Genomic DNA, 55696 nt, shown 5'->3' on the forward strand with positions numbered 1-55696 from the left:
CCGGGGGCGAGCTGTACGTGTGCGGCCCGATCGGGCTGCTGGAGGCGGCGCGGCGGGCCTGGCAGGACAGCGGGCGGCCGGTGGACGGGCTGCGCTTCGAGACCTTCGGGAGCAGCGGGCGCCACGCCGCGGAGGCGTTCCGGGTGTGCATTCCGCGCCTGGGCCGGGAGGTCGAGGTGCCGCGCAACCAGAGCATGCTGGAGGCGCTGGAGGCGGCCGGGGTCGAGATGATCTACGACTGCCGACGCGGCGAGTGCGGGCTGTGCGCGGTGCGCATCCTGGAGGTCGAGGGCGAGATCGACCACCGCGACGTCTTCTTCTCGGAGCGGCAGAAGGCCGCCAACCAGCACATGTGCACCTGCGTCTCCCGCGCCGTCCGCGGCGCCGTCACCATCGACACCGCAGACCGCATGGACTGACCCATGCGCCGGCTGGATCGAGGCGCACGACGCCTTCGATCCCTGGTGCGACTCGGCACTGGAACCTGCGAATCACGCAGCGCCATGGAGTGGAACGCCGCGCCGCGGCCTCCACTCCGCCGGCATGCCGAGGCCGCACGGGACCGGCGCGTCATGAGTCCGCGACGCGCACCACGAGCTTGCCGAAATTGCGCCCTTCGAGCAGGCCTGTGAAGGCGGCCGGCGCGTTCTCCAGCCCGTCGACTACGTCCTCGCGCTGCTTCACCCGGCCGGTGGAGACCCAATCGCCCATATCGCGGCTGAAGGCCTCGAAACGATCGGCATAGTGGTCGAGAATGATGAAGCCCTGCATGCGGATGCGCTTCTGCAGCACCGTGGACATCGTTTTCGGCAAACGGTCCGGACCCGGCGGCGGAGCGAGGTCGTTGTAATGCGCGATCACGCCGCACACGGGTACGCGCGCGCCGATGTTGAGCAGTGGAAGCACCGCATCGAACACCGCGCCCCCGACATTCTCGAAATAGACGTCGATGCCGTCCGGACAGGCGGCGGCGAGCCGCTGCGCCAGCTGCGGATCGCGCCGGTCGAGACAGACATCGAAACCGAGCTCTTCGACGACGTGGCGGCACTTCTCGGCGCCGCCGGCAATGCCGACCACCCGTGCACCCATGAGCTTGGCGATCTGACCGACCACGGCACCGACGGCGCCGGCCGCCGCAGCCACGACCACGGTCTCGCCAGGTGCGGGCCGGCCGATATCGACCAGGCCGACATAGGCGGTGAATGCGGGCATGCCGAGCACGCCCAGGGCCTGCGAAGGCTGCGCCATCTCGCCGAGCGGGACGAGGTCCGTGCCATTGGACACCGCATAATCCTGCCAGCCAGCGCTGCCGAGCACCAAAGTGCCGGCACGAAAGCGCGGGTGCTTGGAGGCGACGATACGGTTGACCGTGCCGCCGGCCATCGGCGCACCCAGCTGCACCGATGGTGCATAGGCGGGCCCGATCTCGTTCATCAGCTCGCGCATATAGGGGTCGAGCGAAAGGTACAGCGTGCGCAGCAGCACCTGCCCTTCGCCCAGGATGGGAAGGGCCGTTTCCTCGAGACGAAAGTCCGCCGCGGTCGGCAGGCCACGCGGCCGCGCGGCGAGGACAATGCGGCGGTTGAAGGAGTCGCTTTGCGGCATGGACCTGCTCCTGGGGATGAGAGAAGAGGGTCGGCTGGATCGGCTTCGCGCGCCGGCTGACGGGATCGGGCGACAGGACGGGAAGACCGAGACTCGGGAGTAGACCGGTCGTCTAGAGCTTGGGCACGGAAAGTGGCGGGACTGCATTGGCATCTCCCCGCCTCAGGCGTCCTTCGTCAGGCCCAGCACCTGCCGCGTTCCGGCCATTGCAGTGTCCAGAGGCGCGCGGTTGCGGGAGATCTTGGCCAGGAGGCTGGAACCGATCCAGGTCTGGTAGAGCAGGGTCGCGACGTCCTGCGCATCCTGCGCGTCCTGCATCTTCGGGAGAGAGCCTTCAGCCCTCCCGGCTTCGATGCAGCGCGCGAGGCGTTCGATCACGCCGCGCGTGCCGCGCTCCAGGACAGCGCGCATGCTGTCATGCAGATCGCAGACCTCCGCGCCAAGCTTGACCGCGAGGCAGCGGCTCTGCGCCGCGTCGGCTGTCTGAGAGTCGAGCCAGTCGGCGAAGTAGCGGACCAGCCGCTGCGCGGCCGTGCCCGGCTGCGCCAGCAGCGCGTCCATCCGCGCCAGATATTCGGTGAAGTAGGCCTCCAGCACAGCCTCGCCGAAGGCCTCCTTGGAACCGAAGTAGTGATAGAATGAGCCTTTGGGTACCCGCGCCGCCGCCAGGAGTTCCGTCAGCCCGACCGCGGTGAAGCCCTTCTGCAGCAGCAGCGGCCTTGCGACATCAAGGATGTGCTGGCGGACGTCGGTTGCGTGGATCGGGTTCATGGCAGTGGATCGTAGCCAGTATTAGACCGGTCGTCTAGCACTCCCTGGCGTGGATTGCCTGCCGAGATCCCGGGTATGGCGTTCGAGAGGACCGGCACCGATCTCCATGCTGACACAGTCCTGGCAGAATCTGGCATGCGGGAAGCTGGCTTCCCCGGGCTGGTCCATCTGGCCGGGGCCGGAGGATTCCGTGACGGAGCGAGGCAGCGGATGTTCCTGTCGACGACGCAAGGGCGCTACTGGGTCGAGCTGATCGACCAGGCCACCGCCGATTGGGAGGGCTACCGCATGGGCCATGCGGTGGCGAAGTACTTCCAGCAGGCCGCGATGGACCGCCGGCGTGCGCCGCCGGGCGAGTTGGGCGAGGCGCGGTTCTTCTCGCTCAGGGACCGGAACGCGGACCCCGTCTCCACGGCCATGACGGCGCGCGGCCGGATCCAGATCGGGGTCGGGGCCGCCAATGCCACCCCCTTCCCGCGCTACGAGCCCGACTACCGGATCCTGGCTGCCCATCTCGGGGTCAGCTTCCACACCTCGTGCTATCCCTACGGGCAGCGCCCTCCTTCGCGCTGAGTCGGAACCGCGAAAGCGCGACCTTGTTGCGGTGGGGAGCGTCGCCTGGACGCCCATCACCCCATGTACCATGGAGCGCCCCTTGGCCGCCGGACCCGTTTCCGCACCCTCTGTTCTGAGCCAGCCGCGCCTGACGGAGGGGCTTCCCTTCCCCTTCGGGGCCACCTGGGACGGGCTCGGGGTTAATTTCGCGCTCTTCTCCGCCTATGCGACGAAGGTGGAGCTGTGCCTCTTCAGTCCCGACGGGACGCGCGAGATCGAGCGCATCGAGCTGCCCGAGTACACGGACGAGGTCTGGCACGGGTACCTCCCGGACGCGCGGCCGGGAACCGTGTACGGCTACAGGGTCCACGGCCCCTACGAGCCCGAGGCGGGCCATCGCTTCAATCCCAACAAGCTGCTGCTCGACCCCTATGCCAAGGCGATCGTCGGCGGCCTGACCTGGAACGAGGCGCTGTTCGGATACACGATCGGCGATCCCGCCGAGGACCTGTCCTTCGACGAGCGCGACAGCGCGCCCTTCATGCCCAAGGGGCGCGTCATCGATCCCGCATTCACCTGGGGCCGCGGCGCCCGCAAGCCGGCGGTGCCCTGGGAGCGGACGATCTTCTACGAGACCCATGTGAAGGGCTTCACGCAGCGCCATCCCGGCGTTCCCGAGCGCATGCGCGGCTCCTACGCCGGCATGGCCCAGCCCGCGATCATCGAATACCTCAAGGCGCTCGGGGTCACCTCGGTCGAGTTGCTGCCGATCCACGCCTTCGTGGACGACAACTACCTGCTGGAGAAGGGGCTCCGGAACTACTGGGGATACAACACGCTCGGCTTCTTCGCTCCCGACCCGCGCTATTCCCACTCCGGCAAGATCAGCGAGTTCAAGGAGATGATCTCCCGGCTGCACGATGCCGGAATCGAGGTGATCCTGGACGTCGTCTACAACCACACGGCCGAGGGCAACGAGCGGGGGCCGACGCTCTCGTTCAAGGGCATCGACAATCTCACCTACTACAAGCTGCTGCCGGACAACCGACGCTACTACATCAACGACACCGGAACCGGGAACACGCTCGACGCGCGGCACGGGCGCGTCACGCAGCTGATCAACGACTCGCTGCGCTACTGGGCGACCGAGATGCAGGTCGACGGCTTCCGCTTCGACCTCGCGACGATCCTGGCGCGCGAGGCCTACGGCTTCGACGAGAGCGGCGGCTTCCTCGACAGCGTCCGCCAGGACCCGGTGCTCTCGCGCGTGAAGCTGATCGCCGAGCCCTGGGACATCGGGCCCGGCGGCTACCAGGTCGGCGGCTTCTCGCCGGGCTGGGCCGAATGGAACGACAGCTTCCGCGACACGGTGCGCTCCTACTGGAAGGGCGACGAGGGCCAGCTTCCGGGCCTCGCGGCGCGCGTGACGGCCTCGGCCGAGGCTTTCAACCGCCGGGGCCGCAAGCCTTGGGCCTCGGTGAACTTCATCACGGCCCATGACGGGTTCACGCTGCATGACCTGGTCTCGTACAACGACAAGCACAACGAGGCCAATGGCGAGGACAACCGCGACGGGCACAGCGACAACAAGTCCTGGAACCACGGCACCGAGGGGCCGACCGACGACCCCGAGATCAAGGCGCTGCGCGAGCGCCAGAAGCGGAACATGCTGGCGACGCTGCTGCTCTCCCAGGGCACGCCCATGCTGCTGGCCGGCGACGAGCTCGGCCGCACGCAGGGGGGCAACAACAACGCCTACTGCCAGGACAACGAGATCAACTGGCTCGACTGGGAGGGCATCGACGAGGACGGGCTCAGCCTCATCACCTTCGTCCGGCGGCTCATCGCCCTGCGGCAGAGCTTTCCCGTCCTGCACCGCAGCCGCTTCTTCACCGGTGCGCAGAGCGACGATCTCGGCGTCAAGGACGTGACCTGGCTCACCCCTGACGGCACGGAGATGGGCGAGGAGCACTGGCAGGACCCGAACGCCCGCTGCATGGGGGTGATGTTCGACGGGCGCGCCCAGGCCTCGGGCGTCAAGAAGCCGGCGGAGGACGCCACCCTGCTGATCGTCTTCAACAGCCACCACGACGTGGTGCGCTTCACGCTGCCCGAGGTCGTCGGCGGGGCACGCTGGGAGCTGCTGATCGACACCAACCAGCCCGATCTCGAGGAGCCGCAGCCCTTCGAATTCCAGCACGGCTACGAGGTCACCGGGCGCGCGCTGCTGCTCTTCGCCCTGAAGCCCGAGACCCCGAAGGGGATCATCCGGCGCGCCCGGTCCATCCTGCGCGGCATCGCCGAGACGCCTCTCTTCGTGCCGGGGACGAACAAGGAGGACGCCGCCGAGGATCCCGAGGCAAGCTGAGAGCCCCGCGGCGGCGGGGCCCCCGGATCGCGGGGGCTCCGCCGCGCGTCCTTCACGCCGCGCGCCCGATGGCCGCGTCGATCTGGGTCAGCAGCTTCGAGAAATCGATCGGCTTCGGGTGGTAGTCGTCGCAGCCGGCATCGATCGCCTTCTGCCGGTCCCCCGACATGGCATGGGCCGTCAGCGCGATGATGGGGACGGAGGCCGTGACCTCCTCGGCCTTCAGGGTGCGGGCCGCGGTCCAGCCGTCCATCACCGGAAGGTTCATGTCGAGAAGCACCACGTCGGGCCGCTCGCTACGCACCTTCTCGACCCCGTCCCTGCCGTCGAAGGCGAGCACGACGTCATGGCCCCGGCGCTTCAGCCGGCGGGACAGGAAGTCCCAGATCTCCTCGTGATCCTCGACCAGCAGGATCTTCGCCATCTCACGCGCCCTTTCCTTCCACGGAGACGGGCCAACAGCCGCAGGGAGGCAGGCTCCCGGACCGGGCCCTGTAATTCTCAGACCGGAGCGCTTTCCCCGGCGCCCGAGACGCTCCCGCGCCGCCCCGCCGCCCCTGCCTTTGCGCGCGCGATCCGGCGCAGCTCGGCAACCAGCTCGGCCTCGGCGGCGTCGCCGGTCCCGACGATCTGGCGCACCTGCCCGCGCAGGCGCCGCCGCTCTTCGGCCGTCACCTGGTGGCTGGCCAGGGCGATCACCGGGATCGCGCGCCATTCCTGCCGTTTCCTGATCTCCTGGATCAGAGCGAAGCCGTTGGCGCCCGGAATGTGCAGGTCCATCAGGATCAGGTCGGGCCGGGCGGCATCGAGCCTCTCGAGCGCCGACGGCCCGTCCGCGGCCTCCACCACCGACCAGCCCTCGCCTTCGAGCAGCGTGCGCAGCTCGGCACGCGTAGTCTCGGCGCCCTCCACCACCAGTGCCGAGCCGTGCGTGCTGCGGTAGCGCTCGATCAGGCGCTTCAGGCGCGGCCACTGGATCGGCTTCGTCAGGAAATCCGCCGCCCCCAGGGAACGGGCCAGTGCCCGGTCGTGGGTCATGGTCACCATGATCACCGGGATCTCGGCGAGGTCGGGATCGGCCTTCAGCTCCGACAGGACCGCCCAGCCGTCCACGCGCGGCATCATGACGTCCAGAAGGATCGCGCTCGGCGCCAGCTCGCGTGCGAGCCGCAGCCCCGTCGGGCCGTCCTGGGCCGTCCGCACGCCGAAGCCCTCGCGCCGCAGGAAGCGCGTCAGCAGCTCCCGCGTCGCCTCGTCGTCGTCGATGACAAGGACGAGATCCTCGGCCCCGCCCGTCTCCTGCTCACCCGCGCCGGTGCCGCTGGCCAGAGCCTCGGCATCCTCCCTCGCTCCAGCGCGCGCGGCATCGATGTCGGCGGGCAGCCGGAGCGTGAAGGTGGTTCCCCGGTCCTGGTGGCTCTCCACCGAGACGTCGCCCCCGAGCATGGTGCAGAAGGCCTTGGTGATCGACAGGCCGAGCCCCGTTCCGCCGAAGCGGCGCGTGGTCGAGCTGTCGGCCTGGGTGAAGCGCTGGAACAGCCGGGCCTGCTGCTCGGGCGTCATGCCGATGCCGGTGTCGGCGACGCTGAACTCCAGCCAGTCGCCCTCGGGCGCCGTGCTGCGCGAGGCGCTCAGGGTGATGGTCCCGCCCTCGGTGAACTTGGACGCGTTGCTCAGCAGGTTCAGCAGGCATTGCCGGACCTTGACCATGTCCGAATGCATGGTGCCCAGCCCTGCGGCGCATCGCAGCTCCAGCCGGTTGGCCTTCTTCTCGACCAGCGCCTGGACGGTCTGCGCCGCTTCCGAGACCAGCGAGCCGACATCGAACTCCTCGACGTGCACCTCCATCTTGCCGGCCTCGATCTTCGAGATGTCGAGGACGTCGTTGATCAGCGACAGCAGGTGCCGCGCGTTGCTGCCGATCTTGCGGAGGTCCTCGAGCATCGTCTCGGCGCCGAGATCCTCGGCCTCCTCCTCGAGCATCTCGCTGTAGCCGATCACTGCGCTGAGCGGCGTGCGGAGCTCGTGGCTCATATTCGCGATGAACTGGCTCTTCGCGTGGTTCGCCTCCTCGGCCGCCTCCTTGGCGGCTGCCAGCTCCTCCTCGAAGCGCTTGCGCTCGGTCACGTCCCAGGTGACGCCGATCATGCGCAGGCCCCGCCCCGCCCTTTGCCGTTCGACGGCGCCGCGTGCCACCGCCCACCGGATCTCGCCCGTCCGCGCGCGGATGCGGAACTCGATATCGTATTCGCCGAACTCCCTGCGCGCCTGCTCGACCACCCCCATGGCATGGGCCGTGTCGTCGGGATGGATGCGCGCGAAGAACTCCTGCACCGTGATGGGCACGTCGCTCGGCAGGTCGAAGATCTCCGACAATCTGTCATCGACCTGCACCTCGCCGCTGTCGAGATCCCAGGACCAGCTCCCGATGCGGCCGATCTGCAGGGCGATCTGCAGACGGCGCTCCGCCTCGGCGGCCCGGATCTCTATGTCGCGCTGCTCGGTGATGTCGGTGTTGGTCCCGAACCACCGGACGATCCGGCCGGATTGGTCGCGGATCGGCACCGCGCGAGAGAGGAACCAGCGGTAGCTGCCGTCGCGGCCGCGGAGCGGGAAGGTGTCCTCCCAGGGCTCGCCGGCCGCGAAGCACCGCTGGAGCCGCGCGACGACCCCGTCGACATGGTCGGGATGGTGGACCTGGCGCCATCCCCAGCCGCGCATCTCCTCGAACCGCGTCCCGGTATAGTCGAACCAGCGCTGGTTGTACCAGTTGATGGCGCCGCTGCGGTCGGCCATCCAGGCGAGCTGCGGGATGTTGTCCGCGAGCGCGCGGAACCGCTCCTCGCTGGCGCGCAGCGCCGCCTCCGCCTCGCGTCGCTCGGTGATGTCCTGCAGGTAGGCCGTGAAGTGCAGGCGTCCGCCGACATCGATCGGGCTGATGGCGAGCTCGACCGGGAAACGGCTGCCGTCGGCCCGAAGCGCCTCGACCTCGATGCGCGTCCCGAGGATCGCGCCCTCGCCCGTCGCGAGATAGCGGCGCATGCCGTCACGGTGCGCCTCGCGGTATTCCGGCGGGATGATCAGATCGGCCAGGTCCTTGCCCAGCACATCCTGGCGGGAACGGCCGAAGGTGCGCTCGGCCACCGGGTTCCATTCGACGATCCGGCTGTCTTGCGTGATCGTGATGATGCAGTCGAGGGCCGCCTCGACGATCGCACCCTTCAGGGCCTCGGCCTCGTGCAGGGCCGATTCCGTCCAGCTCCGGCGGAGATACTGGCCGATCTGGTGCCCGAGAGTCGCCACGGTCTCGACGAGGCCCTCGTCCGGCCTCGGCGCGTGCCCGCGGAGGAACTCGATCACCCCGAGGGTCCGCGCCCCGACCTTCACCGGGAAAGCGATGGCTGCCTTCAGCGCGCCTTGCGCGGCCGCCGCGCGCCGCACGAAGCCGGAATCCCCGGCGATGTCCTCGATCCAGAGCGGCTCGCCTGCCTCCCAGACGCGCCCCGGCAGCCCCTCGCCCCGCGCAAGGCCCAGCCGCCGCGTCTCCTCCACGAAGGCACTCGCGTCGATGTCCGACTGGACCCAGTCCCCGGCGCTGCGCAGCACGTCGCGCTGCTCGTCGATGGTCCAGAACGTGCCGACGGACCAGCCGAACCCTGACCCGATCGCCGCGAGCGTCCGGCGCACGGCAACCTCGGGCTCGGCAGCCTCGGCCAGGACGCGGCTCACCGCGATCTGGACCGTCAGCCGGCGCCTGGCCTGCCGGGCCTGAGAGACGTCCTGGAACGTGACCACGCCACCGGCCGGAACCCCGTCCTCGATCAGGGGATAGGCCGAGTATTCCGCGATGAAGGAGGTTCCGTCCCTGCGCCACAGAGTCTCGCTGTCGAGGGTGACGGACCGGCAGTCCCTGACGCTGGCCACGAGCGGGCATTCCGCCTCGGGATAGGGCGCGCCCCCGGGCCGGGTGTGATGGATGAGGTCGTGCATGTTGCGGCCGAGCACCTCGTCCAGCTCGTAGCCCAGGATCTTCAGCCCGGCCGCGTTGATGAAAGTGCAGCGGCCCTCGGTATCCACGCTGTAGAGGGCGTAGCCGACGGCGTTCAGCAACGCCGTGCGCCGGCGCTTCTCGGCCTCGGCCGCCGGGGCCTGCGGATCGGGGCCGTGCGGACCAGGCAACGCCTCGGGACCGCCGGATCCCCCGTCCTTGGCCGGGGCAGAAAAGCTGTGTTCCGGCATTGCTGAGCTCCCCCGTGGCGACACGAACCCCGGGCCGCTCCCCGCGGCTACCAACATCGGGCAGGGAGGCTTGTTCCTGCCTTCCGGCTCCTTCCGCGCCCGTATCTGCCGTCCCGCCCGTGCGGAACGGCGCGGCGCCAGGCGTGTTTCAGCCGCAGCTTCGAGGAGGGGGATGGCTTGCGATGCAGGTCTCCGAGATCATGGCCCAGGCGATCGAGTTCATCGGACCCGACGCGACCGTCCAGGACGCGGCGGTGTTGATGGGCGAGCTGGACGTCGCCGCCCTGCCGGTGGGAACGCCCGACGACCTGCAGGGGATCGTCACGGACCGCGATATCCTGTTCCGGATCGTGGCCGAGGGCCGGGACAGCAGCGGCGTCCGCGTCCGGGACGTGATGTCCTCGACCATCTTCACCTGCCGCCCGACGGACACGCTGGAGACCGCCATGGACATCATGGCTTCGTACCACGTGCGCCGGCTGCCCGTGGTCGCCGAGACCGGCGAGGTGGTCGGGTGGGTGACGCTCTCGGACATCGCGCGCCGCATGCTCCTGGAGACGGGCGCGGTGCGGGACGCCCTCAGCGAGCTGAGCGCGACCGCGGGCTGAGGACGACGGCCACACCGCCCCTCACCGCCGCAGCCCCATCCGCCGGTTCAGCCGGACGACCAGATCGGCCGGCAGTCCCAGCCGCAGGGCAAGGTAGTTCAGGTAGGCGCGGTTGACCGCGCTTTCCTTGTCCACCGCGGCCAGGGACACGGCGTAGAAGCGCGAGGCCATCCACGGCGATCCGACCTGGCGCAGCAGCAGCTCCAGCGAGACGGGCTCCGTCATCGCACGCTCGAGCACGGACCGCACATCGGCGTCCAGGACGGTCGTGGAGAGGACCCCCGAGATGCGCCTCCGCTCCTGCTCGTCCAGGTCGCCGTTGGCGTGCGCCGCCGCGATCATGGCCCGGATCAGCAGCGTGGCGTCCTCGGCGGAAAGGTCCCGGAGGTCCGAGGGCGGCGGGTCCAGGAGCTGGTGGCGGTTCTGCAGATGCCCCTGCAGGACCTTGGAGGCCAGGATCCGGTGCAGCGCCTCGGCATGGCCGAGACGGGTTCCGTGCGGCTGGTCCTGCGGCTGCTGCGTCATCGCGATTCCGGTTCTGCCGATCTTCGGTCCGAGTGGAACGGCCGGAACCGGCCTGGGATCCCGTGCGGACCATCCTTTTGCCGATCGCGGGAACCGCGCCGCGACGCGTTCGGAACGGCTGGGGAACGGCGGGGTTATCGCCTTGCCTATTTCACCGGCCTTACCCGGACATGTCGATGACCCTGGAACAGACCCTGGCCTTCTCGCTCGTGGCAGCCGTGGTAGCGCTGCTGATCTGGGACAGGATCCGGTACGACGTCGTTGCGGTGCTCGCCCTGCTCGCCGGCGTCTTCACGGGGCTGGTTCCCGCCAAGGAGGCCTTCACGGGTTTCGCCGACGACATCGTGATCATCATCGCCTCGGCGCTGATCGTCAGCGCCGGGATCGCGCGCTCCGGGGTGATCGACGCGCTGGTGCGCCCCATGACCCCTTATCTCAGCACGCCTGGCCGGCAGATCGCGCTCCTGGGCGGCGCGGTCGCCGTCATGTCCGCGCTGATGAAGAACATCGGGGCGCTCGCGATCTTCCTTCCCATCGCCATGCAGCTCGCGCGCCGGCACAGGACCGGGGCCCACAAGGTGCTGATGCCCATGGCCTTCGCCTCGCTCATGGGCGGCCTGATGACGCTGGTCGGGACCTCGCCGAACATCATCGTCGCGCGCGTCCGAGGGGAGATCGTCGGTGAGCCCTTCACGATGTTCGACTACCTGCCGGTCGGGCTCGGCATCACGGTGGCGGGAATGCTGCTTCTGACCGTCGCTTGGCGGCTGCTGCCCAGCGACAGGATCGCCGCCCGCGCGCCCGAGGAGACCTTCGCGGTCGAGGACTACACCAGCGAGATGCTGCTGCCCGAGGTCTCCCCCTTCGTCGGGCGGAGGATCGACGAGATCGAGGCGCTGTCCGAGGGAGAGGCGCGGGTCGTGGGCCTGATTCGGGAGCGCTTCCGCCGCTACGTGCCGGATGCCCACTGGACGCTGCTGGCCGATGACGTGCTGGTGCTCCAGGGCGACGCCCCGGCGCTGCAGCGGATGGTGCGGGGCGCCCGGCTGGAGCCCGTGGGGTCGGTGCCCGAGCCGGATGCCGGCGAGAGGCTGATCGTCGAGGCGGTCGTCGAGCGCAGCTCGCCGCTGGTCGGGCAGTCGGCGCGCCACCTGAACCTGCGGCGGCGCTTCGGCCTCAGCCTCCTGGCGATCAGCCGGCGCGGCGAGCAGGTCGCGCGGCGCCTGCAGCACGTGGTGCTGCAGGAAGGAGACCTCCTCCTCCTCCAGCTTCCCGAGAGCCGCTTTCCCGACGCCCTGGCCGAGGCCGGGATCCTGCCGCTGGCGGGCCGGCAGCTTCAGCTCGGGCGTCGGCGGCCGGCCTGGGTCCCCATCGCGATCCTGGCCCTTGCCATGGCGGCGCTGGCCTTCCAGGTCCTGCCGCTGGCGATCACCTTCCTGACCGCGGCGACGGCCATGGTCGTCTCCGGCGTCCTGACGGTCGAGGAGGCCTACAACGCGGTGGAATGGCCGATCCTGATCCTGCTGGCCGCCCTGATCCCGGTGAGCGGCACGCTGGAGAGCACGGGCGGGACCGAGGTCATCGCCGGGCTGCTGGCCGACGCCGCCCGCGGCCTGCCGGCCATCGCCTGCGTGACGCTGATCATGGCCGCCGCTATGGCCGTCACTCCGTTCCTGAACAATGCCGCGACGGTGCTCGTGATGGCGCCGATCGGCGCGAGCCTCGCCCAGCAGCTCGGCCTGAACCCCGATCCCTTCCTGATGGCGGTCGCTGTGGGCGCGGGCAGCGATTTCCTGACGCCCATCGGACACCAGTGCAACACCCTGGTGATGGCGCCCGGCGGCTACCGCTTCTCGGACTATCCGCGTCTCGGCGTGCCGCTGTCGCTCCTGATCCTGGCGCTCGGGACCTGGTTGATCGTGATGGTCTGGCCGCTGTAGGGCCGGCGGGAGGGCCGTCCGGGACGGTCCCGGGACGCCCTGCCGGATGAACGATCTGTAATGCCGGTGCAACGACGGCGCAGGGTGCGCGCCGGCATTATCGGGCCATCATCCCTTCACCACCGGGAAGCCCGACCATGAAGAAAGGTCCCTTCGCGCGCCGCCTCGCCGGCACCACGGCCCTCGTCCTCGTCACCGGCCTGCTCGCCGGCCTCGGCGCCGGGCCAGCCGCGACGCCGTCCCAGGCTGCGGTCCCGGCCGCCGTCATCGAGCGAACCGGCGGCTTCGGCGACCTCGTCGAGCAGGTCATGCCCGCCGTCGTCAGCATCTCGGCCGAGCATTCGGCGCCCAGCGGGCGGCGCGCCATGCGCCTTCCGATCCCGCGCGAGATGCTGCCCGAGGGTTTCCCCGACTGGGCCATCCCCGAGGGGGCGCAGCCGCGCCGGAGCGAGGCCCTGGGCTCCGGCTTCGTGATCGACCCCGCGGGATACGTCGTCACCAACAACCATGTGATCGACGAGGCCGACGCCATCTCCGTCACCTTCCAGGACGGCACCACCCTGCCCGCCAAGCTCGTCGGCACCGACCCCAAGACCGATGTCGCCCTCCTCAAGGTCGAGGCCGAGCGCCCGCTGCCCCATGTGGAGTTCGCCGACAGCGACGCCGTGCGGGTGGGCGATGCGGTGCTGGCCGTGGGCAATCCCTTCGGGCTCGGCGGCACGGCCACCGCGGGCATCGTCTCGGCCCGCGCCCGGGACATCGGGGCCGGCCCCTACGACGACTTCCTGCAGATCGACGCGGCCATCAACCGCGGCAACTCCGGCGGGCCCGCCTTCGATCTCCAGGGCGGGGTGATCGGCATCAACACGGCGATCTTCTCGCCCTCGGGCGGATCGGTCGGCATCGGCTTCGCGATTCCCGCCAACCTCGCCAAGTCGGTTGTCGCTCAGCTGCGCGAGACCGGCACCGTGGAGCGCGGCTGGATCGGCGTGCAGATCCAGCCGGTGACCCCCGACATCGCCGAGGGGCTCGGCAGCCCCGGGCTGAAGGGCGCGCTGATCGCCGACGTGGTGGATGACGGGCCGGCGGCCAAGGCCCGGCTTCAGCCCGGCGACGTGATCACAGCCGTCTCCGGCCGCCCGGTCGAAAGCGTGCGCGACGTCACCCGCGGCGTCGCCGATGCCAGGAGCGGCAGCGAGATCCCGCTGACGGTGCTGCGCGACGGCCGGACCCTGACCGTCGAGGTGACGCCCGGGCGCATGCCGGGCGGCCCCGAGCTGGTCGCCGCCGAGGGGCAGGCGCACGGCCAGGCCGGACGCCTGGGCCTTGCACTGGCGCCGCTGGATTCGCGCACCCGGCGCCAGATAGACTTGCCCGATGGCGTGAACGGCGTGCTGGTGACCGGGACCGAGGACCGCGTCGGCGACAAGGTCCGGGCCGGCGACGTGATCACCGCCGCGGGCGGCCATGCCGTCAGCGCGCCGAAGGACGTGGCGAAGGCCGTCGACGAGGCGCGCAAGGCCAGCCGGAAGTCGGTGCTGCTGCGCATCCACCGGGACGGAACGGACCGGTACGTGGCGCTCGACGTCGCGCGGTCGTGACCATGGATCCGGGCGGGCCGGACGGGGTGCCCCGCTGCGATCCGGGCGGCGATCGGGGCCGGGGTCCGCGCGGGGGGCCTGACGCCGGGCCCGCCGCGGTGTACAGGAGGGCGGCCATGAGGATACTCGTCATCGAGGACGACCGGCGGGCCGCCGCATATCTGGTCAAGGGCCTGCGCGAGAGCGGGCATTCCGTGGACCATGCGGCCGACGGCAAGGAGGGCCTGTTCCTGGCCGCCGCCGAGAACTACGACGTGCTGATCGTCGACCGCATGCTGCCCGGCCGCGACGGGCTGTCGCTGGTCGAGGTGCTGCGCAGCACCGGGAACCAGACCCCGGTGCTGTTCCTAAGCGCGCTGGGCGGGGTCGACGACCGCGTTCGCGGCCTGCGGGCGGGGGGCGACGACTATCTCGTGAAGCCCTTCGCCTTCTCCGAGCTGATCGCCAGGGTCGAGGCCCTGGCCCGGCGGGCCGCCGCGACGCCGGCGGTGCAGACCCGGCTCGAGGTCGGCGGGCTGGAGATGGACCTGGTCAAGCGGACGGTGCGGCGCGACGGACGGCCGATCGACCTGCTGCCACGGGAATTCCAGCTCCTCGAGTTCCTGATGCGCCATGCCGGCAGCCCCGTGACGCGCACCATGCTGCTGGAGAAGGTCTGGGACTACAACTTCGACCCCCAGACCAACGTGATCGACGTGCATGTGGCGCGGCTGCGCCAGAAGGTCGACCGCGACTTCGCAAAGCCGCTGATCCACACGATCCGCGGCGTCGGGTACTGCCTGCGTGATTGACCGGCGGCTGCTCCGCACGACGGCGTTCCGGGTCGCGCTGATCTATGCGGCGCTGCTCTTCGCGACGGTGGCGGTGGCGCTGGGAGCCGTCTACTACGCGACCGCGGGCACGCTGGACGCGCAGACCGACGAGACCATCGCCGCCGAGATCGACGGCCTGCGCGAGCAGTACCGCCAGCGCGGCGTCGCCGGGCTCGCCCAGGTGCTGCGGGGGCGCAGCGCGCGCCAGCGCACGAGCTCGCTCTACCTGCTGACCGATCCCTTCGGACGGCCACTGGCCGGCAACCTTTCGGCTTGGCCCGCCGCCGCGCCCGACCGCGAGGGCTGGATCGCCTTTCCCCTCTACGACGCCCCGCCCGAGGAGACCGCGCCGGACGAGGCGACGGCCCATCCGGCCCGCGCACGCATCTTCCTGCTGCCCGAGGGCCATCGGCTGCTGGTCGGACGCGACCTGCGCGAGCGCCAGCGTTTCGTCGACCGCTTCGCCGAATCGGTGCTCTGGGCCTTCGCGCTGACCCTTGGCCTGGGCACGGCGGGCGGCGTCCTGCTGGGCAGGCGGGTCCTGCGCCGGATCGACGGGGTCAGGCGGACGGCCGCCCGCATCATGGCCGGCGAGCTGGACCAGCGGCTGGCCCTGTCGGGCTCGGGGGATGAGATCGACCAGGTGGCCGCCAACCTGAACGCGATGCTGGACCGCATCGAGGCGCTGATGGGCGAGATGCGCCACGTGGCCGAAGGGGTCGCGCACGACCTGCGCACGCCGCTGAACCGCTTGCGCTCGCGGCTGGAGCTCGGGCTCATGGAGGTGGAGGCGTCGGACCCAGCGCGTGTCGCGCTCGAGGACGCACTGGAGGAGGCCGAGGGCCTTCTGGGCACCTTCCAGGCGCTGCTCGCCATCGCCGAGGTGGAGGCCGGGCACCAGCAGACCGAGTTCGCGCCCTTCGATCTGGCCGCCCTGGCCCGGGAGGTGGCCGAGCTCTACGAGCCGCTGGCCGAGCAGGCCGGCCTGCGCATCGCGGCGGAGCTGAGGCCCGCCACCGTCCGCGGCCATCGCCAGCTCGTCGCCCAGGCGCTGGCGAACCTCGTCGACAACGCCGTCAAGTACACGCCGCCCGGCGGCACCGTCAGCATCCGCACGGGGCCCGGGGAGCGGCCGGGCGACGCCGTGCTGACGGTCGCCGACACCGGCCAAGGCATCCCCGAGGAGGAGCGCGTCCGCGTTCTGCGCCGCTTCGTCCGGCTGGAGGGAAGCCGCAGCGCCCCCGGCAACGGTCTCGGCCTCTCCCTGGTGGATGCGGTCGCCCGCCTGCACGGCGCCGCGCTCGAGCTCGGCGATGCGCAGCCGGGGCTGGTCGCCACGCTGCGCTTTCCCGTTGCGGCGGTCGACGGGGCCGTCCACGGGACGGCCGACGGAGCGGCGACGCCTGCCTGAAAATTGGGCGCTCTGACAGTTCCTGCCCGCGCCTTGGACCGCCGTGCCAGCCGCCGGATCGGGCGCGCCAGGGCATCAGGCGGCTGGCGCGCCGCTTGCACTGTCCTTCGGCACGCGGCCGAGCCACGCGGTCGAGACTGCCGACGCTGGAGACGACGATGCCCGAGATCGCCGGTGCCCTGCCCTTCCCGTACCGGTTCCCGCGCCACCGCACCGCGCTGCTGGTGATCGACATGCAGCGCGACTTCGTCGAGCCCGGCGGCTTCGGAGAGGCGCTCGGCAACGACGTCTCGCGCCTGCAGCCGGCGATCCCGTCGGTCGCGCGGCTGCTGGCGGCCTTCCGCGAAGCCCGCATGCCCATCATCCACACCCGCGAGGCGCACCGACCGGACCTTGCCGACTGCCCGCCGGCGAAGCGCATGCGCGGCGCAGCGGCGCTCAGAATCGGGGATCTCGGTCCCATGGGCCGGATCCTGATCGCGGGCGAGCCCGGCAACGACATCGTCCCGGCGCTGGCGCCCCTGCCGGGCGAGACCGTGATCGACAAGCCCGGGAAGGGCGCCTTCTACGCGACGCGCCTGCAGGACGTGCTGAAGGGCTTCGCGATCAGCCATCTGGTGATCGCCGGCGTGACCACCGAGGTCTGCGTGCAGACCACCATGCGCGAGGCCAACGACCGCGGATACGAATGCCTGCTGGCCGAGGACGCGACCGAGAGCTACTTCCCGGAGTTCAAGGCCGCCACCCTCGCCATGGTGCGGGCCCAGGGCGCCATCGTCGGCTGGACCGCCACCAGCGAGCAGGTCGCGGCCGCGCTGCGGCCCGACGAGGACGGCTGAGGCCGCCTTCTCCCGTCCGGGTGGGCTCCGGTGCCCGCGAACGGCCGGCTGGCCGGGTCAGATAAGGCTGACATGGGCGGCCACGATGCGCCAGCCCTGGGGCAGCCGGACCCAGGTCTGGCTCTGACGCCCCGTCCGGCCCGAGTTCCGGCGCCGGAACTCCGTATTGGCGGTGGCGAAATCGCGGCCGAAGGTGGTGATCACCGTCCGCGTGAGGTCGCGTGCCAGGTCGCCCGCCGGCCGCTCCGCGCGGAAGGCGCGGATCGCGTCGATCCCGTAGAGGTTCTCGCCCGCGCCGTAGCGCAGCACAAGCGGGCTGTCCCAGAACAGCGCGTCGAGCGTCGCGAGGTCGTTGCCGACCAGTGCGCGCTCGTAGCGCTCGAACAGCGCGGTGACCTCTGCCAGCACCTCCGGGATGTTGACCGCCGGATCCTGGATGGTCGTGTCGTGCATGGCGGCCTTTCCTATTGCATAGCCGGGGGTGCTGCCGCGAAGCCGGCGGCCTCGAGCGCCGCGGCGGCGCGCAGGCACAGATCCTCGCGCCAGGGCGCGGCGACGACCTGGACGCCCAGCGGCAGGCGCCCGGGGCCGCGCACCGGCACCACGGCGACAGGCAGGCCGACGAAGGAGAAGGGTTGGGTGAACAGGCCCAGATTCGGCCGCACCGGAACCTCGGCCCCGTCCAGCATCATGGTCGTCTGGCCGATCGCGGGGGCGGCGCAGGGCGTGGCCGGCGCCAGGATCAGGTCGACCTCGCGGAAGAGCTCCAGCATCCGGTCGTGGAACCAGCGGCGGAAGCGCTGGGCCTGGACGGTCCAGGCGGCGGGGATCATGGCGCCGGCGAGGAACCGGTCGCGCGTCGCCGGGTCGAAGTCGGCTGCGCGCCGGCGCAGCCGATCGAGATGCAGCGCGCTGCCCTCGGCATTGGTGATCAGGAAGGCGGAGGCGCGGGCGCGCTCGACCTCGGGCAGGGCGATCTCCCGTTCGACGCCGAGCGTGGCCGCGACGCGGTCGAGCGCGGCCAGCGCCTCGGGCTGGGCGGTCCGGCGGAAGAAGCCGCCTGCGACGGCCACGCGCAGCCCGCCCGTGCCCTTGGCCAGCTCGGCCAGCGCAGGCTCGACCGGGCGGCCGGCGCAGGCAGGGTCATGCGCGTCAGGTCCCTGCAGCGCGTCGTAGCAGAGCGCCAGGTCCTCCGCCGTGCGGCCCAGCGGTCCGAGATGGTCGAGGCTGTCGCAGAAGGGAAAGGTCCCCGTCCGTGGCAGGCGCCCGTAGGTCGGCTTGAGGCCGAAGACCCCGCACAGCGCCGCGGGCACGCGGATGGACCCGTTGGTGTCCGATCCCAGCGCGATCGGAGCGAAGCCGGCCGCGACCGCCGCGCCGGACCCGCCGGACGAGCCGCCGGTCATGCGCGTCGGGTCGTGCGGATTGCGCGAAGGGCCGTAGTGGAAGTTCTCGCCGGTGAAGTCGTAGGCGTATTCACCCATGTTCAGCCCGCCCAGCAGGACCGCGCCGGCCGCCTTCATGCGCGCCACCAGGGCGGCGTCGGCCCCGGCAGGCGGCAGGTCGCGGTTGATCGCGGAGCCGGCCAAGCTGCGCAGCCCCGCCACGTCGAAGAGGTTCTTCACGGCATAGGGCACGCCCGCCAGCGGCCCCGGCCTCCGCCCTTCGGCGAGCGCGCGGTCCACAGCGTCGGCCTCGGCCAGAGCGCGCCCGGCCGTCACGTCGGTGAAGGCGCCGATCTGCGGGTCGTGGGCGGCGATGCGCTCCAGCGCGGCCAGGGCGACGGCCCGGGCGGAAATCTCGCCCGACGCCACGGCGCGGGCGATCGCGGCGGCGGAATCCGGGATGGCCTGCGGCCCCTTTGCCTGCGCGCTCACGGCGTCGGCCTGCCCGGGCGGAAGACGGGAGCAGCTTCGGCGAGACGGTCTGGGCCCGCACCCTCGACAAGGCGCGCCATGGAGGCTGCCACCGCAAGGAAGCCGGCGACGCCCGCGCGCCACTCCGGCCGGATCTCCAGCCCGAGCGCCGGTGCGGCCGCATCCATGTACCGGTGGGGGTCGAAATCGGTCATCAGGACTCTCGGAATGGTTCCTGCGGGGCAGGTCTCGGCCCGATCTTCCGCAAGCGCCGTGCCAGAGCGGCGACGGGCCGCCACGCCGCGGCGCCGTGCGGCGGGACCGCCGCGGCGACGCGGCCGGATGACCGATTCTTGTGCAACTAGGCGCCGATCGGCGCCCGGACGCACACCCGGCGATCAGCGTGCACGCCGCCCGCGGACCGCACGGCGGGGGCGCATCGCGGCGCAGCCGGCGCTAGGCGCGCGGCTCGCGGGACCGGTGCGTACCGCGCCGGTCTACCGTCTCTACTGCCTGCCCGGCGAACCGCCGTGTCCGGGGCTGGTGCGCGTCCGCGAGGGTGGCGCGGCCATCGACGCCGAGGTCTGGGAGATCCCATCGGCCGGCGTCGCCGCCTTCCTGGCCAGGATCCCTTTCCCGCTCGCCTTCGGGAGCGTCGAGCTCGCGGGCGGCGGGCGCCGCGGGCGCGGAGGACATCTCGGCCCGTGGGGGCTGGCGCAGCTACGTGGCCAGCCTCGGGCGCTGAGCCCGTGCCGCCGAAGGTCAAGTCGGACCGGTCACCGCGCACCGCTCACCGTGCGGATAGCTGGCCGTACACATCTTCCGGATAGATAGGCAACTTAAGCCTTTAGTTATAATTCTTCTGTCTAATGATTGCGGGAAATGGGCCGCGCGGGACAGGTCTTTCCATTGAAAGACCCGCGCCCGCCGGGGCAGGTTGCATGAGCCGTCGATCCTTTCTTCGCCTGACCGGAGTTCGAACGATGATCCGCATCATCCTGATGATGATCGCGATCGCATGGTCCCTCGGCCCTGCAAGCGTCATCGCGGCGGAATCGCTCCTCTCAGTCGCCGTGCCCGGGCGACCCTTGGCGGACCTGGACCTGCAGGCGCTGGACGCGCTGCCGCAGTCGGCAATCGCGACGACGACGCCGTGGCACGCCCAGGCCCGGCGGTATACCGGGCCGCTGCTCCGGGACGTGCTGGGGCCGAGCGTCCGTGCCGGACAGACGGTGATAGTCACGGCCCTGAACGACTACGCCTCCGAGATCCCGGTCGAGGACGCGCTGCGCTACGGCGTCGTGCTGGCGACGCGCATCGACGGCCAACTCATCCCGATCAGGGACAAGGGGCCGCTCTTCGTGATGTACCCCTTCGACGGCCATCCCGAGCTCCGCCAGGAGCTCTACTACGCCCGCGCGGTGTGGCAGGTCGCCCGCATCGAGGTCCGCTGAGCGCGGGCCCGCCGGCCGGTCGGCATTCCGGTGGAGCGCCGCCCGGCCCGGACCCGTCCTACCGGCTGTCCTCGAGGGTGAAGCCGACCTCCAGCGTGACCTGGTAGTGGGAGACGGCCCCACCCTCGATGTTTCCGCGCACGTCGGTGACGCGGAACCAGCGCAGGTTCTTCAAGGTCTGGCTGGCCCGGCCGATCGCGTTCCGCACGGCATCGTCGACGCCCACGGTCGACGACCCGACGAGCTGGACGACCTTGTAGATGTGATCGGACATCGCGTTTCCTCCCTGAAGGGCGGAGCGCCGGCCCGCTGCCGGGCGCCTCCCTGCCACAACAGGCCCGCGCGGGCGCCTGCACCGCCGCGCCCCCTTTGCGGCCGTGGCGCCGGGACAGGCCATGCGCTGCCTGAATGCCTGGACCTTGGGCGCTGCGATGCGCGGGTTCCGTCAATCGGGTGTTGAAGCGGCGTGCCGTCCGGTCGCGGGAGGGCGGCCGCTGCGGGGCGGCCCGTTCCCGACCTTCCTCCTGGCCATGGCGGCGCTGGTGATCGTGAGCCTCTACACCTCGATCAGCGGCCTCATCAAGGCGGAGCTGTTCCCGCCCGAGGTGCGCGCCCTGGGCGTCGGGCGTGCCTATGCCATCGCCAACGCGCTGTTCGGCGGCACCGCCGAGTACGTGGCGCTGTGGCTGAATTCCATGGGGCAGGAGGAGGCGTTCTTCTGGTACGTCACCGCCATGTGCGCCATCGCCTTCGTCGTGTCCCTGCGCATGCCGGACCCGCGGCGCCACGGCTATCTCCGGGACTGAGCACGGCCGGACATGGGGGCGACGGCCGGCACGGCGCGGCCGGCCCGCCCCTCAGGCGGCCCGCACCGTGGCGAGGAAGCGCGTCACCTCGCTGCGCAGGGTCTCCGCGCCGGCGGCCAGGCCGCCGGCCGTGGCGAGCACCTGTGAGGCGGCGGAGCCCGTCTCCTGGACGGCGCGGTCGACGCCCGCAATGTGGGAGGAGACCTCCTCGGTGTCCTGGGCCGCGCGGACGACGTTTCCTGCGATGTCGCCCGTCGCGGCGTTCTGCTGCTCGATCGCCGCGGCGATGGCCGCGGTGATCGCGCCCATGCTGCGGATCGTGGCGCCGATGCCCTCGATGGCGGCCTTGGCGCCCTCGGTCGCGGACTGGATCTCGGCGACCTTGGACCGGATCTCCCCGGTCGCCCGGGCGGTCTGGGTGGCCAGCGCCTTCACCTCGGAGGCGACCACGGCGAAGCCCTTGCCCGCCTCGCCGGCGCGCGCGGCCTCGATGGTGGCATTCAGCGCCAGGAGGTTCGTCTGGCCGGCGATGGTACCGATCAGATCCATCACGGCGCCGATCTGCCCGGCTGCCTCGACCAGCGTCCCGATGGTGCGTGTCGTCCGCTCGGCCTCGTCCACCGCCTGGCCCGCGATCCGGGTCGATCCGTCGACCTGACGCCCGATCTCGGCGATGGAGGAGGACAGCTCCTCCGTCGCTGCGGCCACCGTCTGCACATTGGCGGAGGTTCGTTCGGACGCCACGGCGACGGCCTCCGAACGCCGGCTCGCCTCCTCGGCGGTCGATGCCATGGCGCCTGCCGCGCCCTGCATCTCGGTGGCAGCCGATGCCACGGTCTCGACGACCGACTTCACGTTCGCCTCGAACAGGTCGGCCATGGCGAGCAGCGAGGTGCGGCGCTCCTGCGCGAGGCGGGCCTCGGCCTCCTTGGCCTCGCGCTCCATCTCCCTGCTGCGGAGCATCGCGTCCCTGAAGACGCCGAGCGCCCGGGCCATGGCGCCGATCTCGTCGCGCCGCCCGGCCGCGGGGACGGCGACGTCCAGGTCGCCCCCGGCGATGCGTCCCATGGCTGCGGTCATGGCGCCGAGCGGGCGGGTGATGGCTCGGGTGATCGTCCATGCGACCACGAGGCTGGTCGCGACGGCCAGGGCCGAGACCAAGCCGCCCAGGAGCTTCGCCGCGGCGGTGCGCGCCGCGGCGCCCTCGGCCAGGGCGGCCTGACGCGCCGCCGCGCTGGCGCCGAGCGCCGCGATATGCTTGTCCAGCATTCTTCCGTTGCCGTCCAGAGCCTCGGCCAGCGTCCTGCGCCGCTCCTCGCCCAGACGCGCGATCTCCTCCACCCCGGCCGCATAGTCCGGGAGGCCGCGCACGACCCCGTCCAGCCTGGCCTTGATCCCTGGCTCCGCGATGCCGCCCGCGAGGCTGCCGAGCTGTTCGCGGAGCGCGGCCAGGTCGTCCCGGATCCGCGCGAGATCTTCTGCCTTCTGCTCGGTCACGAAGCGGGCAACCAGGACGCGCACCAGCAGAAAGCGCTCGCTGGCCGCGGCAAGGGAAACGGTGCCCTCGATGTCGCCCGTCTGGCGGCCGGCCTGGACCGTTTCGCTGAGAGACCGGCGCAGCGAGGCGCCGAGCGTGTTGACGATCTCGGCGATCAGCCTGTCGCGCCGCTCCTGTATCGCGACGAGCTGCTCGAACCCAGCGACGAAGGCCTGGTCGAGCTCGCCCGTTTCTGCGATGCGCCGCCGGATGTCCTCGTCCGTCGTGCCCTGCAGGGCCGCGTCACGCCGGGTGCGGAAACGCTCGATCTCGCCGCGGAAGGCCTCCACCGCCCGCGGGGAGCCCGTGGCGGTGAACTCGCGCGCCGACGCCATGGCGCCGGAAATGCCGGCCTCCGCCTGGGCCGCCAGCATCGCGACGCGGGACTCCGTGGAGAAGTCCGTCAAGGCGGCCCCGCTTTCCTCGAGGCCGTTCCACGACAGCGCGCCGAGGCCGGCCAGGAATGCCAGCGTCACGCCGAAGCCACCCAGGATCTTCGTTCCGGTGGGAAGGTCGCTGAGGCGGATCATGTCAAACTCCTCTCCGGCGCCGTCCGAAGCCGGACGGTGCGATGCAGCGAGCTTACAGCCGAAAGTTTGAAGAATACTGTATGCCGGAACTGGGTTGGACCTGCAGCCCTGCCTTCCGCATCGGCTAGACTGTTCGGGACCAGGGCTCCTCTGAGGCGGCAGGAGGGACATGACCCGTCGTCAGGGCCACACGGAAGGACATCGGGTCGGGCAGATCGGCTGGCTGCGGGCGGCCGTGCTCGGGGCCAATGACGGCATCGTCTCGACCGCGAGCCTGGTCCTCGGCGTCGCCGCCGCCACGGCGGTGCGCGGCGACATCCTCGTTGCGGGCGTGGCGGGAATGGTCGCGGGCGCCATGTCCATGGCCGCGGGAGAATATGTCTCCGTCAGCTCGCAGGCGGATGCCGAGGGAGCGGAGCTCGCCCGCGAGCGCCGGGAGCTCAGCGAGGATGCCGAGTTCGAGCGCGACGAGCTTGCGGCGATCTATGTCGGGCGCGGGCTCGATCCCGGCCTCGCCCGCGAGGTCGCACGTCAGCTCATGGAGAAGGACGCGCTCGGCGCCCATGCGCGGGACGAGCTCGGGATCTCCGAAATTACCGCGGCGCGCCCGCTTCAGGCGGCGCTGGCTTCGGCGGCAGCTTTCGCCGCCGGCGCCGTCCTGCCGCTCCTGGTCGCGGCGCTCGCGCCCATGGCGACCCTGGCGCCCGCGGTGGCGCTGGCCTCGCTGGCGTCGCTCGCGCTGCTCGGCGCGGTGGGGGCGCGGGCGGGCGGCGCCGCGGTCCCACGAGCCGCGTTGCGCGTGACCTTCTGGGGCGCGCTGGCGATGGCGCTGACGGCCGCGATCGGGACGCTGGTCGGGCGAGCGGTCTAACTCACGGCCGGATGTGGAGCGCGGGGGTGACCCGGCGTTCCGCCTCAGCCCACGCCCAGATGCGCCTCCCAGTCGTCGCGCATGCGCTGGATCCGCACGGGATCGGACTGGCGCGGGCAGCTCGCGCAAAGCCCGGCGCCGTCCCGCCGGTATTCGAGGCAGCAGGCCTTGCGGTCCAGCGTCAGCTGCTCGCGTCCATCGCCCAGGGTGATGGCCATCAGGCCGCTCTGGCCCCGGAGCCCCGTCGCATCCAGCCACAGCGCGGCGAGAACCCGGATCTCGTCGTTCTCCAGGCCGTCCCCGCCCTCGCCGAGCCGGGGCAGCATGGCCATCAGGCGGTCCGCGAGCAGCCGGCGGGCCAGGACGGGCTTGACCCCGATGACGGCGTCGAGCTCCGCCAGCAGGTCGTCGGCCAGGACGCGCAGATGGGCACCCGCCTGCTCGATCAGCATCTCGGGCGGGCCGGAGACGGTCTCTCCGCCCGGCAGGGCGTAGCCGATCACGCTCGGGCCGTGGATGCGCTGGCTGATCCCGTCGAGGCGCGGGACGATGCCGACGCGGTGGACGGCGAGGACCGCAAGGAGGGCCGGCTGCCATGTCAGCATGCCCCAGGCCCGCAGAGCCCAGTAGCCGCGCCCGGCCTCGGGATGCTGCGCCCTGATGGCGTCGACGAGCTCCGAGATCGCCGTGGCGTTCGACCGGCCGCGGGTCACGCCGCCCGGCAGGTGGCCGCCGATCTCGCCGACCATGCCGGGAAGGATGGCCTCGGCCGCGGCGAGAAGGCGAAGGATCGCCTCATCGGCATCCCGGTGCCTCGGACGCATGCCGCGGGCCGCCGTGGGTTCCCCACGGACCGCGGAAAGCGTTTCCGGCATCGCATGCGCCATGATTCACCCGGGCAGTCGCGGACAGGCTCCACCCAGCTACTGCGAGTCGCTCTTAATTGCAACGGACGTTTTCGGGAGCGGGCATCACGGTCCCCGACGATCCCCGATGCCGTACCAGCCGGCACATGCCCGGCGCATGCCCGGCGCATGCCATGATGCGGAAGCTGCTCAGGAAGGCTGGGGATGAAACACCTTCCCGGCGCCTCCAGGCATGCCGCCCGCTCAAGGCATGTCGTTTGCGTCGCGGAGGAAGAGCCATTCGTCCAGCAGCGTGTCCAGGAACGCGCCGGCGTCGGGATAGTCGAGGGAGCGTGCCCAGGCATCGAGGTCGGGTGGGGGCGCCGTTCCCTGCCGCGCCCAGTGCCAGCGGAGCAGCGAGAGTGGGTCCGGCGGTGCCTCCGCCCGGTCCGGCGCGGGCTCGCCGGCAAGTGCGGCCGCCTTCGCCATGCCGCGCACCACCAGGCGCTGGAACTCCCCGTGCTCGCGCAGGAGGGACGGCAGGTCGCGCGGCGCGGCGGCGCGCTTGAGACGGAGATAGGGCTCACCGGTCAGGCGCAGTTCGTCCAGCGCCATCCTCTCCTCGGGATCGAGGCGTGCGTATGCCGTAGCCTCCTGCCAGCACAGCGTGCGCTGCAGCCGGAACCTGCCCTGCGGCACGGTACCGGACCCCACCTCCGCCAGACGCGACAACAGGTCGAGCGCGTCCGCGCGTTTCTGGTCCACGCGCCCGCCCGGAAGCCAGGCCGCCAGGGCCGCCTGCTCCCCTGCCGACACCTCGGCCGGCACCTCGGCCGCCTCCGCGAGGAGGCGCGCGTAGGACCGGTCGGCATAGAAGGCGACCTTGGCGCGGCGCACCAGCGCATCGCGGCTGCGCCGGCCGATCACGCCCTGCTCCTCGGCGCGGGCAAGCGTGCAGCGGATGTTGACCATGGACTCGGACAGGGCGAGATAGCCGGTCTCCTCCGGCCCATGCAGGACCGCGACCTCGTCGTCGTCCTCGAATGGCTCCTCCGCATAGGGCTCCAGCACCCCGTCGCGGTAGGCCTCGAAGATGCGGCCGATGCCGAGCATGCCGAAGGGCGCGAGTTCGGCCGCCCGCAGCGCGCCCATGCTGGCGGCGCCAAGAACGGGCACGCCGCGCTCCATCGCCCACAGGATCTCCTTGTGCCAGACCGCGGGCCGCTGGCGGAAATACCCGTCCACGATGGCGATCGCGGTGGCGCCGTCGCGGACGATCGCGCGGTGGACGTCGCCTTGCGCGGCAGGTGGCCGGCACAGCGTGCCCGGCGGCAGCCGCGCCTGCGACGGCGGCAGGGTCGGCCCCAGGAAGACGCACGCCCTCATCGGACCGCCCCCGGCGGCTCCGGGGTGTCCCATTCCGGGCCCAGCAGGCCGGGCGCGACCGTCCTGACCACCGGAATGCCGAGGCCGTCCCGGGTAAGGTCGACGGCAACGGGATCGATCCCCGCATCGCCGAGACGCGCCAGCACCGCGTCCAGGTCTTCCGGGACGGTCCCGGAATCCCAGCCCGCCGCCACATCGAAGCGGCGGAAGGGGCGCCCCAGGGGCAGGACGGCCGCCGCCTTGCGGCGCCGTCGCGCGCGAGACGCCGGCGTGTAGGCGTCGGGTGGGATGTCGTCGCGCGCGCCGGCGATCACCGTGGCGCGGACCTGCGCCGCCTCGGCCAGGGCGCGTGCCAGCGCAACCGCCGGGCTGGGGTGGCAGCCGGCCCCGAACTCCGGGTCGGCGAGGTCCCCCCCGCCGTCCGGCGCCCCGTCCGCCACCAGACACAGGAAAGCCGGCACACCGAAACCGGAGGTGACATCCCAGGCAGTCACGGTGACGGCAGCGCGCGCGAAGTGGTCCAGAAGCTCCCGGCAGTCGGGATTCCCAACGGTTGTCAGGTCGATGGCGCGCGCGTCGCGCTCTGCCGGGCTCAGGCGTGCCCAGCGCGCCGTGGCGTCGCGCTCCAGGAGTTCGCACAGCGCCTGGAGAACCGCCTCCGACCAGGTGTTCCCGGATCCCAGGCCGCTGCTGCCCGAGGCGAAGCATCCGCTGCCCGTGGGCAGGGGCAGCGTGTGGTTCAGATGCACGGTCTCGTAGGGCAGCCAAAGTGGCGCCCCGCTACGCAGGCAGCGCCCCTCGATCCACAGGATCTGCCGGCCGGGGTCCCAGCCGCCGGGCGCAGGCGGCAGACCCGCTAGGTCGATCAGCGGACGCGACGGCCTCATCTCGTCGGCGCTGGCCAGCAGCAAAGGCTGCAGGACGTGCTCGGCGTGATAGGCCTCGACCGCCTCCATGGCCGCCGAGACCTTGGCGGCGGCGAGGTCCAGCCCCTTGCCTTGGAAGACGCTGAGCGAGCGCGCGTTCGGGCGGTAGGCCGCGACAACGGGAATGCCGACCCGGTCGAGCCCCGTCAGGTTGGCGAGCCGCGTGACGCCCATCGCCGGCAGCAGGGGGCGCAGCCATGCCAGGGTCGCCTCGGGGTCGCGGATCCGATGCGTGCCGCGGCGGTACCGCTTCGCCCCGGCCTCGCTGGCGAAGGGGTCCGCTCCGGTCATGCCGGCGCCGCCCGCGGTCCGGCCTGGGAGCCGTCGCGCGGGCCCCCGCGGCGCGTCTTGCCGAGAACGTCGCGCAGCGCGGTCGCCTCCCGCAGGTCGGAGGTCTCGAAGCCCTCGGCGAAGCCGGCGAGCACCGACGCGATCAGTTCCCAGGCGGACGAGGCCTGATCCCTGCGCGCCAGCAGCCCCGCGAGACTCGTCGCCGCGCGCAGCTCGAGCGAGCGCGCCTTCTGGGCCCGCGCGACGGCCAGGGCCTTGCGGAGGTCGCCTTCCGCCTCGGCCAGATCGGCATCGCCGGCGAGCAGCAGCTCGCCTCGGCGCCTGTAGAGCTCGGCGCGCCAGTAGAGCAGCCCGTTGCGCTCCACCAGGTCCAGCGCCTCGCCGATCAGGGTCAGCCCCTCCTGGGCCCTGCCCGCGCGGCCCATCACCTCGGCCAGCATCTCGTAGTAGACCGGGAAATCCTCGGTGGTGCCAATCTGCCGCTGCCGCTCGATCCCCTCGGTCATCTCGGCGATGCCGGCCTTCAGCTCGCCGTCGAGGGCACGCGCCCAGCCGCGGAACAGAAGCGCCTTGGCGCCGTGGTCGGCGAAGCCGTGCTCGCGGGCGAAGACCATCATCTCCTCGGCCGCGATGCGGACCGCCCGGACGTCGCGGAGATAGCGGCCGAGCATCAGATCGATGTCCATCGCATGCATCATGCTGCCGCCATGGCGGAGCATGCGCGCCCAGATCACCGCCACGCGGACCCGCTGTCGGGCGCGCGCGGGATGGCCCAGGAGCCAAAGCGACAGGCCGTGCTCGCCGCAGGCACAAACCTTCGGGTCATGCCCGCCATAGGAAACCGCGTGCTTGCGGTAGTCGTCCTGGCGGTAGAGCTCGAGCCCGGCCTCGATGTGGCGCACGCATGCTTCCTGGTCTCCCAGGTTGAACAGGGTCGCCCACTGGCTGTGATGGGCCTGGAGCCGCAGGCCGGGATCGCGAAGCGTCTCCGCCAGGGCGAGCAGCCGGTCGGCCCGCTCGCGCATCACCCGGAAGTTGGGCGAGACCCGCCACCAGCCCCAATGGGCCGTGAAATGCTCGGCCGCTCCCGGCAGGCGGGCGCACAGGCCGAGCGCCTGGTCGTAGACGCGCGCGACCTCCTCGGCTCCTGGACCGTGCGTGGCGATTAGCGCCGGGCCCAGCGCGATCAGCAGCCGCAGGGCCTGCCACAGGGTCTCTTCCGTCTCGGGCAGCGTGGCCAGGCACTCCAGCCCCTTGCGCAAGTGACCGGCGGCCTCGGCATTGGCCGAGCGGGAACCGGCCCGCTGCCCCGCGCGCAGCCAGTATTCGACCGCCGGCGCGGCCTGCCCGGCGGCCCCCCAGTGATGAGCCAGGATCTCGGGGTTGGATTCGGTGACGGCCGGGAATCGCTCCTCCAGCGTGCGGGCGATCAGCGCGTGCAGGCCGGAGCGGCGGCTCAGCAGCAGGCCCTCATAGGCGGCCTCCTGCAGCAGCTTGTGCTTGAAGTCGTAGCTTTCCTCCTCCGCCGAATGGCGGCGGATCAGGCCGGTGCGCAGCAGGTCGTCCAGCGCGCGGCGCAGGTCCTCCTGCGCCATCGGGACGACGGCCGCCAGCAGGTCGAAGGCGAAGGTGCGGCCGATCACCGCCGCCGTCTGCGCCACGTCCCTGGCGGGCCCCAGCCGGTCCAGCCGGGCGGCCAGGAAATCGCGCAGCGTCGGCGGGATCGCCGGCGGGGCGCTCGTCCCCTCGTCCCGCGTCTCCAGGACGGTCTGGGTCAGCTCCTCCAGGAAGAGCGGGATGCCGCCGGTATGCTCCAGGATCCATGCGACGAGTTCCGGCGGCAGCCGCGCGGGGGCGAGGCCGGCGACCAGGGCGGAGCTGTGTGCGCGCGTCAGCGGATCCAGCCGAACGATGGTGGCGCCGGGCCAGTCGGCATCCTGCAGGTCGTCGGGGCGCAGGGTGAGGACGACGAGGATGCGCGCATCGTGGGCCATCCGCCCGACCTGGGCGACGAGCTCCCGGGTCGAGGGGTCAAGCCAGTGCACGTCCTCCACGAGGAACAGCACCGGCCCCTCGCGGGCCAGCCGCGACAGGTGACCGAGCATCGTCTGCGTCAGCCGCTCCTTGAACTTCAGGGCACGTTCGCCCGGGAAGGCGGCCTCGGCGGAGTCGTCGCTGCGGCCGCCCGAGAGATCGGAGGACAGGTCCTCGGCGGCGATCGCCTTCTGGCCGTCCGCCGCCAGCCACTGCCTGAGCTTCTCAAGCCGTTGACGGGGCTGTTCGTCGCGCTCGAGCCGGGCCGAGCGCTCGATCCAGCGGATCACGGGATGGAAGGGGGTATTCTGGCGGTACGAGGAGGCCTCCAGGCACAGCACGGTATGCCCGTCGCGACCGAGGCGCTGGCGGAAGGCCTGGATCAGACGCGACTTGCCGATCCCTGCGTCGCCGGCGACCAGGACCACCTGCCCCGCTTGGCGCTTGGCCTCGGCCCAGCGGCCGAGCAGGACGGCAAGCTCGTCGCGTCGGTTCACGAAGGGCGTTCGCTCGCCCGGCCGCAGGGCCTCGAAGCGGCTTTCGACCTGGCTCTCGCCGAGCACCTGCCAGACGCGCACGGAACGGGGAAAACCGCGCAGCTCCTGCCAGCCGAGCTCGCGGCATTCAAAGAGCCCTCCCAGGAGCTGATGCGTAGCCTCGGTGATCAGCACGCCGCCCGGCGGGGCCAGTGTCTGCAGACGCGCAGCCGTGTGCAACGCCTCGCCCACGGCGGAGGGCTCCCCCGCCGCCTCCTGCGACGCCGGGGTCGCCACGACCAGCCCCGTAGCAATGCCGATGCGCACCTGCAGCGGCCGGCCCCGGCCCGACCGGTCGCCGGACATCCCCTCGACGATCTCCAGACCTGCCCGCACCGCCCGCTCGGCATCGTCTTCGTGAGCCGTTGGATAGCCGAAATAGGCGAGGATTCCGTCTCCCAGGAACTGGGCGATCGTTCCCTCGTAGCGGGACACGATGGCCGCGCTAAGCCGGTGATAGGCTGCGACCAACGCCCCGTACTCCTCGGGATCGAGGCTCGCCACCAGCCCTGACGAGCCGACGAGGTCGGCGAAGACCACCGTCAGGTTTCGCCGCTCGGCCTCGCGCGGCGCAGGTTGGGGTGATGCCGCCGCTGCGAGGCGCGTCCCGCAGCCGCCGCAGAAGGTCGCCCCGGGCGGGTTCTCGCGCCCGCAGGACGAGCAGCGCAGCCGGCGCGGCGCCCCGCACCGGGTGCAGAATTGGGCGTCGTCGGACCAGGCCGCACCGCAGGCGGAGCACTGCATCGCGGCCGCGGCCCGATCAGGCCGCCACCGTCGGGACGGCCTCGCGCTCCCCGACGACGGCTTCCCCGGCAGGAGCGATGTCCCGCCACAGGAAGCAGGCCAGGCACTCGTCCGCGTACTTGCCGCCCGTCAGCGCCCGCTCGGCTGCGAGCACACGTCCGGCGAGGCCGGCGAAGGTCACGTATTCGGGACCGAACCCGTCCCATGCTCGGGCCATGCAGCGCCCCAGCACGTCGCGCGCTGCCAGCAGGGCTTCCTTGAACTCCGTCTCCCGGCCCTCGAAGGCTGCGTCGAAGGCCGCCTGGATCTCCGGAGCGTCGCCCTCCAGCTCGGCATAGGCACGCGAGGTGGACTGGCCGGACCGCTCCAGGATCTCCGGCCCGATCAGGCCCCGCTCCTTCAGCATCATCTGGTAGATCCCGACCAACAGGTCGTAGAAGGCCCCAGTCAGGGGCTGGCTGAGCTCGTGCACCTCGGCGTCGGTCAACTGGTCCAGGCTCTTTCTGGCGGCCGGCATTTCCGAGAGGCGGAGCGTGTTCGCGGCAAGGCGGAATTGGCGGTTCTCAAGCAGTTCGCCAATTCGGTTCAGCTCGTTCAGCGTGTAGAGATTGCCCCGCGAGCCCGCCAGCACCCGCTCGACCACGCCATCCGAATGCAGAAGCGCCACGATGGCGACGAGATCGGCCGCGGATTCATGGAAGGCGCGGAACTCGGCCGTCGTCGCCCCGGGCAGCGGGATGCCCACCCGAGACATCAGGATCACGTGGCCGATTTCGTGCGCGACGGCGTCGAAGTTCAGGCTGAAGGGCAGCCGCGCGTCGCCTTGCGTGACGAAACCGGCCTCCACGTAGCCGAAACCCGCCTGGGCGTTGTCGAACTCCGCCGCGGGGATCAGCTCGAGCGATGGGTAGAGGCTGCGGAAATACCACTCGACCGGGCTGCCGAAATAATCCTCCCAGATGTCGAGCACACGTCGCGCGACGCCGTACATGTGCGCTGCCCGGAAGCCGGGCTCCTCGAACAGGCGCTGGTAGGGCAGCGATCTGTCGAAATGGACGAAGCCGCCTTCCCGCGGCTTGGCTTTGGGCCGAGCCGGGCCGAGATAGGGCGGAAAGGTATCGTCGTCGTAGGGCACCTTGCCCTCGGCATCGACGACGTGCATGCGGCCGTCGGAGGGCCCGGGCATGATCCGGTCCGCCGGCGTGGAGACGACCACCTCCTCCGGATGCTCGAAGCCGGCGACCCAGGGCGGCTGCGGATAGATCAGGAACCGGGCGCCGGTCGCGGCGATCCGGTCGTCGAGGTCTCGGGACATGCTGCACCCCCTCAGAAACGGCGCGGGTTAGTGCTTATCGTTCTCGGAATGGTAGAAGCCATGCCTGGACACCGTCTCGCCGCCGGGTCCCTGGAACACCGCGCGCATCCGCAGGCCGGACAGGAAAGCGGCGCCGCGCCATGCCTGCGACACGACAAGATCCGGACGGTGTCGGCCGGGAAGCTGCCCAAGCTGCACCTTCTCCGCCTCGTCCGAGACCAGGCAGCTCTCCAGGTCCTGATCGATCTTGTAAAGTGCGCCGTCCGCGCCACGAATCAGCGTCACCGCGCTGGTGGGGTCGACGAGACCGGGCATCCGCCCGAACAGCAGGGCCCCCGCTTCCCGCGCATCCGTGCGCAGGCGAACCACACGCTTGTCCGCGGGGATCGTCCAAGCGCGCAGGCCCGCCTCGGTTGACGGCGCTTCGGGCCCCGCCTCCTGTCCGCGGCCCGGAAGCACATACCATTCGGGGGCTCGAAGCTTCTGCGGATCGCTACCGTCCGCGAGGCCGCAGGCCACCACCTTGACCAGAACGGGATCCTCGACCACCTGCCCCGCCGGCAGGAACGAGGCCACAGAATCGTCCAGCGGAACGCCGAAAACGATCAGATCGGAAGCCGTGGGGCGGCCGCCACCGTTCCCTTCACCCATCATGCTCATGTTGCGCACTCCAGATCACGAAGGTTTCTCCCATCGAAATCACTGGCGCGGAATTTTGTGATTGGATAGAAATTTTTTATTACATTCGCAATTTTTGAGATCTCTCCTCAGAAAGTAGCACATTCTATTTTCGCCATGACGTGCTTTTTCGGCTAGTTCCGGCACATGCCCGGAACCGCGCGCGGCGCTGATTGGATGCCCGGCGGTACATCGTTCGGCGCCGGCACGACTTTCGACAAGCCCGGCCGCAAGCCTGCCCTGACTTGCGCCTCAGTCGCCCTTGACGTCCTCGATCATGCGTTCCAGCGCCGCGATGTCGCTGACCACCAGCACGCTGCCGTGCTTCTCCAGCACGCCGTCGCGCAGAAGCTGGTTCAGCTCGCGCGTCACGGCCTCGCGGTGCGTGCCGATGCGGCTCGCGATCTCCGCATGGGTCGGCCGCTTGGCGATCACCGCGCGGTTTCCCACCGGCGTTGCCGCACGCGCCAACCGGAGCATCTCGGCATGGATGCGGCTGCGCACGGCGAGCGTGCTGGCCTCGACGACGCGCATCGTCAGCCCGCGGACGAGCCCGGCCAGCCGGCGCATCACCGCGGCGTTCACTGCCTCGTGCGAACGCAGGACATCCCAGAACTGGGTGGCGGTCAGCATCGCCAGCAACGTGTCGGTCAGCGCGATCACGCTGGCCGAGCGCGGCTCGCCGTCGATCGCCGACATTTCGCCGAAGAGCTCGCCAGCCGACAGGTCGCGGAACATGACCTCCTTGCCGGCCAAGGAGTAGTAGGTGACGCGCACGCGGCCCCGGACGATGAAGAAGACGTCGGTCGTCTCGTCGCCGTAGCGCAGGATCTCCTCGCGCGATGAAAAGCGCCGCCAGCGGCAGCGCGCCGACAGCGCCTCCAGCGCGTCGGGCGCGAGGTCCCGGAACAGCGCCACATGTGCGAGCGTCCGCTCCGCGCGCCGGGCTGCCGGCTCCGCCGCGCCCGGCGGATGGATTCCTGCGGGATCTTCACCCGCGGTCGGATTGGAGGTCATGACGCATCCCTTCGACCGAAACGCGGGATCGGCCGCCGATGCAACCCCGCGGTCGACCATCATGCGCCTTCGGCGGCGGCGGACAAGAACCCTTCGCGAGCGAAGCATCCGCGCTCGCCCTCCCGGAGTTGCGATTGCCTCCGCGCGGTATGCGGCGGCGAAGCGCCGTTTGGTGGGATTCCCCACGGAAGCGCCTGGCGGGTTCGGACATCCTCCAGCCACGGTCACGGAGAGACCGGGTTCGGCTTACCCGCCCGACAGGGCACCCCGGCCCGGCACCGCCGGCCCAAATCCCGCCTCCGGCATCGGCCGGAGCGGCCATGCAACGAAAGGGAGTCACCATGAAGACCATCGTCCATGCCTTGTCCATCGCCCTCATCCTGTCCGCCGGCGCAGCCGCCGCTGACGAGGGCACGCCCAATCCGATGTTCCCCGGCGTCGATTGGGACCGGAGCGCCATTACCCTGAGCACCGGGGCAGCCCAGGGCGATCTCGCCAAGATCGACCTGCCGCAGCCCTCGGCTGGTCGGACGGCCGTTGACGCGGTCCCGGCCTACGATGCGCCGGCCTATCGGGCCGAGCGGATGCCTGCCCAGAACAACTTCAACGACTCCGTGTCCGGCGCCTTCTCGCGCCAGTGACCCGGCACCTCCTGAGCGAACCGGTCCGCTAAACGTCTCGCCCGGCGCATAGAGAGCCCTGACATCGCAGGGGACGCCATCGTCCCCTGCGATTTCTCCTGTCCGCACCGACACGCAGAGATCGGGGCCCGGAGACCGGCGCACCCCCGGGCTCCCGTACTCAGCCGGCCGTGACGAGCCCCGCGAAGAGGGGGCGGCGGCGTCCGATCTCCTCGGCCATGAAGTCGAGGAAGGCCCGGATCCGGGCCACCTTCCTGAGATCGGGATGGGTCAGCAGCCACAGTCCGGTCTCCAGCTCCGGGATCGTATGGCCGATACGGCGCAGCCCGGGATCGGGATCCGCCAGGAAGCAGGGAAGCGCCGCGCGCCCCAGCCCAGCCCGCACCGCCGCCTGCAGGCCTAGCAGCGTGCTCGCCCGGAGGACCACGCGCTCCTCCGGCGCAGCTCCGCGCTGCCATTTCGCGAAACCCGTATGCGCAAGGCTGTCGTCCGGCCCCACCCAGTCGTGCCCGGCAGGATCGTCCGGGGTTTCGGGCTCCGGCGATCCGGCCGCGCCTCGCGCCGCGTAGACCGCGGTCGCGATCGTCGCGGCACGGCGCCCGACCAGCGTGTCGGGCGGCTCGGCGACAGGCCGGATCGCCACGTCGGCGTCGCGTCGCGTCAGGCTCAGGAAGGCGTTCGTGACAACGACCTCCAGCACGATCCCGGGAAAGGACCGCCGGAAATCCGCGAGGCACGGCATCAGCACGGGGATCAGCGTGTCCGTCGTGGTGACCCGCACCGTGCCGCTGGGCCGAAGGTCCTGCCCGGCCAGCAGGCGCTCCAGTCCGGCGAGTTCCGCATCCATGCGCGCGGCCGCCGCGATGATCGCCTCGCCGGCGGGTGTCGCCGCATAGCCGTCGCGCGCCCTGTCAAAAAGCCGCACGCCCAACCGCGCCTCCAGCGCGCCCAGCCAGCGGAATGCGGTCGAGTGATCGATCCCGAGGCTGCGCGCGGCGCCGGTCAGCGTGCCGGTGGTGCCGATCGCCAGAACCAGGCGCATGCCGTCCCAACCGATCCTTTCTTGCACCGGCGCAAGCTCCGCTTGTGAACGCTCAATATCACTTGTTCCCACGAAAGCGTCTAGCTTGGTTCCCGACAACTGAGGAACCAAGCCATGACCGATCACAGGCTCACCCCCTATGCCGCCCTGGTGCTGCGGCTCGCCCTCGGCACGATGTTCCTGTCGCACAGCCTGGCGCTGAAGCTCTTCGTAATGACGCTGTCGGGCAATGCGGCCTTCTTCGAAAGCCTTGGCCTGCCCGGCGCCCTCGGCCACGTCGTCTTCGCCGCGGAGCTCGCGGGGGGCACGCTTCTCGTCCTCGGCGTTCAGACGCGCTGGGTGGCCCTCGCACTTGCGCCGATCCTCGCGGGTGCCGTCTGGGTCCATGCCGGGAACGGCTGGATGTTCGCCTCCGCCAACGGCGGCTGGGAATACCCCGCCTACCTGACGGTCCTGGCCGTGGTGCAGGCCATGCTCGGCGACGGCGCCTTCGCGCTCAGCCCGTCCCGTCCGCTGCCGGCGCCGGCCGCCGGGGTCCCTGCCTTCGGCCGCTGATCCATACCATTTTCCATGCAAGGAGCCACGCAGATGAAGCTCTACCATGCTCCCGGGGCCTGCTCTCTCGCCGTGCATATCGCCCTGCGCGAGGCGGGCCTGCCGGCGACCCTCGTCAAGGTCGACCTCGCCACCAGGACGGCCGATGACGGGCAGGACTATCCCGCCCTCAACCCGAAGGGCTACGTGCCCACTCTGGTCCTGGACGACGGCACGGCGCTGACCGAGGTCTCGGCCCTTCTGCAGTACGTCGCGGACCGCAACCCGGCGGCGGGGCTTCTGCCCCCGGCGGGCACCCTGGAGCGCTACCGCGCGCTGGAGTGGATCGGCTTCATCGCGACCGAGATCCACAAGGGTTTCAGCCCGCTCTGGAATCCGGCAGCCCACGAAACCGTGCGCCAGGCCGCCATCGGGACCCTGACGCGCCGGTTCGAGGTGCTGGAGCATCGCCTAGCCGGCAACGCGTATCTGGCCGGGCCCAGCTTCGGCGCTGCCGACGCCTATGCCTTCACGGTCATGCGCTGGGCTGCTCCTCTTGGAATGGACACCGCGCCCTGGCCGGGCATTCGCGCCTTCCTGGACCGCGTCGCGGCCCGCCCCGCGGTGCGGCAGGCCCTTGCGGCCGAGGGCTTGGCCTGAGTGCCGCCGTGATCGCGGGGCCGGGCTCCGGCCGGCCCCGCGATCGATCCCGGTCATGCGGGATGCCGTCCCCGATCACGCTTGAGGAAAAGCACGACCGGTCGTATTGTCTGCACATGGCCAAGCTGACTCGCGAAAACATCCTGGAAGCCGGTCTCGACCTCCTCAGCGTCTGCGGCTTCTCCGGCATCTCACTCGGACCGCTCGCGGAGCGCGTGGGCCTCTCGAAGAGCGGCCTGTTCGCGCATTTTCGCTCGAAGGGCGCGGTTCAACTCGCCCTGCTCGAACGATCCGGAAGACTGGCGGACCGGCAGATCGTCTCCCCCGCCATGGCTATGCCGCCGGGGCTGCCGCGGCTCCGGGCCCTCGTGAATGGCTGGCTCGGCTGGACGAGCCGGGCGGGGCTGAAGGGCGGCTGTCCCGTTGCCGCCGCCATGTTCGAGCTCGACGACGTCGAGGGCGGGATCCGCGATGCCGTCGCGGCGATGGAGGCCTCCTGGCGGGGCCTGCTGGGGCAGACGGTCCAGGAGGCCGTCCAGCTCGGGCATCTCTCCGCCGATCTCGACGTCGCTCAGTTCGTCTGGGAGCTCTGCGGCATCTATCTCGGCCATCACGTCTCCCTGCGGTTCAACAGGGCCCCCTCGGCCGACATGCGAGCCCAACAGGCCTTTGAAGCGCTGCTGAGGCGCGCAGGCGCATCCGACTGACCTCGTCCCGAAAGGCTCCATGATGCCTGTTGCGACGCCGACCCCCGTCACCGCGCTGGGCCTGATCCTGCCCGTCCTGATCGCCCTTATGTTCATCGGCGTCTGCTCGCTCGTCCGGGAGCCGGCCCGCCGGAACTTCAGCGCCATCTTCGTGGCCGGCGCGGGCGCGGCCTATTTGTCCGGCGGGTTCGGGGTCCTCGAACTCGTCTTCTGCGCCGCGATCACGGTGCTGGCCTACCGGGGCCTCTCGGACTATCGCGCGACCGGCGTGGCCTGGCTCCTCCACAGCGGCTGGGACCTGGCCCATGATCTCTATGGCAACCCGATCATTCCCTTCGTGCCCGATTCCTCCTTCGGCTGCTTCGTCTGCGATCCCGTGATCGCCCTCTGGTACCTGACCGGGGCGCCGAACGTGTGGGGCCTGCTGCGCAAGCACCATCGCAGTGCCCCCGGGCGGCGTCGGGAGGCAGGCATGAGCGCCCGCAGGGTGCCCGCGGAGGATCTCGGGCAGCTCGCGCGGCTCAGGATCGCCTCGGTCGTGGAGACCGGCACCCTGGCGTCGCTGGTCCTCGTCGCCGTGCCGCTCAAGCACCTGGCCGGCTGGGATCTCGGCGTGCGTGCGCTGGGGCCGCTGCACGGGCTGGCCTTCGTCGCCTTCATCTGGATCAGCCTGCGGACCATCGCGGCCGATCCGGATCGATGGCCGTCGAAGGACGCGGCCCGGCTGATCCTCCTTGCCTTCGTCCCGCTGGGCGGCCTCTTCAACCTGCGGCTTCTCCGGCGCAAGGCGGAAGCCCTCGGCGCCACGGCCGGGTGAGGTCATGGATACGTATCTCTGGCTCAAGGCCCTGCACGTGGCCAGCGCCCTCGTGTTCGTGGGTGGCCTGCTGGCCCAGTCGGTCGTGCTCCATGCCCTCGCGGAAGATGCGCCGCCCCATCTGGTGCAGGCGGTGCGGCGGTGGGACCGCCTCGCGACGGGCCCGGCCCTGCTGCTGGTCTGGGGCTTCGGCCTCGCGGCGGCGTCCTCGGGCGGCTGGTTCACGGCCCCTTGGCTAATGGCCAAGCTTGTGGTGGTGATCGGGCTCTCCGCACTGCACGGGCTTCAGGCCGGCCGTCTCAGGCGGCTCGAGCGGGAAAGTGGAACCCCGGGCTTCCAAGCCTTACCGCGGATCGGGCTCGGGATCCTGCTGGGCGCCGCCATCATTGCCGTGCTCGCGGTTCTGAAGCCCGGGGCGACGATCTAGGCGCGGCATTGCGGCGAAGGCGGCGGACCGCGCGTCAATGGCCCGCGAACAGCCCTGCCGGCAGATGCAGGCGTACCATGGTCGCGTCCTCGTCGGCTGAGACCAGGAGCGTGGCGTCCAGCCGCGCCAGCATGGCCTCGATCGCCGCCTCGCCGAGCTCCAGGCGTCCGACCAACTCGTCCCGGGATGCCGGCCTGCGTCCCTCGATGCGGCAGGCCAGATCGTAGCCGCCCTCCGCCCCGGCGAGGGACACGGCGGCCGAGGCCGCGCCCTCGGCCCGCAGGATCAACGTATGCAGGATCTCCTCGACCAGCAGGACGCAGGGCGCGGCCGCGTCGATCTCCAGCGCCAGATGCGGGAACTCAGCCGTCATGGGGATCGCGCCGGGCCGGTCCGCCTGGCGCTCCAGCAGCTCGCAGAGTTCGCGCAGGCAGCTCACGAGGTCGACGTCGGTGACCCGGGTCGGGTCGGCGAGATTGCGGAACAGCAGCGCCATGGCATCGATGCGGAACTCGTTCCGCAGCAGGATCGAGCGCGTGTGGCGGCTGCGCTCCCGGGTCCGCTGCATCTGCAGGATCGAGGAGATGACCTGGAGGTTGTTGCGGACCCTGTGCTGCAGCTCCTTCAGCAGGACCCGGGACGAGGACAGAGCCGCGCGCAGCGAATCGTTCATGTGCCGTACGCGCGTCAGGTCGTGGGCCACGACCCCGAACCGGCTGCGCGATTGGGCATCCGGAACGAGCGCGGTGACCAGGACGTCGGCGCAGAGCCGCTCGCCGTCCTTGCGCGTCAACCACCCCTCGTGCCGGGCGCGGCCGGTCCGCGCCGCCGTCTCCAGCAGCTCCGCTGCCGAGGCGCCGTCCGCTCCCTCGCGCGGGACCAGCACGTCCAAGGCGAGATCGGCGCTCTCCTCCTCGGTGTAGCCGAAGATCTTCTGGGCGCCGGCGTTCCAGCTCGTCACCCGGCCGGCCGCGTCCAGCATGAAGATCGCGTAGTCCTCGATGCCGGCCACCAGCAGCCGGAAGCGCGCCTCGCTCTCGCGCAGGCTCTGGCGCGCGATGGCGAGCTGCTGGGCCCGCAGGGTCAGCAGATTGCGCGCGCGGGCCTGGAACTCCCACCGGTCGACCGGGCTCAGCAGGAAATCCGTTGCGCCGGCCTCCAGCGCGGCGTGTCGGACATCCCGATCCTCGTAGGTCGTGACGACGATGACGGGCACGTCGGCCGTCATGGGCGCCGCCCGAAGACGCCGGATCAGCTCGGCCCCGTCGATCTCCGGCATTTTGAAGTCGGTGATCACGAGGTCGGGCGGATCGACCGCAATCTGCTCAAGAATTTCTATGGGGCTTGAAAAAGTACGCACATCGAGATCGCCACCCAGCGCGCGGGAGAAAGTGGCGAGGACCTCTCTGTTCGTGCGCTGGTCATCGACGATGTAGATCCGCGATATCAAGAGATAACCTTTACCTTCATCGTCTGGATTTTATTTCTCCCTCACAGAAGGTGATGGCGGCGATGGGCATCGCCCAGGCGCAAGAATGAGGTAACTATTTCGAATTAACCCTTGCTTTACGGGAATGGCCTTTGGATGACCGCAGCGAACATCGAGTCAGGCCGACTGTCGGTCCGACGCACCGTCCGAGGAGCACGCCATGCTGCTGAGTAACCCGAAGACGTGGGACCGCGCCGAGACCCGTTCCGAAGCGGCCCCCTGCTGGACCGAGGCGACCCATGGCACCGCCATGCCAGCATCGGCGACCGAGGCCGGCGTCGAGCTGGCCTTCGAGGAGCAGATCGGCGCGATGTGGTGTCGCTTCCGCTTCGCAGGCCGCCCGAACTTCTCGGCGCCGCTGCTCGGCGCGCTGCGGAGCTTCCGCGAGGGGCTGCGCGCCGAGCCCGAGGGGCGCGTGCGCTATGTCGTCTACGGATCGACCGAGCCCGGCGTCTTCAACCTCGGCGGCGACCTCGCCCTGTTCTGCCGCGCCATCCGGCTGCGCGACCGGGCGGCGCTGGAGGCCTATGCGACCGCCTGCATCGACGAGTGCTGGGCGAACCACACCTCGCTGTCCCTGCCGCTGCTGACCATCGCGCTGGTCCAGGGCAACGCCTTGGGCGGCGGCTTCGAGGCGGCGCTGTCCAGCAACATGATCGTCGCCGAGCGCAGTGCGCGGTTCGGCCTGCCCGAGGTGATGTTCAACCTCTTCCCCGGCATGGGCGCCTTCAGCTTCCTGTCGCGCCGGATCACGCCGGCCCTGGCCGAGCGCATGATCACCGGCGGCCGCACCTACACGGCCGAGGAGCTTCACGAGATGGGCATCGTCGACGTGCTGGCCGAGGACGGCTGCGGCGAGGACGCCGTGCGCGACTTCATCGCGCGGAACGATCGCCGGCACGCCTCGCTGCGGGCGATCCACCAGGCCCGCCGGCGCGTCAACCCGCTGACCTATAGCGAGCTCGCGGACATCGTCGGCCTCTGGGTGGACACGGCCATGGGTCTCGGCGAGCAGGACCTCCGCACTATGGAGCGCCTGGTCTCGGCCCAGGACCGGCGCCAGAGCCGGCAGACGCGCGCCATTCCGCAATCGCTTCGCGCAGCCGCCTGAACTCGTCGTCGATGGCATCCGCCAGCGCGCCGTCGCCTGCGCCCGACGCACCGGCCGCCCGCTCGGCCGCGGCGCGCCCGGTCTGGGCCGCCGCCAGCAGGCGCGAAAGCCGGACCCCACCGAGATAGCCGGCGCTGCTGCGCAGCGCGTGGGCGTGGTCGCGGAAGGCGGCGCGGTCGCGCCCCGCGGCAGCCGTCTTCAGCGCGGCGACGATGCCGGCTCCGTCACTGAGGAAGTCCGCGATGATGCCGTCGACGACCACGGCATCGCCGGTCACCTGGACGAGTTGGTCCAGCATGCGCGCGTCCAGCACGGGATCCTCGGGATCCGGCCCCGGATCCGATCCCAGCGGCGCCCCGATCGCCGGCCCTTCCCCAATCGGGGCGCCCCCGGGCTGGCGCAGGGAATCAAGTCCCGCCAAGGCTTGGCGCAGCCCGTCCAGGGTGATCGGCTTCGAGAGGAACCCGTCCATCCCCGCCTCGGCGCAGAGCCGCCGGGCCTCCTCGGTCGCCTCGGCGGTCAGGGCCAGGATCGGAAGCCGGTTCCCCGCGGGCTCCATGAAGCGCCACAGCCGGCTCACGTCGAGACCGCTCTTGCGCGGCATGTTCATGTCCAGCAGCACGGCGTCGTAGCCGCCCTGGGCAAGCCTGTCGAGGGCGTCCTCGCCATCCACGGCCAGCTCGGCCCGATGGCCCAGCGCCGTCAGCATGCTTCCGAGGATCTGCCGGTTCACGGGGTTGTCGTCGGCGACGAGGACCGTGAGCCCCGGCCGGTCCTGCTCCTGCTCGGCCGCGGCCGGCGCCTCCACGAGGGGCAGCAGAATCCGGAAGCGGCTGCCCACCCCCACCGTGCTCTCGGCGGTGACGCGGCCGCCCATCAGCGAGACGAGCTGGCGCGAGATCGCGAGCCCCAGCCCCGCCCCGCCATAGGCGCGGTTGATCTCCTCGTCGGCCTGGGTGAAGCGCTCGAAGATGCGTTCCAGGTTCCCGGGCGCGATGCCGATGCCGGTGTCGGCGACCTCGAGCACGAGCGCCGGTGCGCCGCCGGGAAACTCCCCGCGCGCGGCCGACAGGGTGACACTTCCACGCTCCGTGAACTTCACGGCGTTGCCCAGAAGGTTCGCCAGCACCTGCCTGAGGCGGCGCGCATCGCCGAGAATGCGCTCGGGCAGCCCGGGCTCGACCCGAACCTCCACCCGGATCGGCTTGCCGAAGGCCGCCATGGCCGCCATCTCGCGGCATTCGAAGATCAGCTGCGCCGGCGCGAAGGGCGCGGCCTCGACCCGCAGCCGCCCCTCCTCGACCTGGGCCAGGTCCAAGATGTCGCCGACGAGGTCGAGCAGCCCGTCGGCGGCGCCGCGCACGGTGTCCGCGACTTCGCGAGGGTCGACGCGCCCGGGCGAGGAGCGCAGCAGCTCGGCTGCGCCGACAATGGCGGTCAGCGGCGTGCGGAGCTCGTGGGTGACGGTCGCGAGAAAGCGGCCCTTCGACCGGTTGGCGGCCTCGGCCTCGCTCTTCGCCTCGACCAGCCGGCGGATCAGCGAGGCGGCGTAGGCCGGGATGACGCCCAGGGCGATCAGGAGCCCGACGGACAGATGGGGAAGACCGCGCCAGATGGGGGTGGAGGCGACAACCAGGGCGAAGCCGAGGAGGCTCAGGACGGCGGAGATCGCCAGCGCCCGCGTGCCGTAGCGGAAGCCGTTGCCCAGCGTGACCCAGAGATAGATCGGATACCACGCCGCCGCCGCGGCCCCGCCGAGATGCAGGAACAGGGACACGAAGCCGACATCGGCCAGATTGCCGACGACGCGCCGCCATTCCGACGGCGCCGGATCCAGCACGATGTGGACGAACAGCAGGTAGGAAAGGCCCTGGATCGCGGGATAGGTGAGCACCACGTCGAGCAGCGCGGCGTCTCGGCCGGCCAGATAGCTCACGCAGACATAGGCGAAGACGCAGAGCACCAGGCCGATGCGCACGATGTTCTGGTCGTGCTCGGAATCGGCCCTTGCCCCCAGGACCGCATCGACATGGCCGCCAACACCCGACGCCCCGTCCGGCCCAGGGCGCGCCGCGAGCAGCGCGACCAGAAGCGCCGGCGCCAGCAGCGATGCGGCGAGCCCCGCGACGAGCGCCGGGGCATCCGCCCAGAGGCCCGCGGCCCGGGTGCAGACCGCGAAGCCCAGGGAGCCCACGAGCACCGAGACCACGAGGATGCCGCGCCACCCCCGCAAGCCGCCGAAGCGGGCATCGCGGCCCGGCCGGTCCGGCGCGGGGGGGCCTGGAAGGGACGCGACGCCCGCGCTTCTTGACCTTTGGCGCATCGCAGCGTCAACACCGCCGCGGGGCTTTCGTCGCCGTCGCCCGCAGCCCGGCAGGGCTGGCGCTCAGGGCCCGGGCGCGACGACCCGGCGATAGAGGTGCCAGGTCGCATGGCCGAGCACCGGCATCACCACGATCAGGCCGACCAGCAGCGGCAGCGACCCGATGGCAAGGGCGGCCGCGACGATCAGGCCCCAGGCCGCCATGGTGTCCGGGTTCGCCGCCACGGCACGCACCGAGGTCCGGATGGCGGTGGTGACGCCCACCGGCCGGTCCAGGAGGAGCGGGAAGGAGACGACGCTGATCGTCAAGACCAGCACGGCGAAGAGGAACCCGATCCCGATGCCGGCGAAGAGCAGGACCAGCCCCGGGCCCGTCGTGAGCACCGCATGCAGCAGCGCCCCGATCGAAGCCGGCGGCTCCGGCCCGAGCGTCGCCAGATAGAGAAGCTGGGCGGCGAAGAGCCAAGCCAGGAAGATCGCCATCAGGACGAGCCCGAGGGTGAGGATCGCCCCGGACCGTGGCGAGACCAGCACCGCGAGGGCGTCGATCCAGGAGACCGGCAGGCCCTGCTCGCGCCGCCGGCTCATCTCGTAGAGCCCGAAGGCCGCGAAGGGGCCGATCAGCGCGAATCCGGAGACCAGCGGGAAGAGGATCTGCAGAAGGTCGCCGCCGAAAATACCGGCCAGGAGGAGGCCCGCGGCCGGATAGATCAGGCAGACGAAGATCACGTCTGTGCGATAGGCGCCGAAATCCTCGATGCCCTTCATAAGCGCCTCTCGAAGGTCCCCGATCCCGATCCTGCGGATCGCGGGGGCGGAACCGGCCCGTGCCCGCCCATGGGCGGCGTGGCGCCCCGAAGCGGCCGCGCGCGATCGGCTCCGGTACCGATCCATTCCCCATGCGATGGGATGACGGATGATCATCGTCCTTCCTCCCGAACCTGGTTCGAGGGACGCAGGCCAGCCGTGGCAGGACGCCCGATCCGACGCCGGTCACGACATGCCGCGACCCGTCAAGACCCGCGATGATAATCCCGATGCGGTCCATGGGATCGCGCAATTCGGGGTGGTGCTTCTCGCAGGGACCGGCGTCAGGAACCGGCATGGACCCGCGGTGTTCGCCCTGTTGGCAGGGCAGAACGCGAGGGGCGCCGCGGCGTGGCAACGGGATCGATGATGGTCATGGGACCCGTGCTGTTCTTCCGGGGTGCCGAGGCCGGGGCATGGCGCCTGTCCGCCCTGGTGGTGGACCGGGCCGTGCCGCCGCCCCTTCGGACCGCGGCCGGAACGGTGGATCCCGTGCGCCTGTCCGCATGGCGCGGCGCCACCGTGTACCGGTACGACTTCGCGGTCCCGGCGGATGGACCGGGCCCCCACGCCTATTCCATCGGGGAGGGGCGCTGGGACGTCCACACGCCCGCCGGGGGCTCCCTGCATCTGGCCTATACCGCCTGCAACGGCACCGAGGGCGACGGCGCCTGGGGATCCGGCCGGGAGCGCAACGAGCGCTGGCTGCACCTGGCCGCCGCGCACCAGCGCGCGCCCTTCCATCTGCTGCTCCAGGGCGGCGACCAGCTCTATGCCGACGCGCTGTGGCGAACCCCCGTCTTCGCGCAATGGCGGCGCCGGCCCGCGGGGCCGCACCTGTCCACCCCCTTCACGCCCGACATGGACGAGGCGGCGCGCGACTTCTACTTCGAGAGCTACTGCCGCCTGTGGGCTCAGCCGGAGCTGGCGCCGGTCCTCGCATCCATTCCGTCGCTGATGATGTGGGACGACCACGACATCGTGGACGGCTGGGGCAGCTACGACGACGACTGGCAGCAGAGCCCGGTCTTCCGGGGGTTGTGGTCGGCCGCGCGGGAGCACTTCGCCCTGTTCCAGCTCGCCGCCCGGCCCGAGGCCTTGCCCGCGGGCTTCTCCGATCCCGCTGGCCGGCACTTCGCCTGGGCCTTCCAGGCCGGGCGCGTCGGCATCCTGGCTCCGGATCTGCGCTCGGAGCGGAACCGCGGCCGCGTCATGGGCGAGGCGGGCTGGAAGGCCCTCGAGACGGGGCTTGCGGGCCTGTCCGGCTGCCACCACGTCCTGTTCCTCTCCAGCGTTCCCCTGGTGAACGTGCAGCTGGACTTGCTGGAGTGGATCTTCGCCCTGGTGCCCGGGCACCAGGAGTGGCAGGACGACCTGATAGACCAGTGGCCGAGCCTCGCCCACCGGGACGAGTGGGTCCGCCTGCTGCGCCGGCTGCTGGCCTTCTCGGCCGGGCAGGGCGTGACCGTGACCTCGCTCTCGGGCGAGATCCACCTGGGCTCCCTGGGGCTGGTGACCGACGGCATGGCCGAGATCCACCAGCTCACCTCATCGGGGATCGTCCATCCGCCGCCGCCCGCCCATGTCGTCGCCGTCCTGGAGCGCATTGCGGCCCGCCCGCTGCGCGCGGCCGCTGGCCTTTCGGCACGGCTGCTGCCCATGCCCGGCCTGGGCCGCCGCTTCCTGCGGACCCGCAACTGGCTGGAGATCGAGATCGCCGCCGACGGTGCGCTGGCGGCGACGTGGCACGGACGCGACGCGACCGCCTGCCTGCGCCGCGAGGCGCTGGAGCGCCCCAGCTCCTGACGGAAGGCCGGCTCACGCCATGAAGCGTGCGAACCACTCGAGCATCGGCCCGGGTTCGCGCTGGAAATAGGTGTAGCCGTCCCACCGGCGCGTCGTGCCCTCGATCCAGTGCAGCTTCTTGTCGGCAACGGGGATGTTGTCATACACGGCCTGGAGGTCGCTTGGCCGTGTATAGACGTCGTCCCTGACCTGGTAGAGGAAGCTCGGGACCATGACGCTCTTCGCCCATGGCACCGGCGAGAACTGATCGATGGTGAAGCTGGTCTCCTGACGGATCAGCTCGTTCAACTGGTCCATGTAGCTGAGGGGTATGCCGAGCCGTTCGAGACCGCGCGCGAGCGCCACGCCGCTCGACAGCGGCTGCGGCGACACGAGGCAGCGGACGCCGTCGAACGCCTCGGGTCGCCGGGTCATCGCGAAGAACGTGGCGTTTCCCCCTGCGCAGCGGCTGAAGAGGCCGATCTTCATGCCGGCCGTATCCTTCCGGCGACGGACATAGTCCAGCGAGCCGATGACATCGCGGGACTCGTAGCGCCCGACCGAGAAGACGCCATCATTGGCTTTCCCGCTGTGCCCGAAGTTGCGCATGTCATACGCCAGGACGTTGTAGCCGGCGTCATGCAGGATCCTGTAGTCCGGAACGAAATTGACCTCGAAGTCATTCCCTGTGGAGCCGGTCAAGGACCGCCACGGCTCGAGGTGGGACGGCAGTCCGGCACGGTTGAACCAGCGGGGATGGTTCGCAATGACGATCCTGTCGGAGTTCGCGCGGGGGATGAACCAGCCCTCGAGGGGCACGCCGTCTTCGGATGGAAAGAATACATCCTCATAGTCGAGCCCCAGCTCATCGGGCCGATGCAGGATCGGCGCACCGGGCCAGGACTTGAACCCCCTGGCGATGGCCCTCAGTGTTTCGGTGATCTTATCGGGTTCCACGGCTTTCCCTTTCCGAGTCTGCTGGCGAGCGCCTCGGCGCACATGTTTCCAATGATCAGTATGGACGGCGGAGCCGCGCCCCTAATATGTGAAGTGGCCTTCATCTTGTGGATTCGCATATGACTGCCCGGCGGCCGCGGCAGCTAAACCCCCGGAAAATCCCCCGCCAGGCACGGTCCGAGGCGACGGTCCGCGCCATTTTCGAGGCGACCATTCAGGTTCTGCTTCAGCTGGGCTTCGCGCGGCTGACCACGACGCGCGTCGCCGAGAGGGCCGGCGTATCCGTCGGGACGATGTACCAGTACTTTCCGAACAAGGAGGCTCTGCTCCACGCGGTCGTCAGCCACTACCTGGACCGGGTGGCGGCGGCCGTCGAGGAGAGCTGCGCCCGCACGATGGGCAAGCCTCTCGGTACCGCCTCCGATGCGCTCGTCTCGGCCTATGTCATGGCGAAATGCGGGGATATCGCAGCGTCGCAGGCCCTGTACCGCGCGTCATCGGAGCTGGAGGTGTCCGAGCCGGTGACCGCCGCCTTCGGGCGTCTGAACCGGGCCGCCGCCCGTCTCCTTGGCAGCGCTCCCGACGCGGCGTTCGAGGATATCGAGGACGTCGCCTTCTCGCTCGTCGCCGCGCTGACAGGGGCGACCCGCGTCGCCATCGAGAACAATGCCGACCGGCGCGGGCTCGACGCCTTCCACCGGAAAATGCTGGAGATGAGCCGGGCCTTCCTTCACAGCGCCTCCATGGCGCGGAGCAGGCAGTCCGCCGTTCGGGACGAACGACCTGTTCCCTGAGGCAGACCGCCTTCTCCGCACGAGGGCGGGGGCCTACCATGCGCGCACGCTGCGGCTCCCCCTGGCGGGGTATCCGACCCGCCAGGGCACGACGTCACTCGACGAACCGTAACATCCTTTTGCCAGTCTGGCCGCGTCGCCAGGCGGGCGCGGCAGCCCCGGAGCGCTGCGGAGGAGCGGAAGATGGCAGGTCACGCGAAGGCAGGAATTGCAGGCGTCGCACTGCTGGCCCTGGCCACGCTGCTGGGCGGTCCGCCCGGCGCGCGGGCAGGCGACGGCGCGGTCCTTTCGGAGCGGTTCAGGAGCCTGACCGGCGCCAGCGAGTGGCGTCGGGTCTCCGCCGTGCCCGTGCCCTTCGCCACCCACCACCCGCAGGGCTTCGCCAAGGTCGGGGACGCGCTGTTCGTCTCGTCCGTCGAGATCGTCGAGCGCACCCAGCGCTTCCCGCAGCCGGTGGACGGCATGGACCGCAGCGCCGGCAAGGGCGCCGGGCACCTGTTCAAGATGGACCTCGAGGGCAGGCTGCTGGGGCAGATCACCCTGGGCGAGGGCGACATCTATCATCCGGGCGGCATCGACTATGACGGGCGCCATCTCTGGGTGCCGGTCGCCGAGTACCGTCCAAACTCGCGCTCGATCGTCTACCGCGTCGATCCGCAGACGCTGGAGGCCGTCGAGGTGTTCCGCTTTCCCGACCATATCGGCGGGATCGTCCACGACACAGAGGACGGCACGCTGCACGGCGTCAGCTGGGGCTCGCGGCGGTTCTACACCTGGAAGCTCGGCGGGGACGGCCGCTCGGTGTCCGATGCCGGCGTCCCGCCGGAAAAGCTGATGAAGCCGAACCCGAGCTTCTATGTCGATTATCAGGACTGCCAGTATGCCGGCCGCGGCCAGGCCCTGTGCTTCGGCCTGGCCGAGTACCGGACCGCCCCGGGCGCCCCGGCCTTCTCCCTGGGTGGCATGGAGCAGGTCGATCTCCGCGCGGGATCGCCCCTTCATCAGGTGCCGCTCAGGCTGTGGACGGAGAACGGTACGGCGATGTCGCGCAATCCCGTCGAGCTCGAGGCGACGGACACCGGAATCCGGGCCTACTTCATGCCCGAGGACGACCGGAGCCATCTCTTCGTCTACGAGACCGGAGCGACGAGATGACGCGCCAGCCCCGGCACGCCGGCTGCGCCCTTCAGCCGAGCGCCGCGACCGAGGCTGCCAGGCGGTCGATCTCCTCCTCGGTCGTGAAATAGCTGACCGAGGCGCGCACGACCTCGGACAGGCCGCGCGCCCGCATGTCCAGCGGCGTGTATCCCGCGCCGATGGCGGCCAGGTTGATCCGCCGGTCCGCAAGGCGCCGGCGCGCCTCCTGCGCGCCCATGCCCGCGACGGTGAAGGAAACGATGGCCGAGCGCTCGGTCCCGAGATCGCGCAGCGTCACGCCCTGCACCTCGCCCAGGGCTGCCCGGAGCCGTTCCGCAAGGCCGTCGATCCGGGTCCGGATCGTCGGCACGCCGAGGGCGAGGCATTCGCGGATCGCGGCGCCCAGGCCGAGCTGCAGGGCGAAGGCGTTCTCGCTGGTCTCGAACCGGCGCGCATCGTCCCGCAGGGCCGGGCCATCCCCGGTCCAGGGCGCCGAGAGCACGTCCAGGAACGCCGGCCGGAGGGTGTCCAGGAAACCGCGCCGGACATAGAGCAGCGCGGTTCCCCTGGGCCCGCGCAGGTACTTCCGCCCGGCGCCCTTGAGCACGTCGCAGCCGATCTCGCGGACATCGGCGGGCACCTGCCCGAGGGCCTGACCGGCATCGACGAAATAGGGGATGCCCGCCGCGCGCGCGATCCCGCCGATGGCGGCTGCCGGGTTGATCAGCCCGCCATTGGCGGGAAGCCAGGTCAGCGCGATCAGGCGGACCCGCGAATCGATCATCCCCGCCAGCGCCTCGGGCGAGACCGTACTGTCCTCGGCGCAGGGAATCGTCTCGACAGAGGCGCCGGCGCGGTCCGCCGCGGCGTGCATCGTCGCGAGATTGCCGCCCCATTCGTGCCGCCCGACCAGGATCCGGTCGCCGGGCCGCAGCGGCGGCAGGGCCGCGAAGGCGCTGCCCCAGCCCTGGGAACCGCTGCCCGTCAGCGCGATCTCCGCGGTATCGCAGTTCAGCAGTGCGGCCGCGGCCCTGCGCGTTTCCTGGACGGCGTCGGCGACGGCGATCCCGGCCTCGCTCGGGCCGAGGAAAGCCTCGCGCTGGAGATGCTCGGTGACGGCCCGCAACGTGCCCAGCGAGGGCAGCGAGCAGCTCGAATGGTTGAAATGCGTCAGGGTCGCGCAGCCCGGCGTTTGCGCGCGGACCCGCTCGACGTCGTCGAGCGTCATGATGTCCGGGGGCGTCATGGCGCGCTACCCTCGCCGGCCAGCTCGACGATCGCGTCCACCTCGACGGCGACGCCGCGCGGCAGCGAAACGACGCCCACCGCGGTCCGGGCGTGCCGCCCGGCCTCGCCCAGCACGGCGACCATCAGGTCGGACGCGCCGTCGGCCACCTGGGAGTGCCGGTCGAACTCCGCCGTCGCGCTCACGAAGACGCCGAGCCGCAGGATCTTCCGCACCCGCGCCGCCTCGCCGCCGACCGCGGCCGAGACATGGGCCAGGACGCTCAGGGCGCAGAGTGCGGCCGCCTGCCGCCCGTCCTCGACGGACAGCGCCTCGCCGACCCGGCCGAGCGGGCCCGGGCTGCCGTCGCGCTGGCAGACCTGCCCCGAGATGAAGAGCAGGTTGCCGGCCCGCGTGCTCGATACGTAGTTCGCCGCCGGCGCCGTCGGCTCGGGCAGCACGTATCCGGCCGCCCGCACCCGTTCCGCGATGGTCCCCGCCATGATGCCCCTCCCCAGCTCGTCGTGCGCAGGAGCCTAGGCGCCGGCGCGGAGCCTGACGAATCCGAAGATTTCACGCCTGGGGTGAACGGGATTCATGCATGGGACGCCGCTTCCTCCGCCAGCCAGTCCGCGAAGATCTCGGCCTCGGGCGTTCCGCCCGCGGCGGGCAGGAGGATCCAGTACGCCGTCGCGTCCGTCACAGCCGTCCCGGGAAACGGCTCGACGAGGCTGCCGTCGCGCAGCCGCTCGGAAAGCAGCGCGCGCCGCCCCATGGCTACGCCCTGCCCTTCCAACGCCGCCTGCAGGACGATGTTGTAGTCGTGCAGCATGACCTCGCGCGCGCCTGAGAGATCCACTCCGGCGGACCGGGACCAGGCCGGCCATTCCAGGGGCTCGCGCGAATAGGAGAGCAGCAGCGGATGCCCGAGGACGTCCCTGGGCTCGCGCAGTGGCGGGCCGCGCTCCAGCAGGGCGGGGCTGCACACGGGGCAGATCCGCTCGCCCATCAGCCGACGGCTGCGCACGCCCTCCCAGCCGCCCCTGCCGTACCGCACGGCCAGGTCGATCCCCTCGGCCGCCAGGTCCACGGGACGGATCGCCGGGTCCAGGATCACCGTGATCCCCTGGTGGAGCGCATTGAAGCGCGGCAGGCGCGACACCAGCCAGTTAGCCGCAAAGGAGGCGAGCAGGCTGACCCGCAGCAGCCGCGGGGCCGGCCCTCGCAGGCGCGCCGTTTCGCCCGCGATCCGGTCGAAGGCCTCGGCAACCACCGCCAGGTACCGTGTCCCCGCCTCGGTGAGATCGACGCCGCGGGTGCGCCGGGTGAAGAGCGGCACGCCCAGCTCCGCCTCGAGCTTCCTGATCTGGTGGCTGATCGCGCTCTGCGTGACCAGCAGCTCCGCCGCTGCCCGTCCGAAGCTCCTGTGCCGCGCGGCGGCCTCGAAGGCGCGCAGGGCCGGCAGGGAGGGGAGCGGGCGGCGGGTCCGGTGGTCCATCACCGGCGAGCTTCCGCGCGCCGCGGGACCGCCGTCAAGAAGGGAGCCGTCGGCAGTGGCGGGCGCGGGCGGCGCATCGGCTCCTTGCGGCCGCCCTGGCCCGCCCCGCATCCTGGCGGACCCTGCACGACGTCCCTTGCACGACGACCGGAGCCCGCCATGCCAGCCCTTCCGCCCGCGGACACCTTGACCGTGGGCTTCGCCCATGCGGCCTACCAGCTCGGCGCGGAATTCGCGGCGCGCCGGCACCCCGCCCGCTTCTTCGAGGTGCGCACGCTCGATGCGCTGCGCAGCCGGATCGCCGAGGCCGACGTGCTCGTCGTCTCGGGCCTGTGGCGCAACGACCTCGTCCAGACGGCGGGCCGGCTCCGCTTCATCCAGTCCATCAGCGCCGGCACGGACCAGTTCGACAGGGATCTGCTGGCGCGCTCCGGCATCCGCCTGGCCAGCGCGCAGGGTGCCAACGAGCGCGCGGTGGCCGAGCATGCCATGGCCCTGATCCTGTCGCTGTCCCGCCAGCTCCACCTCGCCCGCGACCACCAATCCGCGCGCCGCTGGCGGCCGATGATCGGCGAGCGCGACCGGCGCGAGGACGAGATCCATGGCAAGACGCTGGTGGTGGTGGGCCTCGGCCGCATCGGCCTGCGGCTGGCCGGCCTGGCCCGGGCCTTCGGCATGCGGGTCGTCGGCGTGAGGCGCCGGCCGGATCCCTCGGCCCCCGTCGATGCGGTCGTCCCTCCCGGGCGCCTGCGCGAGGTGCTGGCCGAGGCCGACATCCTGGCGCTGACATGCCCGCTGACGCCCGAGACCGAGGGGCTGATCGGCCCGGGCGAGCTCGGCGCGCTGAAGCCCGGCGCCTTCCTGGTGAACGTGGCCCGCGGCCGCGTCGTGGTCGAGGACGCGCTCGTCGAGGCTCTGCGCGACGGCCGCCTCGCCGGGGCAGGGCTCGACTGCTTCCACGAGGAGCCGCTGCCGCCCGGTTCCCCGTTCTGGACGCTTCCCAACGTCGTCGTGACTCCCCACAGCGCCGGCGAGACGCGCCGCTACGAGACCAATGTCGTCGATATCCTGATGGAGAATCTGGACCGCCTCGGTCGCGGGGAGGAGACGCTGCGCAACGGCCTGTGCTGAGCCGTTCCGAGAGGATCCATCTAGAAAAACGATGGATTCGATCGAGAATGATAGGCTACGCAGGGAGGAGGATGGGGTCTAGCTTTCCTTCATCAGCGGCGCACGCCGCCTCTCGCAGAAGGAACCCAGCCATGAAGACCCTTTCCACCGCCCTCATCGCCGCCGCCCTGCTGGGCGCCGCCCCCGCCGTCGCCAGCGACATCGCCTCCGGCCAGAACCTGTTCCACGGCTCGACCACGCTGCGCTCCTATGCGGCGCGGGACACTGCGGTCCAGGCCCCCGTCACGGCCCGGCAGGCCACCGCCCCGCAGGCCGCTGCCTCCGCCGCCACGACCCAGGGCGGCGCCGGCCAGGACCGGGTCCAGGTCGCCGGGACCGACTTCCTGCGCCCCTACGCACATTGAGCGAGGCCTCCGCCCGCCGCCGCGCCCCTTCCCCGGCAGCCCCGGGAAAGGGCCGGCAGGCCCGGCGCCGCAGGAGCGACGGCCCCCATCGAGGCGGTGCAGCCACGGGTTGCACCGCCTCGATGCGTTTCGGAAGGGCGCGGCTGCAAGCTCGGCTGTTCCTATTGCGGCCGCGAGACCGTAGAGTTCCCTGACGATCCCGCGGGCGAAGCATCTGTCGCGCCGCGGAACGGGACGAGGAGGTGATGCGGATGGTGCGGCTGGCCTTGGTGTCTCAGGACGCGCCCGGGGCCCGGGAGCGCGCGGTGATGCTGGACGGGGTCCGGATCACCTTCGATCTTGCCGGCGGCGGGACCTACGAGGCCGTCGACACGGTCCACCTCGCCGTGGAGGAGCACGAGTTCGTCGCGATCGTCGGCCCCACGGGCTGCGGCAAGTCCACCCTGCTGAACGCGGCCGCGGGGCTGCTGAAGCCGTCGGCGGGCACCGTGCGGATCTTCGGCGAGCCCCTGTCGGGCCTGAACCGGCGTGCCGGCTATCTCTTCCAGCAGGATTCGCTGATGCCCTGGAAGACCGCCCTCGAAAACGTGGCCATCGGGCTGGAGGTCGCCGGCACCCCGGCGCGCGAGGCGCGGGATCGGGCGCGGGACTGGCTCGGGCGCGTCGGGCTGGGCGCCTTCTGCGAGCGCTACCCGCACATGCTGTCCGGCGGCCAGCGCAAGCGCGTCGGCCTCGCGCAGGTGCTGATCCGCGACCCCAAGATCCTCTTCATGGACGAGCCGTTCGGACCGTTGGACGCGCAGACGCGCCTGATCATGGGCGACCTGCTGCTGAGCCTGTGGTCCACGGACAAGAAGGCCGTGATGTTCGTGACCCACGACCTGGAGGAGGCGATCGCCCTGGCCGATCGGGTCGTGATCATGTCGGCCGGCCCAGCGGCCCGGATCATCGGCGACTACCGCATACCGCTGGCGCGGCCGCGCGACATCGCCGAGATCAAGCTCGACCCCCAGTTCCACGAGGCCCACCGGGAGATCTGGCACGCCCTGAAGGAGGAAGTGCTCAAGGGCTACCGGCAGGGGGACAGGAGCTGAGCCATGTCCCGTACGTTCCTTCTCCTCCTCCAGGTGCTGGTCGCCGTCGTGATCGTCCTGCTCTGGCACGTCGCCTCGTCGACGGGCCTCTTCGGGGATCCCAAGACCATCCGGTTCTTCTTCTCGACGCCGGTCGACGTTGTGACGCGCATCGGCACATGGTTCGCGGGCGGCACCATCTGGTACCACCTGGGGATCACGCTTCTGGAATCGGCGCTGGCCTTCGGTCTCGGCTCCGTCGGCGGGGTGGTGATCGGCTTCTGGTTCGCCCGTAGGCCGATGCTCGCGGCGGTCTTCGACCCCTACGTGAAGGCGGCCAACGCCCTGCCGCGCGTGGTCCTCGCCCCGATCTTCGCACTGTGGCTCGGCCTGGGGATCTGGTCCAAGGTCGCGCTCGGCATCACGCTGGTCTTCTTCATCGTCTTCTTCAACGTCTACCAGGGCGTGAAGGAGGTGAGCCCGGCGGTGCTCGCCAACGCGCGAATGCTCGGCATGAACGAGCGCCAGCTTCTGCGGCACGTCTACCTGCCCTCGGCGCTGAGCTGGATGTTCTCGTCGCTGCACACCTCGGTCGGCTTCGCCGTGGTGGGTGCGGTGGTCGGCGAGTATCTCGGGTCCTCGGCTGGCCTCGGCTACCTGATCCACCAGGCCGAGGGGGTCTTCGACGTGACCGGCGTCTTCGCGGGCATGTTCGTGCTGATGGCCTTCGTGATCCTGATCGACTGGATCGTCACCAAGGTCGAGAACCGGCTCCTGATCTGGCGGCCGAGGCCGGCCACGGCGGCGGGCTGAACGGGCCCGGCGCGTCTTAACCACCAACGAACACGAGGAGGAATGCCATGAGGTTTCTGAGGGTCCTGGCCGCCGGCCTGACGCTGGCCCTGGCGGGCGGCGCGCTCGCCCCGGTGCAGGCGCAGGAGAAGAAGGACGTCAGCCTCGCGGTCGGCGGCAAGCCGCTGCTCTACTACCTGCCCCTCACCATCGCCGAGCGGAAGGGCTTCTTCAAGGAGGAG

General features: G+C 71.0%; 53 protein-coding genes (1 of these 53 cut by a window edge). 28 read left to right on the forward strand and 25 right to left on the reverse strand.

All coding sequences use genetic code 11. The features are described from left to right. On the forward strand, positions 1 to 419 hold a 419-nt coding region (locus JUB13_RS22330), incomplete at its 5' end, for a 2Fe-2S iron-sulfur cluster-binding protein (RefSeq protein WP_207482819.1). A gap of 151 nt (positions 420 to 570) precedes the next feature. Here the strand turns inward: JUB13_RS22330 and JUB13_RS22335 are convergent. Next, positions 571 to 1605 carry an NADP-dependent oxidoreductase gene (locus tag JUB13_RS22335; protein WP_207482821.1) on the reverse strand — a complete coding sequence of 345 codons (1035 nt, stop codon included), beginning with the start codon at positions 1603 to 1605 and terminating at the stop codon, positions 571 to 573. 162 nt (positions 1606 to 1767) lie between these two features. After that, on the reverse strand, positions 1768 to 2376 hold the full coding sequence (locus tag JUB13_RS22340) for a TetR/AcrR family transcriptional regulator (RefSeq protein WP_207482823.1): 609 nt from the start codon (positions 2374 to 2376) through the stop codon (positions 1768 to 1770). Positions 2377 to 2511: 135 nt separating this feature from the next. On the opposite strand from JUB13_RS22340, the gene JUB13_RS22345 reads away from it, so the two are divergent. Both JUB13_RS22345 and glgX read left to right on the forward strand, forming a co-directional pair. Beyond that, the gene (locus JUB13_RS22345) at positions 2512 to 2949 is read left to right on the forward strand and encodes a hypothetical protein (protein WP_207482825.1); all 438 of its coding nucleotides are present in this window, start codon (positions 2512 to 2514) and stop codon (positions 2947 to 2949) included. Between the two features lie 82 nt (positions 2950 to 3031). Next, positions 3032 to 5299 carry a glycogen debranching protein GlgX gene (glgX, locus tag JUB13_RS22350; protein WP_236025146.1) on the forward strand — a complete coding sequence of 756 codons (2268 nt, stop codon included), beginning with the start codon at positions 3032 to 3034 and terminating at the stop codon, positions 5297 to 5299. Between the two features lie 52 nt (positions 5300 to 5351). Here the strand turns inward: glgX and JUB13_RS22355 are convergent, their stop codons facing one another. Together JUB13_RS22355 and JUB13_RS22360 are read right to left on the reverse strand one after the other, a co-directional pair. Further along, a complete protein-coding gene (locus JUB13_RS22355; protein ID WP_207482829.1) occupies positions 5352 to 5723 on the reverse strand; it encodes a response regulator in 372 nt (123 codons plus the stop codon). Positions 5724 to 5800: 77 nt separating this feature from the next. Further along, entirely contained in the window at positions 5801 to 9538 is a 3738-nt protein-coding gene (locus JUB13_RS22360; protein WP_207482831.1) for a PAS domain S-box protein, read from the reverse strand. 182 nt (positions 9539 to 9720) lie between these two features. On the opposite strand from JUB13_RS22360, the gene JUB13_RS22365 reads away from it, so the two are divergent. Then, complete coding sequence (locus tag JUB13_RS22365; protein ID WP_236025147.1) at positions 9721 to 10146, forward strand: CBS domain-containing protein; 426 nt, start codon at positions 9721 to 9723, stop codon at positions 10144 to 10146. A gap of 21 nt (positions 10147 to 10167) precedes the next feature. On the opposite strand, the gene JUB13_RS22370 is transcribed toward JUB13_RS22365, so the two are convergent. Next, complete coding sequence (locus tag JUB13_RS22370; protein WP_207482833.1) at positions 10168 to 10671, reverse strand: DUF533 domain-containing protein; 504 nt, start codon at positions 10669 to 10671, stop codon at positions 10168 to 10170. Positions 10672 to 10847: 176 nt separating this feature from the next. On the opposite strand from JUB13_RS22370, the gene JUB13_RS22375 reads away from it, so the two are divergent. From JUB13_RS22375 to JUB13_RS22395, 5 genes are all read left to right on the forward strand, one after another. Beyond that, positions 10848 to 12611 (forward strand): SLC13 family permease, encoded by a 1764-nt coding sequence (locus JUB13_RS22375; protein WP_207482835.1) that lies wholly within the window; start codon positions 10848 to 10850, stop codon positions 12609 to 12611. A 137-nt stretch (positions 12612 to 12748) separates the two neighbouring features. After that, the gene (locus JUB13_RS22380) at positions 12749 to 14212 is read left to right on the forward strand and encodes a Do family serine endopeptidase (RefSeq protein WP_207482837.1); all 1464 of its coding nucleotides are present in this window, start codon (positions 12749 to 12751) and stop codon (positions 14210 to 14212) included. Positions 14213 to 14328: 116 nt separating this feature from the next. Next, on the forward strand, positions 14329 to 15003 hold the full coding sequence (locus tag JUB13_RS22385; protein WP_207482839.1) for a winged helix-turn-helix domain-containing protein: 675 nt from the start codon (positions 14329 to 14331) through the stop codon (positions 15001 to 15003). Beyond that, positions 14996 to 16435, forward strand: coding sequence for a sensor histidine kinase (locus JUB13_RS22390; protein WP_207482841.1), 1440 nt, complete (start codon positions 14996 to 14998; stop codon positions 16433 to 16435). The genes JUB13_RS22385 and JUB13_RS22390 overlap by 8 nt, the downstream gene beginning before the upstream one ends. A 158-nt stretch (positions 16436 to 16593) precedes the next feature. Next, the gene (locus JUB13_RS22395; RefSeq protein ID WP_207482843.1) at positions 16594 to 17274 is read left to right on the forward strand and encodes a cysteine hydrolase family protein; all 681 of its coding nucleotides are present in this window, start codon (positions 16594 to 16596) and stop codon (positions 17272 to 17274) included. A gap of 57 nt (positions 17275 to 17331) precedes the next feature. Here the strand turns inward: JUB13_RS22395 and hpxZ are convergent, their stop codons facing one another. The 3 genes from hpxZ to JUB13_RS22410 are packed head-to-tail and all read right to left on the reverse strand — an operon-like array spanning position 17332 to position 19345. Continuing rightward, positions 17332 to 17727: an oxalurate catabolism protein HpxZ gene (gene hpxZ, locus JUB13_RS22400; RefSeq protein ID WP_207482845.1), complete on the reverse strand. Its 396-nt coding sequence runs from the start codon at positions 17725 to 17727 to the stop codon at positions 17332 to 17334. Positions 17728 to 17738: 11 nt separating this feature from the next. Continuing rightward, positions 17739 to 19151 (reverse strand): AtzE family amidohydrolase, encoded by a 1413-nt coding sequence (locus JUB13_RS22405; RefSeq protein ID WP_328702986.1) that lies wholly within the window; start codon positions 19149 to 19151, stop codon positions 17739 to 17741. Further along, positions 19148 to 19345, reverse strand: a complete 198-nt coding sequence (locus tag JUB13_RS22410) for a DUF4089 domain-containing protein (protein ID WP_207482847.1) — start codon at positions 19343 to 19345, stop codon at positions 19148 to 19150. Before JUB13_RS22410 ends, JUB13_RS22405 begins: the two co-directional genes overlap by 4 nt. Positions 19346 to 19472: 127 nt before the next feature. On the opposite strand from JUB13_RS22410, the gene JUB13_RS32255 reads away from it, so the two are divergent. Beyond that, positions 19473 to 19964 (forward strand): allophanate hydrolase-related protein, encoded by a 492-nt coding sequence (locus tag JUB13_RS32255; protein WP_407928165.1) that lies wholly within the window; start codon positions 19473 to 19475, stop codon positions 19962 to 19964. A gap of 149 nt (positions 19965 to 20113) precedes the next feature. Further along, positions 20114 to 20584, forward strand: coding sequence for an oxidoreductase (locus JUB13_RS22415; protein WP_207482849.1), 471 nt, complete (start codon positions 20114 to 20116; stop codon positions 20582 to 20584). Positions 20585 to 20642: 58 nt separating this feature from the next. On the opposite strand, the gene JUB13_RS22420 is transcribed toward JUB13_RS22415, so the two are convergent. Beyond that, positions 20643 to 20858, reverse strand: a complete 216-nt coding sequence (locus tag JUB13_RS22420) for a dodecin (protein ID WP_207482851.1) — start codon at positions 20856 to 20858, stop codon at positions 20643 to 20645. A 121-nt stretch (positions 20859 to 20979) separates the two neighbouring features. Here JUB13_RS22420 and JUB13_RS22425 point away from each other — a divergent pair, with 121 nt between their 5' ends. Further along, on the forward strand, positions 20980 to 21390 hold the full coding sequence (locus JUB13_RS22425; RefSeq protein WP_211115621.1) for a hypothetical protein: 411 nt from the start codon (positions 20980 to 20982) through the stop codon (positions 21388 to 21390). Positions 21391 to 21441: 51 nt separating this feature from the next. On the opposite strand, the gene JUB13_RS22430 is transcribed toward JUB13_RS22425, so the two are convergent. Further along, positions 21442 to 23457, reverse strand: coding sequence for a methyl-accepting chemotaxis protein (locus JUB13_RS22430; RefSeq protein ID WP_207482853.1), 2016 nt, complete (start codon positions 23455 to 23457; stop codon positions 21442 to 21444). A gap of 169 nt (positions 23458 to 23626) precedes the next feature. Between JUB13_RS22430 and JUB13_RS22435 the strand changes: the two genes are divergently transcribed. After that, the gene (locus JUB13_RS22435; protein WP_207482855.1) at positions 23627 to 24328 is read left to right on the forward strand and encodes a VIT1/CCC1 transporter family protein; all 702 of its coding nucleotides are present in this window, start codon (positions 23627 to 23629) and stop codon (positions 24326 to 24328) included. Positions 24329 to 24372: 44 nt separating this feature from the next. Here JUB13_RS22435 and JUB13_RS22440 read toward each other — a convergent pair whose 3' ends face one another. The 7 genes from JUB13_RS22440 to JUB13_RS22470 form a co-directional block, all read right to left on the reverse strand. Continuing rightward, positions 24373 to 25152, reverse strand: a complete 780-nt coding sequence (locus tag JUB13_RS22440) for a siderophore ferric iron reductase (RefSeq protein ID WP_207482857.1) — start codon at positions 25150 to 25152, stop codon at positions 24373 to 24375. Between the two features lie 285 nt (positions 25153 to 25437). Further along, complete coding sequence (locus JUB13_RS22445; RefSeq protein ID WP_207482859.1) at positions 25438 to 26559, reverse strand: TfuA-like protein; 1122 nt, start codon at positions 26557 to 26559, stop codon at positions 25438 to 25440. Further along, on the reverse strand, positions 26556 to 27776 hold the full coding sequence (locus JUB13_RS22450) for a YcaO-like family protein (protein ID WP_207482861.1): 1221 nt from the start codon (positions 27774 to 27776) through the stop codon (positions 26556 to 26558). The genes JUB13_RS22445 and JUB13_RS22450 overlap by 4 nt, the downstream gene beginning before the upstream one ends. After that, positions 27773 to 31090 (reverse strand): adenylate/guanylate cyclase domain-containing protein, encoded by a 3318-nt coding sequence (locus tag JUB13_RS22455; RefSeq protein ID WP_207482863.1) that lies wholly within the window; start codon positions 31088 to 31090, stop codon positions 27773 to 27775. The genes JUB13_RS22450 and JUB13_RS22455 overlap by 4 nt, the downstream gene beginning before the upstream one ends. A gap of 16 nt (positions 31091 to 31106) precedes the next feature. Continuing rightward, complete coding sequence (locus JUB13_RS22460) at positions 31107 to 32405, reverse strand: gluzincin family metallopeptidase (protein WP_207482865.1); 1299 nt, start codon at positions 32403 to 32405, stop codon at positions 31107 to 31109. 27 nt (positions 32406 to 32432) lie between these two features. Then, a complete protein-coding gene (locus tag JUB13_RS22465; RefSeq protein ID WP_207482867.1) occupies positions 32433 to 33065 on the reverse strand; it encodes a hypothetical protein in 633 nt (210 codons plus the stop codon). A 270-nt stretch (positions 33066 to 33335) separates the two neighbouring features. Beyond that, positions 33336 to 34100, reverse strand: coding sequence for a Crp/Fnr family transcriptional regulator (locus JUB13_RS22470; RefSeq protein WP_207482869.1), 765 nt, complete (start codon positions 34098 to 34100; stop codon positions 33336 to 33338). Positions 34101 to 34441: 341 nt separating this feature from the next. Here JUB13_RS22470 and JUB13_RS22475 point away from each other — a divergent pair, with 341 nt between their 5' ends. Beyond that, the gene (locus JUB13_RS22475) at positions 34442 to 34741 is read left to right on the forward strand and encodes a hypothetical protein (protein ID WP_207482871.1); all 300 of its coding nucleotides are present in this window, start codon (positions 34442 to 34444) and stop codon (positions 34739 to 34741) included. A 160-nt stretch (positions 34742 to 34901) separates the two neighbouring features. Here the strand turns inward: JUB13_RS22475 and JUB13_RS22480 are convergent, their stop codons facing one another. Beyond that, positions 34902 to 35810, reverse strand: coding sequence for a LysR family transcriptional regulator (locus JUB13_RS22480; protein WP_207482873.1), 909 nt, complete (start codon positions 35808 to 35810; stop codon positions 34902 to 34904). 87 nt (positions 35811 to 35897) lie between these two features. Between JUB13_RS22480 and JUB13_RS22485 the strand changes: the two genes are divergently transcribed. The 5 genes from JUB13_RS22485 (at position 35898) to JUB13_RS22505 (ending at position 38928) form a co-directional block, all read left to right on the forward strand. Further along, positions 35898 to 36338 carry a DoxX family protein gene (locus JUB13_RS22485; RefSeq protein ID WP_207482875.1) on the forward strand — a complete coding sequence of 147 codons (441 nt, stop codon included), beginning with the start codon at positions 35898 to 35900 and terminating at the stop codon, positions 36336 to 36338. Positions 36339 to 36371: 33 nt separating this feature from the next. After that, positions 36372 to 36977, forward strand: a complete 606-nt coding sequence (gene gstA / locus JUB13_RS22490; RefSeq protein WP_207482877.1) for a glutathione transferase GstA — start codon at positions 36372 to 36374, stop codon at positions 36975 to 36977. Positions 36978 to 37093: 116 nt separating this feature from the next. Then, on the forward strand, positions 37094 to 37684 hold the full coding sequence (locus JUB13_RS22495; RefSeq protein ID WP_207482879.1) for a TetR/AcrR family transcriptional regulator: 591 nt from the start codon (positions 37094 to 37096) through the stop codon (positions 37682 to 37684). A gap of 19 nt (positions 37685 to 37703) precedes the next feature. Then, positions 37704 to 38501 (forward strand): DUF6010 family protein, encoded by a 798-nt coding sequence (locus JUB13_RS22500; protein ID WP_207482881.1) that lies wholly within the window; start codon positions 37704 to 37706, stop codon positions 38499 to 38501. A 4-nt stretch (positions 38502 to 38505) separates the two neighbouring features. Next, on the forward strand, positions 38506 to 38928 hold the full coding sequence (locus JUB13_RS22505; RefSeq protein ID WP_207482883.1) for a CopD family protein: 423 nt from the start codon (positions 38506 to 38508) through the stop codon (positions 38926 to 38928). Between the two features lie 34 nt (positions 38929 to 38962). Here the strand turns inward: JUB13_RS22505 and JUB13_RS22510 are convergent, their stop codons facing one another. After that, positions 38963 to 40378: a response regulator gene (locus JUB13_RS22510; protein WP_207482885.1), complete on the reverse strand. Its 1416-nt coding sequence runs from the start codon at positions 40376 to 40378 to the stop codon at positions 38963 to 38965. Between the two features lie 199 nt (positions 40379 to 40577). On the opposite strand from JUB13_RS22510, the gene JUB13_RS22515 reads away from it, so the two are divergent. Beyond that, a complete protein-coding gene (locus tag JUB13_RS22515) occupies positions 40578 to 41528 on the forward strand; it encodes a crotonase/enoyl-CoA hydratase family protein (protein WP_207482887.1) in 951 nt (316 codons plus the stop codon). On the opposite strand, the gene JUB13_RS22520 is transcribed toward JUB13_RS22515, so the two are convergent. Then, positions 41443 to 43761: an ATP-binding protein gene (locus tag JUB13_RS22520; RefSeq protein ID WP_207482889.1), complete on the reverse strand. Its 2319-nt coding sequence runs from the start codon at positions 43759 to 43761 to the stop codon at positions 41443 to 41445. The two genes, JUB13_RS22515 and JUB13_RS22520, sit on opposite strands and share 86 nt — an antisense overlap. 153 nt (positions 43762 to 43914) lie before the next feature. Next, a complete protein-coding gene (locus tag JUB13_RS22525) occupies positions 43915 to 44619 on the reverse strand; it encodes a DUF2189 domain-containing protein (RefSeq protein WP_236025148.1) in 705 nt (234 codons plus the stop codon). Between the two features lie 390 nt (positions 44620 to 45009). Between JUB13_RS22525 and JUB13_RS22530 the strand changes: the two genes are divergently transcribed. Then, positions 45010 to 46464 carry an alkaline phosphatase D family protein gene (locus JUB13_RS22530; RefSeq protein ID WP_207482893.1) on the forward strand — a complete coding sequence of 485 codons (1455 nt, stop codon included), beginning with the start codon at positions 45010 to 45012 and terminating at the stop codon, positions 46462 to 46464. A gap of 12 nt (positions 46465 to 46476) precedes the next feature. On the opposite strand, the gene JUB13_RS22535 is transcribed toward JUB13_RS22530, so the two are convergent. Continuing rightward, positions 46477 to 47400 (reverse strand): alpha/beta hydrolase family protein, encoded by a 924-nt coding sequence (locus tag JUB13_RS22535; protein WP_207482895.1) that lies wholly within the window; start codon positions 47398 to 47400, stop codon positions 46477 to 46479. Between the two features lie 119 nt (positions 47401 to 47519). Between JUB13_RS22535 and JUB13_RS22540 the strand changes: the two genes are divergently transcribed. After that, on the forward strand, positions 47520 to 48194 hold the full coding sequence (locus tag JUB13_RS22540) for a TetR/AcrR family transcriptional regulator (protein WP_207482897.1): 675 nt from the start codon (positions 47520 to 47522) through the stop codon (positions 48192 to 48194). Between the two features lie 183 nt (positions 48195 to 48377). After that, on the forward strand, positions 48378 to 49349 hold the full coding sequence (locus JUB13_RS22545; protein ID WP_207482899.1) for a DUF6454 family protein: 972 nt from the start codon (positions 48378 to 48380) through the stop codon (positions 49347 to 49349). Positions 49350 to 49380: 31 nt separating this feature from the next. Here JUB13_RS22545 and JUB13_RS22550 read toward each other — a convergent pair whose 3' ends face one another. The 3 genes from JUB13_RS22550 to gcvA all read right to left on the reverse strand — a co-directional run bounded on the left by JUB13_RS22550 (position 49381) and on the right by gcvA (position 52054). Then, positions 49381 to 50577, reverse strand: a complete 1197-nt coding sequence (locus JUB13_RS22550; RefSeq protein WP_207482901.1) for an aminotransferase class V-fold PLP-dependent enzyme — start codon at positions 50575 to 50577, stop codon at positions 49381 to 49383. Then, on the reverse strand, positions 50574 to 51059 hold the full coding sequence (locus JUB13_RS22555) for a RidA family protein (protein WP_207482903.1): 486 nt from the start codon (positions 51057 to 51059) through the stop codon (positions 50574 to 50576). The genes JUB13_RS22550 and JUB13_RS22555 overlap by 4 nt, the downstream gene beginning before the upstream one ends. Positions 51060 to 51151: 92 nt before the next feature. After that, positions 51152 to 52054 (reverse strand): transcriptional regulator GcvA, encoded by a 903-nt coding sequence (gcvA, locus tag JUB13_RS22560; protein ID WP_207482905.1) that lies wholly within the window; start codon positions 52052 to 52054, stop codon positions 51152 to 51154. A 159-nt stretch (positions 52055 to 52213) separates the two neighbouring features. On the opposite strand from gcvA, the gene JUB13_RS22565 reads away from it, so the two are divergent. The 5 genes from JUB13_RS22565 to JUB13_RS22585 all read left to right on the forward strand — a co-directional run. Beyond that, positions 52214 to 53185: a D-2-hydroxyacid dehydrogenase gene (locus JUB13_RS22565; RefSeq protein ID WP_207482907.1), complete on the forward strand. Its 972-nt coding sequence runs from the start codon at positions 52214 to 52216 to the stop codon at positions 53183 to 53185. 131 nt (positions 53186 to 53316) lie between these two features. Beyond that, a complete protein-coding gene (locus JUB13_RS22570; RefSeq protein ID WP_207482909.1) occupies positions 53317 to 53589 on the forward strand; it encodes a hypothetical protein in 273 nt (90 codons plus the stop codon). A gap of 245 nt (positions 53590 to 53834) precedes the next feature. Further along, positions 53835 to 54683, forward strand: coding sequence for an ABC transporter ATP-binding protein (locus JUB13_RS22575; RefSeq protein ID WP_236025149.1), 849 nt, complete (start codon positions 53835 to 53837; stop codon positions 54681 to 54683). Between the two features lie 3 nt (positions 54684 to 54686). After that, positions 54687 to 55475, forward strand: a complete 789-nt coding sequence (locus JUB13_RS22580) for an ABC transporter permease (protein ID WP_207482911.1) — start codon at positions 54687 to 54689, stop codon at positions 55473 to 55475. A 47-nt stretch (positions 55476 to 55522) separates the two neighbouring features. Further along, positions 55523 to 55696, forward strand: the 5' portion of a protein-coding gene (locus tag JUB13_RS22585) for an ABC transporter substrate-binding protein (protein WP_207482913.1). It continues 843 nt past the right edge of the window; the window shows 174 of its 1017 coding nt (coding positions 1-174); its start codon is at positions 55523 to 55525; its stop codon lies off the right edge, out of view.

Source organism: Arenibaculum pallidiluteum, assembly GCF_017355985.1.
Taxonomy (GTDB): Bacteria; Pseudomonadota; Alphaproteobacteria; order Azospirillales; family Azospirillaceae; genus Arenibaculum; species Arenibaculum pallidiluteum.

Excerpts from the sequence above, each read along its gene's own strand:
- JUB13_RS22335 (WP_207482821.1), bottom strand. The coding sequence starts at position 1,605 with ATGCCGCAAAGCGACTCCTTCAACCGCCGCATTGTCCTCGCCGCGCGG.
- JUB13_RS22340 (WP_207482823.1), bottom strand. The coding sequence starts at position 2,376 with ATGAACCCGATCCACGCAACCGACGTCCGCCAGCACATCCTTGATGTC.
- JUB13_RS22345 (WP_207482825.1), top strand. The coding sequence starts at position 2,512 with ATGCGGGAAGCTGGCTTCCCCGGGCTGGTCCATCTGGCCGGGGCCGGA.
- JUB13_RS22355 (WP_207482829.1), bottom strand. The coding sequence starts at position 5,723 with ATGGCGAAGATCCTGCTGGTCGAGGATCACGAGGAGATCTGGGACTTC.
- JUB13_RS22360 (WP_207482831.1), bottom strand. The coding sequence starts at position 9,538 with ATGCCGGAACACAGCTTTTCTGCCCCGGCCAAGGACGGGGGATCCGGC.
- JUB13_RS22365 (WP_236025147.1), top strand. The coding sequence starts at position 9,721 with ATGCAGGTCTCCGAGATCATGGCCCAGGCGATCGAGTTCATCGGACCC.
- JUB13_RS22370 (WP_207482833.1), bottom strand. The coding sequence starts at position 10,671 with ATGACGCAGCAGCCGCAGGACCAGCCGCACGGAACCCGTCTCGGCCAT.
- JUB13_RS22375 (WP_207482835.1), top strand. The coding sequence starts at position 10,848 with ATGACCCTGGAACAGACCCTGGCCTTCTCGCTCGTGGCAGCCGTGGTA.
- JUB13_RS22380 (WP_207482837.1), top strand. The coding sequence starts at position 12,749 with ATGAAGAAAGGTCCCTTCGCGCGCCGCCTCGCCGGCACCACGGCCCTC.
- JUB13_RS22385 (WP_207482839.1), top strand. The coding sequence starts at position 14,329 with ATGAGGATACTCGTCATCGAGGACGACCGGCGGGCCGCCGCATATCTG.
- JUB13_RS22395 (WP_207482843.1), top strand. The coding sequence starts at position 16,594 with ATGCCCGAGATCGCCGGTGCCCTGCCCTTCCCGTACCGGTTCCCGCGC.
- hpxZ (WP_207482845.1), bottom strand. The coding sequence starts at position 17,727 with ATGCACGACACGACCATCCAGGATCCGGCGGTCAACATCCCGGAGGTG.
- JUB13_RS22410 (WP_207482847.1), bottom strand. The coding sequence starts at position 19,345 with ATGACCGATTTCGACCCCCACCGGTACATGGATGCGGCCGCACCGGCG.
- JUB13_RS32255 (WP_407928165.1), top strand. The coding sequence starts at position 19,473 with ATGACCGATTCTTGTGCAACTAGGCGCCGATCGGCGCCCGGACGCACA.
- JUB13_RS22415 (WP_207482849.1), top strand. The coding sequence starts at position 20,114 with ATGATCCGCATCATCCTGATGATGATCGCGATCGCATGGTCCCTCGGC.
- JUB13_RS22420 (WP_207482851.1), bottom strand. The coding sequence starts at position 20,858 with ATGTCCGATCACATCTACAAGGTCGTCCAGCTCGTCGGGTCGTCGACC.
- JUB13_RS22425 (WP_211115621.1), top strand. The coding sequence starts at position 20,980 with ATGCGCTGCCTGAATGCCTGGACCTTGGGCGCTGCGATGCGCGGGTTC.
- JUB13_RS22430 (WP_207482853.1), bottom strand. The coding sequence starts at position 23,457 with ATGATCCGCCTCAGCGACCTTCCCACCGGAACGAAGATCCTGGGTGGC.
- JUB13_RS22435 (WP_207482855.1), top strand. The coding sequence starts at position 23,627 with ATGACCCGTCGTCAGGGCCACACGGAAGGACATCGGGTCGGGCAGATC.
- JUB13_RS22440 (WP_207482857.1), bottom strand. The coding sequence starts at position 25,152 with ATGCGTCCGAGGCACCGGGATGCCGATGAGGCGATCCTTCGCCTTCTC.
- JUB13_RS22445 (WP_207482859.1), bottom strand. The coding sequence starts at position 26,559 with ATGAGGGCGTGCGTCTTCCTGGGGCCGACCCTGCCGCCGTCGCAGGCG.
- JUB13_RS22450 (WP_207482861.1), bottom strand. The coding sequence starts at position 27,776 with ATGACCGGAGCGGACCCCTTCGCCAGCGAGGCCGGGGCGAAGCGGTAC.
- JUB13_RS22455 (WP_207482863.1), bottom strand. The coding sequence starts at position 31,090 with ATGCAGTGCTCCGCCTGCGGTGCGGCCTGGTCCGACGACGCCCAATTC.
- JUB13_RS22460 (WP_207482865.1), bottom strand. The coding sequence starts at position 32,405 with ATGTCCCGAGACCTCGACGACCGGATCGCCGCGACCGGCGCCCGGTTC.
- JUB13_RS22465 (WP_207482867.1), bottom strand. The coding sequence starts at position 33,065 with ATGAGCATGATGGGTGAAGGGAACGGTGGCGGCCGCCCCACGGCTTCC.
- JUB13_RS22470 (WP_207482869.1), bottom strand. The coding sequence starts at position 34,100 with ATGACCTCCAATCCGACCGCGGGTGAAGATCCCGCAGGAATCCATCCG.
- JUB13_RS22475 (WP_207482871.1), top strand. The coding sequence starts at position 34,442 with ATGAAGACCATCGTCCATGCCTTGTCCATCGCCCTCATCCTGTCCGCC.
- JUB13_RS22485 (WP_207482875.1), top strand. The coding sequence starts at position 35,898 with ATGACCGATCACAGGCTCACCCCCTATGCCGCCCTGGTGCTGCGGCTC.
- gstA (WP_207482877.1), top strand. The coding sequence starts at position 36,372 with ATGAAGCTCTACCATGCTCCCGGGGCCTGCTCTCTCGCCGTGCATATC.
- JUB13_RS22495 (WP_207482879.1), top strand. The coding sequence starts at position 37,094 with ATGGCCAAGCTGACTCGCGAAAACATCCTGGAAGCCGGTCTCGACCTC.
- JUB13_RS22500 (WP_207482881.1), top strand. The coding sequence starts at position 37,704 with ATGATGCCTGTTGCGACGCCGACCCCCGTCACCGCGCTGGGCCTGATC.
- JUB13_RS22505 (WP_207482883.1), top strand. The coding sequence starts at position 38,506 with ATGGATACGTATCTCTGGCTCAAGGCCCTGCACGTGGCCAGCGCCCTC.
- JUB13_RS22515 (WP_207482887.1), top strand. The coding sequence starts at position 40,578 with ATGCTGCTGAGTAACCCGAAGACGTGGGACCGCGCCGAGACCCGTTCC.
- JUB13_RS22525 (WP_236025148.1), bottom strand. The coding sequence starts at position 44,619 with ATGAAGGGCATCGAGGATTTCGGCGCCTATCGCACAGACGTGATCTTC.
- JUB13_RS22540 (WP_207482897.1), top strand. The coding sequence starts at position 47,520 with ATGACTGCCCGGCGGCCGCGGCAGCTAAACCCCCGGAAAATCCCCCGC.
- JUB13_RS22545 (WP_207482899.1), top strand. The coding sequence starts at position 48,378 with ATGGCAGGTCACGCGAAGGCAGGAATTGCAGGCGTCGCACTGCTGGCC.
- JUB13_RS22550 (WP_207482901.1), bottom strand. The coding sequence starts at position 50,577 with ATGACGCCCCCGGACATCATGACGCTCGACGACGTCGAGCGGGTCCGC.
- JUB13_RS22555 (WP_207482903.1), bottom strand. The coding sequence starts at position 51,059 with ATGGCGGGGACCATCGCGGAACGGGTGCGGGCGGCCGGATACGTGCTG.
- gcvA (WP_207482905.1), bottom strand. The coding sequence starts at position 52,054 with ATGGACCACCGGACCCGCCGCCCGCTCCCCTCCCTGCCGGCCCTGCGC.
- JUB13_RS22565 (WP_207482907.1), top strand. The coding sequence starts at position 52,214 with ATGCCAGCCCTTCCGCCCGCGGACACCTTGACCGTGGGCTTCGCCCAT.
- JUB13_RS22570 (WP_207482909.1), top strand. The coding sequence starts at position 53,317 with ATGAAGACCCTTTCCACCGCCCTCATCGCCGCCGCCCTGCTGGGCGCC.
- JUB13_RS22575 (WP_236025149.1), top strand. The coding sequence starts at position 53,835 with ATGCGGATGGTGCGGCTGGCCTTGGTGTCTCAGGACGCGCCCGGGGCC.
- JUB13_RS22580 (WP_207482911.1), top strand. The coding sequence starts at position 54,687 with ATGTCCCGTACGTTCCTTCTCCTCCTCCAGGTGCTGGTCGCCGTCGTG.